Genomic DNA, 56,456 nt, shown 5'->3' on the forward strand with positions numbered 1-56,456 from the left:
ACAGCACGGCGGTCGGATGCAGGAACGTCGCGCCCTGCGGCAGCGTGCGCTGCACGCCTTCGAGCGTGTCGAGCGCCGCGACCTGGCGGCCGAGGAACGCCGCGAGATGGCGCGTGATGCCGGCGTCCTGCGCATACGGCAGGCCGAGCTGCGTCAGGCCGACACGCGCGCGGCTCACCGGGCGCGCGGCCGCATCGACTTGCGGGAAGAAGCCTTCGAGGATCGTCTGCGTGAGTTCCGCGCGCGTCAGCTCCGTGCGGATCGAGCCGCCGATCAGCTTCGAGCCGCGGCTCGGCACGACGAGCGGCACCGCGTCGGTCGTCGGGTCGGACAGCAGCGTTTCCTTGGCCGAGCGGCACGCGTAGGTCAGCGCGCGCAATTGCCACGGATCGGGCTGCGTGCCCTGCTGCGCGAGCTTGCGCGCGACCACGTGCGCGAGCGCGAGGTCCATGTTGTCGCCGCCGAGCAGGATGTGCTCGCCGACGGCCACGCGATGCAGTTCGAGATTGCCGTCGCGCTCGACCACCGCGATCAGCGACAGGTCGGTCGTGCCGCCGCCGACGTCGACGCACAGGATCAGGTCGCCGACCTGCACCTGCTTGCGCCAGCCGCCTTCGCTCTTCTGGATCCAGCTGTAGAGCGCCGCTTGCGGCTCTTCCAGCAGCGTCATCCGCGAGTAGCCGGCGGCGCGCGCGGCTTCCGCCGTCAGTTCGCGCGCGGCCGGATCGAACGATGCGGGGATCGTGACCGTCACGTCCTGGTCGGCGAACGGCGCGTCGGGGTGCGCGTGGTCCCACGCTTCGCGCAGGTGCGTGAGATAACGGATCGAGCTTTCCAGCGGCGACACGCGGGCCACTTCCGGCGGCGCATCGCTCGGCAGGATCGCCGCGCGGCGGTCGACGCCCGGGTGACACAGCCAGCTCTTCGCGCTCGATACGAGGCGGATCGGCGTGCCGGCGCCGCGCGTGCGCGCCATCTCGCCGACCGCGAACGCGCGGGAGGCCGTCCACGGCAGCGTCAGGTCGCCCTGGGTCAGTTCGCTTTCATGCGGCAGGTAGAGGAACGACGGCAGCAGGTCGCGCGATTCCAGCGCGCCGGGCGCGGTGAGCTGCGCGATCGGCAGCACCTGCTGCACGATCTTTTCGCCGTCGCTCGTGCTGCTGTCGACGTACGACAGCGCGCAATGGGTCGTCCCGAGGTCGATACCGATCGAATAGCGAGGATCGCTCACAGTTCCACCTCCGCCGGGGCGATCACCGATGCGTCGTGGCTGCCCGTCAGCTTCGGCAGGCGCACGTCGGATACGCGCCAGCCGCGATGGCTGACGGTGCCGGTGAACGGCGCGGAGCCGACCACGTTGCCGGTCACGCGCACGGCCGTCGCGTCGAAGCCGGCCGGCAGCGTCACGCGGCTGCCTTCGGCTTCGTCGCGCACCGGCACGATCGTGAAGTGTTCGCGCAGCGCGGCGCGGCAGCCGTCGTGCACGAGGCGCGCGGCCGCGCCGATGTCGGCGTCCGCGTAGCCGGCGATGTCTTCCTCGACGAAATCGATGAAGCGCGCATCGCGTTGCAGCAGGCCGAGCAGTTGCAGGGCGGCCTGCGGGCTCGCTTCGCGCAGCTCGGGGGCCGGCGCCTTCACGGGCGCCGGTGCGACGGGCGCGGCAGCGGGCGCCGGCGTCGGCGCGACCGGGGCCGGCGCGCCATCGCGCACGCGCAGCACTTCGGCCGCGAACTCGCGATTGCCGAGCACGGAGAAGAACGTGCCGACGGCCAGCGACAGCCGGCCGAAGAAGGACAGGTTGGATTCGGGCATGGGGTCTGGACTCCTGTGGGCTCGCAGCACGGCGAGCGTTTCTTGCCTGGGCGCCCGGCGGCGGCGTGCGGCATGCGCACCGGCGCCGCCCGGCGCGTGATTCGAACGCACCCTCGCGGGTGCGGAAAACCCGTATTTTGCCCTGTGGCGGACGAACCGGGCAGAAGTCGGGGGACAGAACACGGCGGCGCGGCGATTTCGGCCGCGCCGGATCGTGCCAGATTGCATGTCAGGCGCGCTCGATCCGGATGCTGCGCCACGTCAGCGCGTGTACCCCCGCAGCGCGGCCTTCGCCTCGAAATCGCGCGACAGCATGCCGAGCGTGACTTCGCCGAAGCGTGCCAGGAGCGACGCTTCGGCCTCCTTCAGCGTCGCCGACAGATGCGCGTTGACCGCCTGTTCGACCAGGCATTCGGGCTCGTCCTCGGGCACCAGATCGGAAAACAGCGGCGGCTCGCCCACCGCGCGATAGACGTCGAGCAGCGTGATGTCGTCGAGCGCGACGCTCAGCGCCCAGCCGCCGCCGTGCCCCTTCTCCGACTGCACGTAGCCGCAGTCGCGCAACCCGCCGAGCAGGCGCCGCACGACGACCGGGTTCGTGCACAGCATCGTCGCGATCGTCTCCGACGTCAGCGGGCCGTCGGCCTGGTCCATGTGGATCAGCGCATGCAGCATGCGCGACAAACGGCTGTCGGTTCTCACGGGCGGGGCTCCCCCTCTCTCGAAACTTTTGAAGTTGCATGAATGATACCATCGCCCTATCATGCAACTTCTCGTGTTTCATGAGTTGGCCGCCAGCGGAACACGTGGATCATTCACGCAGGTCCAGAAAGGAGTTGATGCATGCATTCCCATCATGAAGTGATCGTGATCGGCGGCAGCTTCGCCGGGCTGTCGGCCGCGATGCAACTGGCGCGGGCACGCCGCCGCGTGCTCGTGATCGACGCCGGTCGGCCGCGCAACCGCTTTGCCGAACACGCGCACGGCTTCTTCGGCCAGGACGGCAAGCCGCCCGCGCAGATCATCGCCGAAGCGCGTGCGCAGCTCGCCGCGTATCCGACCGTGCAGCGCATCGACGGCGAGGCACGCACCGCCGAGCGCGACGCGGACGGGCGCTTTCACGTGACGCTGGCCGACGGCAGCCGCGCGAGCGCCGACCGGCTGATTCTCGCGACCGGCATCCGCGACGCGTTGCCCGCGCTGCCGGGGCTGGCCGAACGCTGGGGCATCAGCGTGCTGCATTGCCCGTACTGCCACGGGTACGAAGTCAGCGGCCAGCGGCTCGGCGTGCTCGCCACGCATCCGCTGTCGGTCCATCAGGCGATCCTGATTCCGGACTGGGGCCCGACGACGTGGTTCACGCAGGGCGTGGTCGAAGCGAACGACGAAGAAGCCGCATTGCTCGCCGCGCGCGGCGTGCGCATCGAGCGCTCGCCGGTCGTCGAGATCCTCGGCGCTGCGCCGCGTATCGACGCGCTGCGGCTCGCGGACGGTCAGGTCGTGCCGATCGACGCACTGTTCATCGGCGCGCGCACCGACATGGCGAGCGACCTCGCGCAGCAGCTCGGCTGCGCGTTCGACGACGGGCCGCTCGGCACCGCGATTCGCGTCGACACGTGGAAGCGAACGAGCGTCGCCGGCGTGTATGCGGCCGGCGACGCGTCGAGCCTGATGACCAACGCGACGTTCGCGTCGGCATCGGGCGTGGCGGCCGGCGTGGGCGCGCACCGGTCGCTGGTTTTCGGGCTGGACGCGTAGGTGGGTGGGCAGCCGGGCGTCACGCCGCGCGCGGCGCGGCGTCCACCGCCGGCTGCGCGTCCCCCTCGGCGCTGCACGCTTCCAGCGAAATCCGCCGCGTCTCGCGCCCGTTGAGCCACCACAGGCCGGCCGCGAGCGGCCCCGGCAGCGCAAGCACCAGCAGCACGACCAGCGCGGCCGACGGCGAGCCCGACATTGCGTAAACATTCGTCAGCATCAGCGGCGCGATCACCGCGCCGAGCCGGCCGATCGCGACCGACACGCCGAGCCCCGTCGCGCGAATCCGCGTCGGCAGGATTTCGGACGACACCACATAGCCCGAGATGTACGCCCACGTGACGCCGAACTGGATCAGGCAGTAACCGAACACCATGCCGGGCAACGCGTGCATCACATAGATGAAGACGATCGCCGCGACGGTGAACGTATAGCTCGCGAACAACGACGCGCGCCGGCCCCAGGCCTCGACCAGGAACGCCGCGACGATGCCGCCCGCGAGCGCCGCGGCGTTGCCGATCATGTAGTAGATCGGCATGTCCGTCGACGCCACCTTCAGGTACGGCAGCAGCACGAGCGCCATCAGCGACAGCACGCCGTACACGACGGCCGCCTGCGAGAAGTTCAGCGCGCCGGCCAGCGCGCAGCGCGCGCGATACGCGCCGAACAGTTCGCCGACGTTGCGCCAGAACGCGGGCGCCTGGTGCGCGAAGCGGGTCGGCGTGTAGCGCTTCGTCAATGGCGCGCGGTCGGCCTGCGCGCGCGGCGCGCGCGCCACGCTCGCGACGATCTGCTCGACGATCGCTTCGGCTTCCGCCACGCGCCCCTGCTGGATCAGCCAGCGCGGCGATTCCGGAATCACGCGGCGGATCCAGAAGAACACCAGCGCCATCGTCGTGCCGAGGCCGAAGCCCACGCGCCACGCCCACTCGGGCGGCAACTGGTTCAGCACCAGATACGACGCGGCCGCCGACAGCAGCGCGCCGACCGGAAAACCCGACAGGATCAGCGCGTCGGTCCGGCCGCGATGGCGCGTCGGAATGAATTCGCCCATCGTCGCGGTCACCGCCGAATATTCGCCGCCGACGGCCAGCGCCGTCATCGCGCGGAAGAACAGGAACGATTCGTAGTTCCACGACAGCACGGTCGCGACGCTGAAGCACGCGTACCAGAGCAGCGTCGCGAGGAACAGGCGCTTGCGGCCGTAGCGGTCGGCGAGATAGCCGAACGCGATCGCGTCCACCAGCATCCCGAACACCCAGATGCTGACCGCGAGCGAGCCCTGCGCGGCGCTCAGGTGCCAGTGCGACTTCAGCACGCCGAACACGCTGCCGATGATGTTGGTTTCGAACGAATCGAGCGCCCAGCCGACGCCGAGCGCGACCAGCATCAGCGTGTGGAAGCGGGTCCACGGCAGGTTGTCGAGACGCGTGAGCGCGTCCGTTTCGATCGGATGAGACGGTTGCATGATGAGGGCTCCTCGTCAGTGAAGCGCCCGCTCGGGCTGCTCCGGGCTGAAGTCGAAATGCGGGAAGCGCGCGCGGGTGCCGATGAAGTTGCGCCCGCGTGCGCCGTCGAATGCGTGATCCACGATGCGCGCCCATTCGGGCGCGTCGATCCCGTACGCGGCCGGGTGGCTCGCGACGCCGAGCGCGTCGAGCAATGCGACGAGCTGCGCGGGGGCGGACGCCGTATCGCCGAAGATCTCGCGCAGCGCGGCGTCGCACGCGGCGTCGACGCCGAGCGCCGCCTGCATCACGGCCGGCAGGCAGAACGAGCACGCGATGCCGTGCGCGACGCCGCGCGTCAGCGTGATCGCATAGGAAATGCTGTGCGCGAGCGCGGTGTGCGTATTCGAGAACGCGAGCCCCGCGCGCAGCGCGCCGAGCGCCATGTCGCTGCGCGCGTCGAGATCGTCGGGGTGCGCATTCACGCGCCCGAGGCCGTGCATCAGTTCGCGTGCCGCCTGCACGGCAAGGCCGCGCGTGACGGGGTTCGCATGGACGTTCCAGATGCTTTCGAGCGCGTGCGACAACGCGTCGAGACCGCTGGCGAGCGTCGGCTGCATCGGCAGGCCGACCATCAGGCGCGGATCGACGATCACCGTTTCCGGAAAGAGATCGGGCCGCGACAGCGACAGCTTGCGCGCGTTGTGCGGATCCCAGACGGTCGCCCACCGCGTCACTTCGCTGCCGGTGCCGGCCGTGGTCGGGATCGCGACGATCGGCAGCGCAGGCCGCACCGGTGCGTCGCCCGTCGTGCCCGCGGCGCCGGACAGGATGCGCAGCACGCGATCGAAATCGCCGTGTTCGGCGGCGAGCACTTTCGCCGAATCGATCACCGAGCCGCCGCCGAGCGCGATCAGCACGTCCGGTTTGGCGGGCAGCGCGGCGAGCCGCTCGCACGCGCGTCGCAGCATCGGCACCGACGGGTTCGCCTCGACGCAGTCGATCCGCGCGAGCGCCGGCCCGAGCTGCGCTTCGACACGGTCGGCCAGCCGCGCGAACACGGCATCGGGATACGTGACGATCGCATAGCTGCGTCCGCCGAGCGCATCGCTCAGATCCGTGAGCGCGTCGACGCCGAAGCGGATCCGCACGGGATTGTGGAAGTGCCAGTCGCTCATGCCGCCGCTCCCGGGCGACGCCGCGTATCGCACACTTGTCCGTTCACGACCCGATATTCTGCATGACGAACCAACACGAAAAACCGATCTGCCGCGCAACACATGCTCGCACCTGAATGGAATGGGGACGAGCATCAGGTTAGGCATCCGCGATGACGCGTTCATGATCGAAAATCCCGGTCATCGGCTATGGATCGACCGAATTTTTCGATCGATCGCCGCCGCATGCCGGTGCGTCGTTGCCCGCGGTCACGCGTCGAGCGGCCGGCACCGCGCGACCGCATCGAAAAACGACGCGACCAGCCGGCTGCCGCGCCGTTCGCTCAGGCAACACACGTGGATATGGGTTTCGACCGGGTCGCCGTCGATGCGCAGCGGCCGCAGCCGCTCGTCGGGCACGTATTCGGCCTTCGATACCGTGCCGACGCCGAGCCCGCGCGCGACGGCCTCGCGCAACGCCTCGCGGCTGCCGATGTCCATCGCGATGCGCGGCGTCAGGCCGGCCGCCGCCATCGCGTCTTCGAGCGCGCGGCGCGTCGTCGAGCCCGGTTCGCGCATCAGCAGCGGCTCGCCGGCCAGTTCGTGCAGCGTGATCGCGTCGCGCGTCGCGAAGCGGTGCGTCGAGCGCACGAACGCGATCACCGGAAAGCTCGCATAGCGCTGCGTGAAGTAGCGCGCGTCCTCGAACGCGCGGGCCACCACGCCGACGTCGCACACGTACTCGTCGAGATCGCGCAAGACGGTTTCCGAATTGCCGAGCGCGACCGACAGGTGCATGTGCGGATGCAGCTTGTGATACGCGTCGATCATCTCGGTGACGTGAAACGGGCCGACCGCACCGATCTTCAGCGAGCCGCGCTGCAATGCGCCGCTGTCGCGCAGCAGCGCGGCGGCATCGCTCTCGTCGCTGCAGATGCGGCGCGCGATCGGCAGGAATTCGAGTCCGACCGCCGACAGCTCGACGCGCCGGCCGCGGCGGTGGAACAGCTCGACGCCGTGTTCGTGTTCGAGGGTCTGGATCTGCGACGTGATCGTCGTCTGGCTGGTGGACAGCGCGCGGGCGGCCGCGGTGAAACCGCCGTGCTGGACGACGGCAATGAAGCTGCGAAGCTGGGTCAGTGTCATGACGGGCGGTCGAATCGATCGGGAAATACGTGCCGAATGCCGGATGGCATCGAAAAATTCAATGTATCGGGCGAATGTGACAGGCGCGTTCCGGTCGAGCTTGTCGCCGCCCCTCGACGCCGCGTCGATGGCTTCGCCGCACGATGTGCGGTTTAATGCTCGACATCACCGGCATTAAGAGCCATGAAATGCTCGACCTCGACGACCTTCGACTCGTCCGCGCGATCGGCACGTCGCGCTCCCTGGCCGCTGCCGCCCGGCTGCTCGACCTCACGCCGCCCGCGGTCACGATTCGCCTGCAGCGGATGGAGGCACGGCTGAACGCAAGGCTCGCCGTGCGGCAGCCGAAAGGGATCGCGCTGACCGACGAAGGGCAGCGGCTGTACCAGGAAGCCGTCGGCATTCTCGAGCGCGTGGAAGCGCTACCGGGCAGCCTCGCGGGCGACCACGGCGACGTGCAGGGCACGCTGCGCGTCGTCGCCCCGCTCGGCTTCGGCCGCAAATACGTCGCACGGATCGTGCGCGACCTGCAGCGCGCGCATCCGAAACTCGACATCTCGCTCCATCTGTCGGAAAGCCCGTTGACGAGCGCGGCGGGGGCCGACGTGGTCGTCCATGTCGGCAGCCTCAAGTCGTCGTCGTGGATCGGCTATCCGCTCGCCCCCAACGAGCGCTTCCTGTGCGCGAGCCCCGCGTACGCGCGCCGCCTCAAGGATCTGAAGCATCCGTCCGACCTGACGCGCTACGACTGCCTGTGCCTGCGCGAGAACGACGAAGACATCCCGCGCTGGCGCTTCTCGCCCGGCAGCGGCATCGAGGGCGAATCGCGGCGGGCTACCGTCATCCGCGTGAGCGGCGCGCTGTCGTCCAACGACGGCACCGTCATCACCGAATGGGCGCTCGCCGGGCTCGGCATCGTCGAGCGCTCCGAGTGGGACGTCGCGCCGCTGCTGGCGAACGGCAAGCTCGTGCGGCTGCTGCCCGGCTGGAACCTGCCGGCCGCGCCGGTGACCGCGCTGTTGCCGTCGCGTACCGGCCGCTCCGCGCGGCAGCGGGTGTTTCTCGACGCCGCGCGGCGGTTTCTCGATCCGCCGCCGTGGCGCGGCAAGGCATGAGTGTTAAATGCGGCTTAATGGCAGATTAGCCGCGCATTAAACACGAGGCAGCCCAACCGCCCTACAGTGTCCGCATCGGCAACCACGCCATCGGACACCTCGTGAACCTTCATACGCTCAATACCCCGGCCGCCCTGATCGACGTCGGCTGCATGCAGCGCAACATCGCGCGCATGCAAACGCATCTGGACGCACTCGGCGTCCGGTTCCGGCCGCACGTCAAGACCACCAAATGCCGGCACGTCGTCGACGCGCAGATCGCGGCGGGCGCGCAAGGCATCACGGTGTCGACGCTCAAGGAAGCCGAGCAGTTCTTCGCGCACGGCATCCGCGACATCGTCTATGCGGTCGGCATGGTGCCCGCCAAACTCGCGCAGGCGCTCGCGCTGCGCCGGCAGGGCTGCGACCTGAAGATCGTCGCCGACAGCCTGCCGGCCGCGCAGGCGATCGCCGCCTTCGGGCGCGAGCACGGCGAACGGTTCGACGTATGGATCGAAGTCGACGTCGATGGCCACCGCTCGGGCATCCCGCCCGAAGCCGACCTGCTGATCGACGTCGGCCGCGCGCTGACCGGCGGCGGCATGCTGCTCGGCGGCGTGCTCGCTCATGCGGGCTCCAGCTATGAATACGACACGCCCGACGCGCTGGCCGCGATCGCCGAACAGGAGCGCAGCCGCACCGTGCGGGCCGCGGAGCGCCTGCGGGCCGCCGGGTTGCCGTGCCCGGTCGTGAGCATCGGCTCGACGCCCACCGCGCTTGCGGCGGAGCGGCTCGACGGCGTGACCGAAGTGCGCGCCGGCGTGTACGTGATGTTCGACCTCGTGATGCACAACATCGGCGTGTGCGAACAGTCCGACATCGCGCTGTCGGTGCTGACCACGGTCATCGGTCATCAGGAAAAGAAAGGCTGGGCGATCGTCGACGCGGGCTGGATGGCGATGAGCCGCGACCGCGGCACGCAGCGCCAGGCACGCGACTTCGGCTACGGGCAAATCTGCACCGAAGCCGGCGAAGTGCTCGACGACTACCTGATGAGCGCCGCCAACCAGGAACACGGGATCGTGTCGCGCGCGGGCACGCCGGATACGGACATCGCGCGGCGGTTTCCGATCGGCACGCGCCTGCGCATCCTGCCGAATCACGCGTGCGCGACCGGCGCGCAACATCCCGACTACCACGCGATCGGCGACGACGACGCCGCGCAGACGTGGCCACGCTTCTACGGGTGGTGAGCGAAGTCCGGCGCCCATGCCGCGCCATCCGCGCATTGACTATTTATCCAGTTCTGGACAAACTTTAAACACCCTCGATTCGTCTCGTGCCGGACAGGCACCCCCGACCATGCCGACCGACGCCCGCCTCCTTCTCCTCGACCGCGATGCCGTCGAGCCCGCCCTGCAAGCCGGGCAAGTGATGGCGGCCGTGCGCGAAGCCTTCGTGCTGCACAGTCAAAGGGCCGGACGCGTATTCCCGGTGGTGCGCGAGAAGCTGCATACCGGCGGCGTGTTCGGCATCAAGTCGGGCGACGTCGCCGGCCAGGATCTGCTCGGTTTCAAGGCGGCCGGGTTCTGGCCCGGCAACCGTACACGCGGCGGCGAGCCGCATCAGGCGACCGTCGCGTTGTTCGATCCGGCGACGGGCCGCCCGCTGTGCATCATGGACGGCAACGCGATCACCACCGCGCGGACCGGCGCCGCGGGCGGCCTCGGGCTGCAACAGCTCGCACGCCGCGACAGCACGCGGATCTGCGTGTTCGGCACGGGCGTGCAGGCGCGCGTGCAGCTCGACTACGCGCTCCGGCTGCTGCCGCAGCGGTGCACGGTGCAATACGTGAACGTCGGCGGCGAGCCGGACCCGGCGTTCGAATCGCACTTCGTCGAACGATGCACGATCGGCGTGGCGCGCGACCGGAACGATGCGGTCGCCCACAGCGACGTGGTGATCACGGCCACGCCCGGCGGCGGGCCGTTGTTCGACGCGGATGCGGTTCGGCCGGGCACCCACCTGACCTGCGTGGGCGCCGATACCGCGGGCAAGCGCGAACTACCGCCTGGCGTGCTGGAACGCGCGCGCATCGTCGTGGACGATCACGATCAGGCGCGCAGCATCGGCGAGTGCCAGTGGGCGCCGGATTTGCCGCGCACGGAAATCGGTGACATCCTCGCGGGTGCGGCATCGGTCGACCGTGCCGCGCACGAGATCACCGTCTTCGACATGACGGGCCTCGCGCTTCAGGACCTGACCGTCGCGCGCTTCCTGTATCGGCACGCCGTCGACAACGGCACCGGAACCGCCGTTCCGTGGCCCTGGTAACACGACTTCCCGCTTTCAACCGCCATGCGTCTCACCCAAGTTTCCGCCCTGTCGTTCGACCTCGACGACACCCTGTGGCCGTTCGGGCCGTCCGTCGTCCGGGCCGAAGCGACGCTTCGCGCATGGTTGCTCGAGCACGCGCCGAATACCGCGCGCGTGCTGCCGACGCAGCAGGCGCTGAGCGCGCTCCGTGAGGAATACGAACGTTTGTATCCGGATCTCGCCAGCGACTATCGCGCGATGCGAATCGGCTCGATCCGACTGGCGCTGGAACGCGCGAACGAAGATGTCTCGCTGACCGACCGGGCCTACGACGTCTTCTATGCGGCGCGCAATCGCGTCGAGTTCTATGAAGACGCGCTGCCGGCGCTGGCGTGGTTGAGCGCCCGCTTTCCGTTGATCGCGGTCACCAACGGCAACGCGGATCTCCGGCTGACCGGCGGCGGCGAATTCTTCCGCACGACGCTCAGCGCGCGCGTATTCGGCTTCGCCAAGCCGGAACCCGAAATCTTCCATGCGGCGGCGGACGCACTCGGCGTGCGGCCGGCCGAATTGCTGCATGTGGGCGACGACTTCCACCTCGACATCGTCGGCGCGTTGAATGCGGGGCTTCAGGCCGCGTGGGTCGTGCGCGAACCTCGGGCGGGCGGGGAACCGGCTCCGCCGCAGGCGGCGACACCGCATCTCACGTTGCGCGATCTGGCGATGCTGTGTCGTGCGCTCGGCGGGCCCGACACGGTGTCGTGATCGCACGCGGACGCGGCGGGTCACGCCGATGCGGCGCATGACCCGGCACCCGTTTCACTGTCACGCCGCCTTCCGCGCCTCCGCGATCCGCTGCGGCGCCTTCGGCCGCGCATACAGCCGCTCCAGATACGCGCGCAGTTGCGGGAACGGTTCGATCAGGTGGCATTCGCTCGCCCAGTCGATCAGGTAAGCCGTCACGCAATCGGCCACCGTCAGCGAATCGCCGACGATGAATTCGCGCCCTTCGAGATGCTTGTCGAGAATCGCGGCCATCGTCGTGAAATCCTCGCGCGCCAGTTCGATATCGGCCGGCGAGCGTTTCTCCGGCGGATAGATGAACGTATGCCGCGTGATCCGCCACAGCGGCTGCTCGAGCTCCGTCACCGCGAACATGACCCATCGATAGGCCTCCGCCCGCAGCGCCGGCTCGACCGGCAGCAGCGCCTTCTCCGGGTACTTGTCCGCGAGATACAGCACGATCGCGGCCGACTCGGGAATCACGAGGTCGCCGTCCACCAGCACCGGCACCTTGCCGGCCGGATTCAGGCGCAGGAATTCGGGCCGCTTGTGCTCGCCCTCGAGCAGGTTGACCGACACGAATTCGAAATCCGCATCCAGTTCCTTCAGCCCCCACAGCGCCCGCTGCGAGCGGGTGCCGGCAAATCCGTAAAGCTTCATCGCCCATCTCCATCCAGAATGTCGGGAAAATGTCTGCATCCGGACCACGCGCATCGCGTCGGGCGACACATCGTGTCCGGCCTCACGCGTCGCTCATGCGCCCGGAATCGCCAGCACCGGCATCACGTCGACCGACACGCCCGGGAACAGCGTGAAATGCGGATGACCTTCGAACAGCGCGGCGGCCGCCTCGTGCGATGCCGCCCGCACGACGCTGAAGCCGCTCAGCGCATTGGACGTGTCGCGGATGCCGCCGGCGTCGATGGTCTTGGTCTTGCCGAGCGGGCCGCCCAGCTCGACGATCGCGTCGCGATGGCGCTCGACCCACGCATGCCACGCGGCGATGCCGTCGCGCTCGCGCGTGCGCCGCTCGTCCTCCGGCAGCGCCATCCATGCCTTCATCGCCGGGCTGTCCTGGGTCCCGAGAAATACGGCGAGATACAACTGTTGTTGCGCACTCATGCCTTCTCCTCCGATGACGGACGCGGCGGGTTGCCGCGCCTCGACCTTGACAAGATAGGTTGATATCAACACAATTGCAACATGGCACGAAAAGAAAAGCTTCCCTTCGAAACGACGCTGATGGTGCGCGATTGCTGCCTGTGCCTGCACATGCAGCGCGCGGCGCGCAATCTGGCGCGCATCTTCGACGATGTGCTGCGCCCGCTCGACCTCACCAACGGCCAGTTTTCGCTGCTGATGTCGTTGAACCGGCCGCAACCGGCCCCGATGAAATCGGTTGCGTCGCTGCTCGCGATGGATCGCACCACGCTCACCGCGGCGCTCAAGCCGCTCGAGCGGCGCGGCCTCGTCACGATCGCGCAGGATCCGGACGACCGGCGCAGCCGCCTGCTCGAACTGACTCCGGCCGGGCACGACCTGCTGACCGAGGCGTTCCCGTTGTGGCAGCGCGCGCATGCCGAGATCGAGCGGCCGTTCGCGCCGGGCGAAGTCGACCAGTTGCGCGGCCAGTTGCGCACGCTGTCGATCGATCCGGGTTCGCGCGACTGAGGCGGCGCGCGGATCGCCCAGCGGCGGCGATCATGCGCACTTCCTGTCACGCGCTGTCAGCAGACATTGCCGGCGTCCGTCGCACCGCCCGATTCGATGGCAATATCGCTCGGCACGACAACCGATCCGGTATCCATAAGGAGACGAGCATGGGCAACAACGAGAAGGGCGCGATTTTCCGGTCGCTTCACCGCGCGGGCCAGCCGCTGGCGCTGTTCAACGTGTGGGACGCCGGCAGTGCGCGCGCGGTGGCCGACGCCGGCGCCGTCGCGCTGGCCACCGGCAGTTGGTCGGTCGCGGCAGCCAACGGTTTCGTCGACGGCGAGCAGATGCCGCGCGCGTTGATGATGGAGGTGCTGGAGCGGATCGTGCGTGCGACGGACTTGCCCGTCACCGTCGATCTCGAAAGCGGCTACGGCGAGCGGCCGGAGGATGTCGCCGAGACGATCGCGATGAGCATCCGGGCCGGCGCGATCGGCTGCAATCTCGAAGACAGTTTTCCGTCGACGGGCGAACTGCGTGACGTCGACGAAGCGGCGGCCCGTATCGCGGCGGCCCGGCAGGCGGCCGATCGCGCGGGCGTCGACTATTTCATCAACGCGCGCACCGACGTGTTCTTCAAGGCGGCAACCGAGACGCACGACGAACGATTGCTCGACGCGACGCTGGCGCGCGCCCGCGCGTACGCGGCGGCCGGCGCCGACGGCCTGTTCGTGCCCGGCCTGCGCTCGCCGGCGCTCATTCGCGCGCTGACGGCCGCGTCGCCGCTGCCGGTGAACGTGATGCGCGTCGCGGAAACGCCGACGCTCACGGAACTCGCGGAGTACGGCGTGGCGCGCATCAGCCATGGGCCGTATCCGTATCTGCAGGCAATGAAGACGCTGGCGGCGCTGGTCAAGCAAGGCGGCTGACGGATTCGCGGGGCGGCGGGCGGCCGCCGCGCCGCCGCTGCCGGTCACCCCGATCGGCTTTGTTCACGCAGGCGTCGTGCTGCGCTACTTCTCGCCGATCACGACGGTCGGTACGCCGCAACGCGCGGCCGCGCAGGAACCGCGCATCGCGTGCATGTTTCCGGCCGACGACGCGACCGGCGCGTACCACCGGCAGCGGCTCGACGCGCACGCGCCGGTGCGCCGACCCGCGCTCAGGACGCCTTAATGAAATCGATGAACGCGCGGAGTGCCGGCGGCACGAGACGCCGCCCCGGATAGTACAGAAACGGGCCCGAGAACGGCCGCCACCACGGTTCGAGCACCGGTTCGAGCGCGCCGCTGTCGACATGCGGGCGCAGCCAGTCTTCGAACAGATGCACGATACCCGTACCGGCGATCGCCGCGTCGACCATCAGCTCCGTCGCCCCGCCGATCTGGACCAGCAGCGGACCGGCGGCCGGCTCGACCCGCACGACCTCGCCGTCGCGCTCGAACTCCCACGGCGGCATCGCGCCGCTTGCGAAACGCCCGCGCAGGCACCGATGGTCGAGCAGGTCGCGCGGATGCCGCGGCCGGCCGTGCCGGTCGAGATAGCCGGGCGCCGCCGCGGTCGCGAACCGCTGGACGCGCGGGCCGATCGGCACCGCGATCATGTCCTGTTCGAGCCGTTCGTCGTAGCGGATGCCCGCGTCGCATCCGGCCGCCAGCACGTCGACGAAATTTTCGTCGGCGGTCACTTCCAGCCGGATGTCCGGATACGCATCGAGAAAGCGCGGCACGATCGCGGGCAACACGAGCCGCGATGCGCTGACCGGCACGTTGAGCTTCAGCGTGCCGGCCGGTCGGCCGCGGAATTCGTCGATACCGTCGAGCGCCGCCGCCACTTCGGTCAGCGCGGGCCCGAGGCGCGCGAGCAGGCGCTCGCCGGCTTCGGTGGGCACGACGCTGCGCGTCGTGCGATGCAGCAGCCGCACGCCGAGCCGCGCTTCCAGCCGGCGCACAGCCTCGCTCAGCCCCGACGCGCTGAGGCCCGTCATGCGCGCGGCGTCGCGGAATCCGCCGGCGCGCGCCACGGCCATGAACGCGTTCAGATCGCCCAGATCGGTTTGCATTGTTCGCCTTTTCGTACAACCCGTGCGAATTATGCCGGCTTATCGCGCAGACGACTCGTCCCTATGCTGAACGCATTCATTCATCTCATCGACAGGAGCACGTCATGCCCGACATTCGCCACACCGCCACCTTCAGGCTCGGAGATCGCCACGTCAGACGGATCGGCTACGGCGCGATGCAGCTCGCCGGCCCCGGTGTATTCGGCCCGCCGAAAGACCGCGACGCCGCATTGAAGGTCTTGCGCGAAGCCGTCGAATCCGGCGTCGACCATCTCGACACCAGCGACTTCTACGGCCCGCACGTGACGAACCGGCTGATTCGCGACGCGTTGCATCCATATCGCGACGATCTCGTGATCGTCACCAAGATCGGCGCGCGACGCGGCGACGACGCGTCGTGGCTGCCCGCCTTCGCGCCCGACGAACTCGAACGGGCCGTGCACGACAACCTGCGCAACCTGGGGCTCGACGTGCTCGACGTCGTCAACCTGCGCATCATGTTCGACACGCACGGGCCGGCCGAGGGATCGATCGAAGCGCCGCTGGCCACGCTCGCCGAACTGCAACGGCGCGGGCTGGTCCGGCACATCGGCCTGAGCAACGTCACGCCCGCGCAGGTTGCAGAAGGCCGGCGGATCTGCGACATCGTCTGCGTGCAGAACCACTACAACATCGCGCATCGCGGCGACGATGCACTGATCGACACGCTGGCCCGTGACGGTATCGCGTACGTGCCGTATTTCCCGCTCGGCGGCTTCTCGCCGCTGCAGTCGTCGACGCTGTCCGACGTCGCCGCCCGCGTCGGCGCGACGCCGATGCAGGTCGCGCTTGCGTGGCTGCTGCGCCGCGCGCCGAATCTCCTGCTGATTCCCGGCACGTCGTCGGTCGCGCATCTGCGCGAGAATCTCGCGGCAGTCGATCTCGCTCTGCCGGCCGACGCGCTCGCGGCACTCGACCGCATCGCGGGCGCCAGCGCCACCTGACGCGCGGACGATCGGCCGGCGGCCCGTACCACGCGGGCCGCCGGGCCGGTCAGGACGCGACCACGCCCACCCGCTTCGGCACGCCGGTCACGATCGTCGCGACCGCCACCGCCAGCACGATCGCCGCGCCGACGAACACGCCTGCCGCGCCGTTCGCGTCGAACACGACGCCGCCGGCCGCCGCGCCCGTCGCGATCGCGAGCTGGATCGCCGCGACGATCAGCCCGCCCGCGCTCTCCGCTTCGTCGGGCACGGTGCGCGTGACCCACGTCGACCACGCGACCGGCACGCCGCCGAACGCCATTCCCCACAACGCGACCAGCACCGCGTCGATCATCGGCGCGCGGCCGAGCACGACGAGCGCGATGCCGAGCACGACCATCAGCGCCGGCATGCCGATCAGCATCGGCCGCAGCCGGTGTTCGAGCACGCGGCCCGCGAGCGACGTGCCGACGAAGTTCGCGATGCCGTAGCCGAGCAGGATCGCCGACAGCCCGTTCACGCCGACGCCCGCGACCTGTTCGAGGAACGGCCGCAGATACGTGAAGAACGCGAAATGGCCGGTGAACACGAGGATCGTCGCGAACATCCCGAGGCCGACGGTCGGCCGGCGCAGCACGTCGATCAGCGTGCGCAGCCGCGTCGTGCCGCTCGGCGGCATCGACGGCAGCGTGAGAAGCTGCGACACGAACGCGAGGCCGCCGAGCACGGCCGCGATCAGGAACACGTTGCGCCAGCCGATCAGGTGACCGAAGTAGCTGCCCATCGGCGCGGACGCGATGGTCGCGACCGCCACGCCGCTGAAGATGATCGACAGCGCGCGCGGCACCATCGCCGTCGGCACGAGTCGCATCGCGGTGGCGGTCGCCATCGTCCAGAAGCCGCCGAGCGCGATGCCGAGCACGACGCGGCCGATCAGCAGCATCGCCAGATTCGGCGCGAACGCGACAGCGAGATTCGATGCGACGAGCAGCACCGAGAACACCAGCAGCACGCGCCGCCGGTCGATCGTGCGCGTGAGCGCCGAGATCAGCAGGCTCGTGACGAGCGCGACCGTGGCGGTGGCCGTGACGGCCTGTCCGGCCACGCCTTCGGTCACGCCGAGGCTCTCGGCCATCGGCGTGAGCAGGCTCGCCGGCAAGAATTCGGCCGTGACGAGCCCGAACACGCCGAGCGCCATCGCGAATACCGCGCCCCAGGCCGGTTCGCGGGGGGCCGCCGTCGAGGCGGCCGAGGAGATTCCGGGATTCATGCGGGGTTCCGTGTCGGTTAGGGAAAGTACTGATGAGCGCGTATCGTAAGGAACGGCGGCAGGACGGTCTATGACATACAATCCGTTCTTGTTGATCGAACGTCCGTATCTCGATATGTCCGAGCCCCTTCTGCCCCCGATTCCCGACGCGCACGACCTCGTCAGCGAGCTGCTGCTGGGGATGCGCCTGAGCGGCGTCCAGTACCGCCGCATCCAGGTCGCGCGGCCGTTCGGGCTGAATTTCGGCCATGCGCCGGGCCGCGCGCAGTTCCATTTCGTCGTGCGCGGGCCCGTGCTGCTGCGCGACGCGTCGGGCGACACGATGCGGCTCGAGGCCGGCGACGCGATCCTGTTGCCGCACGGCGGCATGCACGCGCTGGTGTCCGATCCGGATGTGCCGAGCCGCGAGATCAACGGCTTCGAGATCGCGAAGATCTGCGATACGGTCGCGTCGGTGGCGTCGGCCGGCGTGTCGCCCACGAGCTGCGCGACGAAGGAGCCCGGCGCCGGCGATGCGCTGATCTTCAGCGCGTGCATGGAACTCGACCTCGGCGGCATGCAGCCGCTGGTCGGCACGATGCCCGCGTTCATGCACGTGGGCACGCTGCTCGCGCGTTACCCCGAGATCCGCCCGATGCTCGATGCGATGGAGCGCGAAGCGTGCACCGCGCGCGCGGGCTTCGCGGGCATCCTCGCGCGGCTCGCGGACGTGGTCGCGGCGTTCATCGTGCGCGGCTGGGTCGAGTGCGGATGCGGCGATGCGACCGGCTGGGTACAGGCGCTGCGCGAGCCGAAGCTCGGCCGCGCGATCGTCGCGCTGCATCGCGACCCGGGCCGCAACTGGAGCGTCGCGGAGCTTGCGGCCGAAGCGGGCGTATCGCGCTCGGTGTTCGCCGAGCGCTTCCTCGCGGCCACCGGGATGACGCCCGTGCGTTACCTGACCGAGCTGCGGATGCGGCTCGCCGCGCAGTGGATCGCACGCGACCGCGAGACGATCGAAGCGGTCGCGTACCGGCTCGGCTACGGTTCGCTCGCCGCGTTCAGCCGGGCGTTCAAGCGCGTGGTCGGCAAGCCGCCGGGCGCCGTGCGCGCGGACGGCGACGTGCCCGCCGAAGCGTAACGTGCGGCGACGGCGACGGCCTGCCGCGCGTCACTTCAACGCATCGAGCCTGTCGACCAGCGCCGTTGCGCACTGCACGGCGAGCGCCGCGCACTGCTGCGCATCCACGGCTGCGCCGTTCGTGACGGCGCCCTGCACGATCCGGCCCAGCAATTCCTTCGAGAGTTCGGCGATCTCGCGATCCCGCTCCGTCATGATGTCCTCCTGCGCGTCGGCAATTGCGGTCATTCGCCGCTTCGGAGCGAATGCCGTGCCCGCGCCGCTCAACGCTGCTTCGCCCGCACGACGATCTGCGCCTGTGTGTCGCGCTCGATGCGCTCGAGCGACGCGCGCAGCGCGGCAAACTCGTCCGGCGTGCAGACCTGCCGGCCGAAATCCGCCTTCATCCGCCGCGTGACCTGCAGGACGCGCGCGGCCGCATCGAACACGTAATGCGACGTGAAGTCGACGAACCGGTCGTGCACGGCCGTATCGGCCGGCAGGTCGGTCACGGCGACGCCCGCCGGCAGCGCGATCTGGCCGGTCTCGTCGAACGTGCCGCCGACGCAGCCCCACGGCTGCGTGCGCACCGGCTCGGCCAGCCAGGCCTCGACCTGCGTCGCGATACCGCCCGTGAGGCTCGACAGCGCGGGCAACGCGGTCGTGCCGTCCGGCCACACGAAATGATCGAGCGTGCCGGTCACGGTCACGTCGAACGGGCCGTCGGACACGCGCCGGTCGCCGGTCGACAGTTGCGCGCGGCCGCGCAGGCCGCTTTGCCGCAGGCGCTCGTTCGCCAGTTGTTCGATGCGCTCGCGCGACGCGCGGCGAAACAGGGTGCGCTCGAGTTCGGCCGTCCAGCCGTCGTCCTCGACGTACGCCTGAACACGCGCGGCGCCGGGCTGCGCGGCATCGATCGCGATGCGCGCGGTGCGGCCGCGCGGCTGCGTGGCCGGCGTGCGCGACAGCACGCCCGTATCGACCAGCAGCGCCGGGCGATCCATCACGATCGGCGGCAGGTAGCCGAATGCGATGCCGGCCGTCGTCGTGTCCGCGTAGAGGCCGAGATCGGGCAGCCACGTGATCGCATGATTGATCGCGCCGGCGCCGTAGCCGGGGACGGACGGCAGCGTGTACACCGAGCCGAGGTTGATCAGCACCGGTTCGCTGCGAATGCCGACCGCCGCGAGCAACGCGCCGAACAGCGCGACGTGGTCCTTGCAGTCGCCGTAGCGGTTGCGCAGGATGTCGGTCACGCGATGCGGCGCGGCGGCCGTTTCGCCGAGAAACAGCCCGACGTAGCGCACGTTCGCCTGCACCCAGTCGTACAGAATGCGCGCCTTGTCGCGTGGCTCGGCGGCACCCGCCGTGAGCACGCGCGCCAGTTGCACGACGGCCGGATCGTTCGCGCCCGGGTCGACGGCCGCGTTGCGGTAGCGCGCGGCGAACGCCGCGTAGTCGGGCAGCGTCGACACGACGAGCCGGTCGCCGTAGGTCGGATAGCCGACCGCGCCGCTCTCGATGCGATCGTACGCGCCGTGCCGGTAGTCGAATTCGTAACGCGTGCGACCGTTCGCCGTGACCGGCGGCAGCGCGACGTAGCCGCGCGCATCCGCGTACAGCGGCATGTCGGCCGGCACGTCGAAAATCAGCCGCTGGCTGTCGACCGGCTCGCGTGACGGCTCGACGGTGTAGCCGAAGTAGCCGCGATTGACCGGCTTCGTGCGGGTCTTGCGGAACGCGACGCGCGTGCTCGACCCGGCTTCGACGCCGGGAAACACGACGGTGCGCAGCAGCCCGTCCTGGAACGTCGGCGCACCGGCCGAACGCGGCTCCTGCACGTCGCGGATGCCGTCCGCGCCGACCGGATGCGCGACGCCGTCGCGGTCGATCGTCTCGGCCGCGAGCAGTTCCACCTTCTCGAGATGCTTGTCGAACCACACGTAGCGCTGCGCGACCGCGTCGATCCCGTTCGCGTCGTTCGCGCGCAGTGTCGAATCGTCGTGCTCGTCGAGCGAACCGTCGTGCTGGATCACGAATTCGTGGACGTCGCTGACGAGCGTGACGGGTGCCGTCTCGCCCGCGTCGTGCGAATCGTCCGCGCCGCGCGTATCGGCCACCGCCGTACCCGCGCCGAGCACAACGGCGCACGCGAACAGGCAGCCGGTCCATCGGGAATAAAAACGCACCACGTCGAAGCTCTCCGCGCGTTCGTTGCCGGGCGTCAGCGCCGCGCGCCGGAGCGGGAGTCGTACCGCATGACGCGCGCATGACAAGCCTCTCGCGCGCACTCGCACGCGGGGCCGTCGTGCGGCCCAGTGTGGGCGACGGGCCGGCGAGCGTCAAGCCGCGCCAGCGGGAAGGAGACCTCATGCCGGTCGGTGACGCTTGCGCAACCGGTGACCGCGTGATGGCGTTCGCGTGGCTGCGTGTGATCCTGTTCGGCACGCTGCCAACGGTGCTGCATCCCGAACGGCGGCATCCGAAGCCGATCGACGCCGAGCGGCCATGCGCGCCGCGCGCGCCCTCTCGCTCACGACGAGACGAATCGCCCCCACGCCGGTCGACCCGATCCGCAACAGCGGATCGGCGTCCTGACGTCGCTTTCAGCGCGTAAGCGACCGGCGACGCCGGCGCGCCCGCTCCACTCGAGTCCCCTCCCCCACCGACCTCAACCCGTCGTCCCGCCCTTCGTCGTCACCCGCCCTTTCGTTCGAACGCAAGCCGCACGGGTTTTCCGTTCGTGCGTTGTTCCCCGCAATTCGACTTTTGTGCGCGCGCAACAATGGCGATGCCTCGCGCCAGGCGCCCCGGCGGGCAACCCGATACCCGCATGGCGCATGGCGCGACGGTCTTTAAAACCACATCTCACGAGGACATACCATGCAACTCCAATCCCATCCGGCGTGCCGGCCGTTTTACGAAGCCGGCGAACTCTCGCAACTGACGGCCTTCTACGAAGAAGGCCGTAACGTCATGTGGATGATGCTGCGATCGGAGCCGCGGCCGTGTTTCAACCAGCAACTCGTCACCGACATCATCCATCTCGCGCGCGTCGCACGCGACTCGGGCCTCACGTTCGACTTCTGGGTGACGGGCTCGCTCGTCCCCGAGCTGTTCAACGTCGGCGGCGACCTGAGTTTCTTCGTCGACGCGATCCGCAGCGGCCGGCGCGACCAGCTGATGGCCTATGCGCGCTCGTGCATCGACGGCGTGTACGAGATCTACACGGGCTTCGGCACCGGCGCGATCTCGATCGCGATGGTCGAGGGCAGCGCGCTCGGCGGCGGCTTCGAGGCCGCGCTCGCGCATCACTACGTGCTCGCGCAGAAGGGCGTGAAACTCGGGTTCCCCGAGATCGCGTTCAACCTGTTCCCGGGCATGGGCGGCTATTCGCTGGTCGCGCGCAAGGCGAACCGCGGCCTCGCGGAATCGCTGATCGCGACCGGCGAAGCGCATGCGGCAGAGTGGTACGAAGACTGCGGGCTGATCGACGAGACGTTCGACGCCGGTGACGCGTATCTCGCGACGCGCACCTTCATCGACGTGACGAAACCCAAGCTGAACGGCATCCGTGCGATGCTGCGCGCCCGCGAACGCGTGTTCCAGCTGTCGCGCTCGGAGCTGATGGACATCACGGAAGCGTGGGTCCATGCGGCGTTCACGATCGAGCCGAAGGACCTCGCGTACATGGAACGCCTGGTGATGCTGCAGAACCGGCGCGTGTCGAAGCTGCGCACGGTGTAATGCGACGGGCGCCGCCGACGGCCGGCGGCGCCTTGTCCGGAACGACGCTCAGGCGATCAGCCTGAGCTTTCTCGTCTCCGCGAGCCACGCCTCGAACGCCTGCGCCGGCATCGGCCGCGCGTAGTAGTAGCCCTGCGCGTGATCGACGTCGAGCTGCTTGAGGAATTCGGCTTCCGCATGCGTTTCGACGCCTTCGGCGACCACCGCGAAATTCAGCGCCTTCGCGAGCGACACGACCGAGCGCACCAGCGCCTGCGAGCGCGGATTGCGGTCGATCGCCGTGATGAAGGTGCGGTCGAGCTTGATCGCGTCGAGCGGCAGCCGCGACAACTGCGACAGCGACGAATAGCCGGTGCCGAAATCGTCGAGATGGATCTCCGCGCCGAGCTGGCGGAACTGCCGCATCAGCCCGATGGCCGCGTCCTCGTCCTCGATGAAGCAGCTCTCGGTCAGCTCGATGTCGAGCAGGCCGGGCTTGAGCCCCGCGCCGTCGAGAATCGACGCGAACTGATGCACGATGTTCATGTCCTGCAACTGCCGCGCGGACACGTTCACCGCGATCCGGATGCCGAGCCCCTTCGCCTTCCACGCGGCGGCCTGCGCGGCTGCCGTGCGCATCACCCAGCGTCCGAGCGGCGCGATCAGCCCCGACTCTTCCGCGAAACGGATGAACTCGACCGGCGCGACGAGCCCGCGATCGGGCGACTGCCAGCGGATCAGCGCCTCGACGCCGTGCACGTCGCCCGTCGCGATATCGACGACCGGCTGGTAATGCAGCACGAACTGCTCTTCCTCGAGCGCCTTGCGCAGGTTCGTGTCGAGCCACATGTACTTCGCGACCTTCTGGTTCATCTCCAGCGAGAACACGCGATACGTATGCTTGCCCTCTTCCTTCGCGACGTACATCGCGGTATCGGCGCTGCGGATCAGCGTCTCGAGCGAATCGCCGTGCTGCGGATGCATCGCGATGCCGATCGAGCAGCTCGTGTAGACCTCCATCAGCCCGAGATGGATCGGCGTGCGCAGCCGCTCGAGGATGATCTGCGCGGTCGCTTCGAGCAGCGGGCGCGTGCCCTGTTCGAACAGCACGAGGAATTCGTCGCCGCCGAGCCGCGCGAGCGTCGCGCCGGACGGCAGGCAGCCGCTGATGATCGCCGACACGTCCTGCAGCAGGCGGTCGCCGGTGATGTGCCCGTAGTGATCGTTGACGCGCTTGAAGTTGTCGAGATCGAGGAACAGGATGCCGACCTGCCCGCGCGTCTGCTCGCTCTCCGCGGCGATCGCCGCGTGGATGCGCTCGCTGATCGCATGGCGGTTCGGCAGCCCGGTGAGCACGTCGGTGTTCGCGAGCTCGGTGAGCCGCTGCTGCGCGTTGCGCTCCTCGGTGATGTCGATGCCCGAGCAGATCAGGTACTGCTCGTCGACGCCGCTGCCGCTCTGCACGAACTTGTTGCGGAACTGGAACAGGCGCGGCCCGTTGACCGTGTTGATGTAGCGCTCGACCGCGAACGACTGGTTGCTCGCGAAGAAGCCCGTGATGTTGCTGCGCGACTGCGCGCCCTGTTCGGGGCTCATGAACAGCTCGAACGCGCTGCGGCCGATCACGTCGACCTCGCGCTTGCCCGTCACTTCCTCGCACAGGCGGTTGAAGCGCTGCACCATCCCGTTGCGGTCGAGGATCACGACGAGCGAATTCACTTCGGACACGACCTGCTCGGCGAACGCGAGCCCGTGCGACAGGTCGCCGGCGACGGATTCGGTATCGGAATAGGCGGACGCCGTGCCGGCCCAGTCGACCGTATTGACCTTCCTGCCGACGAGATGGAGGCTGACCGGGTTGCCGAACAGCACGATGTCGAGCACGAGGTGCGACGTGACGCCGGTCAGCGCGCGGATGCGCGCGGCCTGCTCGACCGTCAGCGCGATCGCGACGTTGGTCAGGCCGCGGACCGCGGCCAGTTCGAGCGCGTTGCTGTCGCTGCCGAGACGCCAGCAGGGGCTGCGCGTACCGACGTGCGCCTCGAGCACCGCGCTATCGTTTTCGTCATCCATGGACACGCCCCGATCCAGAAAAAACGCACAGTGTAGTCGGAGGCGAGTGGGCCGACCGCCTTCCCGGGCCGCGCCGTGCGCGTGCCCGGCAGGGCAGCCGTGATTGCCGTGACAGCGGGCCTCGTCCCGTCCTTGTTTCCAGCTAATGCGACCGGCGTTCGCGCGTGACGCGCAGGTTCTGCCTTACGAATGATGAGAGCCATCTTATCAAATGACGATGAGGATTGGCACTCACATTTAGAGCAGAGTGTCAAGGAATCGGGACTCGATTGGCAAGCCGGATTTTTCATGATTGGCAGCATGCGACGGAGCGGATGACGCGCGGCGAATCGGGGCCGGCGAGACGCCCCGGAAGCCCCGAGTGGCGAGCATTTGCAGCCGATTCATGGATAAGGGGACGGATCTTCGGGGCGGCCGTCGCGGCAGGGTCGAATCACATGCCGCCATCCGGTTTTCCGCCATTTTTGATTCCGTTCGCGCGTGAATGCGCGGCTTTATTCCACAGTTCGTTGCAATAGTCTCCCCGCGCCCGGAGCGGGACGTCCGCGCCGGGCGCGGGGTACGCGGCTCAGCCGGCCGCGCCGTAACCGCCGCCGCCCGGCGTTTCGACGACGAACACGTCGCCCGGCGCCATCTGCGCGCGGCCGATGTGATCGAGCACCTCGACCGTGCCGTCCGCCCGCTCGATCGTGTTGCGGCCGAGCGCGCCGGCTTCGCCGCCCGCCGCGCCGAACGGCGCGTGGATCCGGTTGTTCGACAGGATCGACGCGGTCATCGGCTCCAGGAAGCGGATCCGTCGCACTGCGCCGTCGCCGCCGCGCCAGCGCCCGCCACCGCCCGAGCCGGCGCGGATCCGGTGCGAATCGAGCCGCACCGGATAGCGCCATTCGAGCACCTCCGGATCGGTGAGCCGCGAGTTCGTCATGTGCGTCTGCACCGCGCCGACGCCCGCGAAGCCGTTGCCCGCGCCGCTGCCGCCGGCGATCGTCTCGTAGTACTGGTACTGATGGTTACCGAATGTGAAGTTGTTCATCGTTCCCTGGCTCGACGCGACGCAGCCGAGCGCGCCGTACAGCGCGTTGGTGATCGCCGACGACGTCTCGACGTTGCCCGACACGACGGCCGCCGGATACTCGGGATTGAGCATCGAGCGGGCCGGCACGATCACGGTCAGCGGCTTCAGGCAGCCGGCGTTCAGCGGAATGTCGTCGCCGATCAGCGTGCGGAACACGTACAGCACCGCGGCCATGCAGACGGCCTTCGGCGCGTTGAAATTGTTGCCGAGCTGCGCGGACGTGCCGGTGAAATCGATCTCCGCACGCCGCGCCGCGCGATCGACACGGATCGCGACGCGAATCTCCGCGCCGTTGTCGAGCGGATAGCGGTACGCGCCGTCCTGCAGCGCGCCGATCACGCGCCGCACCGCTTCTTCCGCGTTGTCCTGCACGTGCCCCATGAACGCGAGCACGACGTCGCGGCCGAACTGCGCGACCATCCGGCGCAGTTCGTCGACGCCCTTCTGGTTCGCGGCGACCTGCGCGCGCAGGTCGGCCATGTTCTGCTCGACGTTGCGCGCCGGGTAGCGGCCGGATGCCAGCAGCGCGCGCGTCTCGGCGTCGCGCAGCACGCCGGCCGACACGAGCTGCCAGTTGTCGATCAGCACGCCTTCCTCGTCGATATGGGTCGAATCGGGCGGCATCGAGCCCGGCGTCGTGCCGCCGATGTCCGCGTGGTGGCCGCGCGAGCCGACGTAGAACAGCGGTGCGTCCGAGCCGTCCGCGAACACCGGCGTGATGACCGTCACGTCCGGCAGGTGCGTGCCGCCGTGATACGGGTCGTTCAGCATGAACACGTCGCCGTCGCGCATGCGGCCGCGGTTGCGCTCGATCACCGTGCGGATGCTTTCGCCCATCGAGCCGAGGTGCACGGGCATGTGCGGCGCGTTCGCGATCAGGTTGCCGTCGCCGTCGAAGATCGCGCACGAGAAGTCGAGCCGCTCCTTGATGTTCACCGAGTACGCGGTGTTCTGCAGCCGCAGCCCCATCTGCTCGGCGATCGACATGAACAGGTTGTTGAAGATCTCGAGCCGCACCGGGTCGGCGTCGGTGCCGAGCGAGCGGCGCGTCGGCAGCGGCGTCGTGCGCGTCAGCACGAGGTTGCCCTGCGCGGTCATCGCGGCGCGCCAGCCGGGCTCGACGACGGTCGTGCCGTTCTGCTCCGCGACGATCGCCGGGCCGTCGATCGCGTCGCCGGCGCGCAGCGTGTCGCGCACGACCAGCGCCGCGTCGTGCCACCGGCCGCCGGAATAAAAGCGCACGGCCGCGTGCGCTTGCGGCGCCGCGCCAGCCTCGCGCGGCGCGAGCGGCGCGACGTCGACCGGCGCGTCCGAGCGGCCGATCGCCTCGACCGACGCCAGTTCGGCCACCAGCGGCGTGCCGGGCATCAGGAATGCGTAGCGCTGCCGGTACGCGGCCTCGAACGCCTGCTGCATCGCGGCGACGCTGCCGGCCGGCACGTCGAGCGCCGAATCGGTGCCCTGGTAGCGCAGGTGCACGCGCCGCTCGGTCGCGATCCGCTCCGGCGCCACGCCCTGTTCGAGCAGTGCGCCGATGGCCTCGTCGGCGAGCCGGTCGAGCGCCGCGTTCAGCGCCGGCAGCGATGCGTCGGACAACACGGCTTCCACCGCGCGCTCGCGCATCGCGGTCTGGTCGGCCAGCCCCATCCCGTATGCGGACAGCACGCCCGCGAGCGGATGCGCGAACACCTGCGTCATCCCGAGCGCATCGGCCACGCCGCACGCGTGCTGGCCGCCCGCGCCGCCGAACGTCGTCAGCACGTAGCGCGACACGTCGTGGCCGCGCTGCACGGAAATCTTCTTGATCGCGTTCGCCATGCTGCCGATCGCGATTTCCAGGAAGCCTTCGGCGAGCGCCTCGGGCGTCTCGCGCCGGCCGGTCGCCGCGTGGATTTCATCGGCGAGCGCCGCGAACTTCGCGACCACGCCGTCGCGGTCGAGCGGCTGGTCCGCATGCGGGCCGAACACGCGCGGGAAATGATCGGGCTGGATCTTGCCGAGCATCACGTTGCAGTCGGTCACCGTCAGCGGGCCGCCGCGCCGGTACGCGGCCGGCCCCGGGTTCGCGCCGGCCGATTCGGGGCCGACGCGCAGCCGCGCGCCGTCGAAGCCGAGCACCGAGCCGCCGCCGGCCGCGACCGTGTGGATGCTCATCATCGGCGCGCGCATCCGCACGCCGGCCACCTGCGTCTCGAACTCGCGCTCGAATTCGCCGTTGTAGTGCGACACGTCGGTCGACGTGCCGCCCATGTCGAAACCGATCACCTGCTCGAAGCCGGCCGCGCGCGCCGCGCGCACCATCCCGACGATGCCGCCGGCCGGGCCCGACAGGATCGCGTCCTTGCCCTGGAACGCATCGGCGCGCGTGAGGCCGCCGCTGCTCTGCATGAACTGCAGGTTCACGCCCGGCATCTCGTGCGCGACCTGCTCGACGTAGCGGCGCAGGATCGGCGACAGGTACGCGTCGACCACGGTCGTATCGCCGCGCGACACCATCTTCATCAGCGGCGACACCTCGTGCGACACCGACACCTGCGTGAAGCCGATGCGGCGCGCGAGCTCGGCCAGCATCCGTTCGTGCGCGGTATGGCGGTAGCCGTGGATCAGCACGATCGCGAGCGCACGCACGCCACTGTCGAACACGCGGCGCAACGACGCTTCGGCACCCTGAACATCGAGCGGCACGACCACGTCGCCATGCGCGCCGACGCGCTCGTCGATCTCGACGACCGTCTCGTACAGCGCGTCGGGCAGCACGATGTCGAGATCGAACAGGCGCGGCCGGTTCTGGTACGCGATGCGCAGCACGTCGCGAAAGCCGCGCGTCGTGGCCAGCGCGGTGCGCTCGCCCTTGCGTTCGAGCAGCGCGTTGGTCGCGACCGTCGTGCCCATCTTCACCATGTCGACCTGCGCGGGCGTGATCGGCTCGCCGGCCGCGAGGCCGAGCAGGTGGCGGATGCCGGCCACGGCCGCGTCGCGGTACTGCTCGGGGTTCTCCGACAGCAGCTTGTGCGTGACGAGCGTGCCGTCGGGCCGCCGCGCGACGATGTCGGTGAACGTGCCGCCGCGGTCGATCCAGAATTGCCAGCGCGCGGCGTCGGAGGGAACGGAGGAAAGGTGTCGGTCAGTCATGGTGTCGGTCGATGCGTCGTTGAATCGAGGGACGAACGCCGCCGCACGGCGCGCGTCGCGCGCCGTGTCACGGGGTCGATGAAGAGGGAAGAAACACGCGGGGCGGGCCGCCCCGCCGCTGCCGTCGGTCAGGCGGCGTCGAGTTCGCGGCCACGGGTCTCGGGCAGCGTCAGCGCGGCGACGATCACCACGCCGTAGGCGGCGACCGCGAAGATGCCGATGCTCATGCCGAGCCCGTATTGCTTGGACAGCGCGCCGATCAGGAACGGGAACAGCGCACCGATCGCGCGGCCCACGTTGTAGCAGAAACCCTGGCCGGAGCCGCGCACGCGGGTCGGGAACAGCTCGGTGAGGAACGCGCCCATCCCCGAGAAGATGCCCGATGCGAAGAAGCCGAGCGGAAAGCCGAGCCACAGCATCGACGCGTTGGTCAGGTTCAGCGACGTGTACGCGAAGGCGATCACCATCGAGCCGACCGCGAACAGGATGAAGTTCGGCTTGCGGCCGAGGCGGTCGGTCAGGTACGCGCTCGTCAGGTAGCCGACCCACGAGCCGAAGATGATCATCGCGAGATAGCCGCCGGTACCCATCACCGTGAGGTGCCGTTCGGTCTTCAGGAAGGTTGGCAGCCACGTCGTGATCGCGTAGTAGCCGCCCTGCGCGCCGGTCGTCAGCAATGCCGCGCGCAGCGTCGTCGTGATCAGCTTCGGCGCGAAGATCTCGGTGAGGCGCGGCGCGTCGGCCACCTTCGCCTGCGCGGCCTTCTCCTTCTCGTAGACGTCCGGCTCCTTCACGTAGCGGCGGATCGCGACGACCAGCAGCGCGGGCGCGAGCCCGACCAGGAACAGCGCGCGCCACGCCTGCTCGGCCGGCAGCACCGAGAACAGCAGCGCATACAGCAGCGCGCACAGCCCCCAGCCGATCGCCCAGCCCGACTGCACGAGGCCGACCGCCCTGCCGCGGTCGCGCGCGCGGATCACTTCGCCGATCAGCACCGCGCCGGCCGTCCATTCGCCGCCGAAGCCGAAGCCCATCAGCGCGCGCGCCGCGACCAGCTGGTGGTAGTTCTGCGCGAGCCCGCACAGCGCGGTGAACACCGCGAACCACAGCACCGTCAGCTGCAGCGTGCGCACGCGGCCGATCCGGTCGGACAGGATGCCGGCGATCCAGCCGCCGAGCGCCGACGCGAGCAGCGTGATCGTGCCGATGAAGCCCGCGTCGGCGAGCGAGATGCCCCAGGTCGCGACGAGCGTCGGGATCACGAACGACAGCATCTGCGTGTCCATCCCGTCGAGCATGTAGCCGACCTTGCAGCTCCAGAATGCGCGGCGCTCGCGCGGCTGCGCATCCGCGTACCACGAGAACAGGCCGCTGCGCTCGCGGCTCGCGGGCTCGGCGGCGGGCGCCGCGAGGGTCTTGCTTTCCATGGTGGTGCTCCTGTCGTGATGCGCCGTCAAATGGCTTGTGGTGCGGTATGTCGCGGTATGTCGCGTACGGGGTGGCCGGCCGGTCAGAACACGGCCAGCGATGCGTTCGTGATGTCGGTCACCAGCATGTGGCCGGGCGTATGCGCGATCGCGATCGGCAGCTTCGCGTCCATCAGCGCGGTTTGCGGCGTCACGCCGCACGCCCAGAACACCGGCAGCTCGCCGTCGCGGATCGTCACCGCGTCGCCGAATTCGGGCGCGTTCAGATCGTCGATGCCCAGTTCCCGCGGGTGGCCGATATGGATCGGCGCGCCGTGCACGCCCGGGAACCGGCTCGTGATCTGCACCGCGCGGATCGCGTCGGCGCCGCGCAGCGGCCGCATCGACACGACCAGCTGGCCGCCGAAGATCCCCGCGCGGCGGTTCGCGATCGACGTGCGGTACATCGGCACGTTGCGCCCCTCCTCGACGTGGCGCAGCCCGATCCCTTCGCGGGCCAGCATGTCCTCGAACGAGAACGAGCAGCCGATCGCAAATACGACGAAATCGTCTTGCCACAGCGCTTCGAGCGACTCGACGCGCTCGGTCAGCCGGCCGTCCCTGTATACGTTGTAGCTCGGCACGTCGGTGCGAATGTCGAGATCCTCGCCGAGCGCGGCGATCCGGAACGCGCCCGGTTCGCCGACGCCCAGCAGCGGGCAGGCCTTCGGGTTCGCCTGGCAGAAGCGCAGGAAATCGTGCGCGTACGCGTCGGGCAGGATCGCCAGATTCGCCTGGGCAAACGGGCCGCAATGGCCGGCGGTCGGGCCGCGGAACGCGCCGCGGCGCACGGACTGGCGGAATTCGGAAGGCGTCATGATGGTCGGTCGCAGATCGGGATGGCGTGGGGATGACGGTGGTGTGTCATTGGATATGGCGAAGAATAGAAAGGAAAAAATTTTGTCGCCAACGAGTTTTTTTGCGCCTGTTGTATAGAATTTCTTAACGGATCTGCGGGTTTTCCCCGGTCCCGTTCACTTTTCGTCGCCGGCAAGCTGCGCATCCACTGCCTCGCCCGACCGCCATGAACACACGTTTTCTCGAAACCTTCGTCACGCTCGCGAAGCTGCGCAACTTCCGCACGACCGCGGCGGCGCTGCATGCGACGCCGGCCGCGATCTCGCAGCGCCTGAAGGCGCTCGAGGACGAACTGCAGACGGTACTCGTCGATCGCGACAGCCGCGCGTTCCGGCTCACGCCGAACGGCGAATACCTGCTCGGTTATGCGAAAGCCGTGGTCGAGGCGACGCAGGAACTGCAGGCCGCCGCGTCCGGCGAAAGCGCGCTGCGCGGCAAGCTGCGGCTCGGCGTGATCGAGACGGTCGTGCACAGCTGGCTGCCGCACTACATGCGGCAGCTCGCGGCCGACTATCCGCAGCTCGAGATCGATCTGACCGTCGACGTCAGCGTCGTGCTGCAGCGCCGGCTGATGGCGGGAGAACTCGACCTGATCATCCGCGTGGAAGGCAGCGACGAAGCGTCGGTCGTGTGCGACGCGCTCGCGAACTACCCGGTACGCTGGATCGCCCGCGCCGGGCTGCTGCCGAACACGCGCACCGGCCTCGCGCGGCAGGTGCTGCGCCAGCCGATCCTCACCTACGGGCGCGGCACCGCGCCCCATCGCGCGCTGGAAGACATCGTCCGCACGCTCGCGCACGCGCATGGCGTGCCGCTGTCGGAGACGCGCATCACCGGATCGCCGTCGATCTCGGTGATCGTGCAGCTGGTGCGCGACGGTTTCGGCGTCGCCGCGATTCCGGTGCTGTTCGTCGATGCGCTGATCGAGCGCGGCGAAGTCGTCGAGTTGCCGCTGCAGCCGTCGCCGCCGTCGATCGTCGTGTCGATGTCGCGGCGGGCCGACGCGCCCAGGTTCGTGCACGGTGCGTCGATCGCCGCGCGCGCGGCATGTCACGAGTATTGCGAGAAGAGCACGCGGTTGCTGGTCGAAGCGCTGTGACGGCGCAGCGGTGCACGACGCACGTTCGACATCGCCGCGCGAATCGCCCACAATCGCGTTCGGCGCGTCGCCACGTCGGCCCGCGCATCGTGAATGACGGCCCGGCCATCCGCCCTTCGTCGCTTCGCATGATCGTGCACAACGAGAAGGCAACATGCAGATTCGCTCCGCTTCGCCCCGCCTGAACCTCGCGCGTGTCGTGATCGTCGCGTCGTACATCGCGTCGCTGCTGCTGCCCGTCGCGGCCGAACCGCCGAATGCGGCCGGCGCGGTGAGCTGGTGGCACGGCTACACGGTGCTCGCGCTCGGCGGGCTCGCGATCCTCGACCTGCAATTCGCGTGGCTCGGCAACCCGTTGCTCGTCGTCGCGCTGCTCAGGCCGAGCCGTACCGTGTCCGCACTGCTGGCCGGGGTCGTGGTCTTTGCGCTCGGGTGGCATACGATCCCGACCGATGCGAACTACGAAACGATCCGCACGTTCGGGGCCGGGTACTACTTATGGATCGCGGCGATGGTGGGCGCCGCCGCGCTGCCGTGGATCGACGGGCGCGAACGGCAGGATGGCGTGGCGCCGAGCGTTGCGGCCGGTGCCGCGGGTGGGGCCGCGCCGACTGGCACTGGCACTGGCACTGGCACTGGCACTGGCACCGGCACCGGCACTGGCGCAGTTGCCGGCAGCACGGCCCGATCGAATGCCGCGCGATCGTCGACCCGACAAAACGGCTGGACCGTAACGGCAACCGACACGCGCATCGAAGCGACCGACGGCACCGGGGCGATGCGCGGCATCGCGCTGTCCGACCTCGGCGCGATCGTGATCGAGACCAACGACGAGGGGCCGTTCGCGTCGGATGTCTGGTGGATTCTGTTCGAGACGAACAGGCAATTCGCCTGCGCCTTCCCGCAGGATGCAGAAGGCGCGAAGGCGGCGATCGACCGGCTGCTCGACCTGCCCGGCATCGATCACCGCAAGGTCATCGACGCGCAGACGTCGATCCAGAACGCGACGCTCCCGATCTGGGAGCGCAGGGCGAACGAGCCGGCCGCGCCGGGAGAAGCCGGCGCAGCGGCCTGACCGGCAACGCTTACGCTGACGCCCCTGCATGCGGCGGCGTCAGCTTGCCGTCGCCATACTCGCGAAGCACCTGCGAAATCACGACGCGATACCCGTCCAGCCAGCGCGCCTGCTTCGCCTTGGCTTCGAGATGCGCGGGATGCTGGATCAACTGCCGCAGCGCCGCCTCGGATTCCCAGTAGTAGACGTTCTGGATCAGGCCCGCTTCCGCGTTCTCCCACGTTTCCTCGCCGAGATAGCCGGGCGTCGCACGCGCCATGTCGGCGATCTGCCGGTCGAGCCGGTGGAATTCGTCGTCGTACTGCCCGGCACGAAAAATGAAGGTCGACGCGTACATGCCGCTCCATCCGAACGAGTGAAAGAGCGCCAAGTGTAAGGCACGCGCGGCGTGCCGCGATCGTCACGCGGCGAGCGGATCGGCGTCGACGCGATCGTCGAGCCATGCGTCGATGCGTGGCGCATCGTCACGCGTTCCAACCGCGGATGCGGGCATGGCCGCGAGCGCCCGTCGCGCCCGTTCCAGCGCCTGCGCGAAGCCGCGCAATTCGTGCGTCGCGGGCCGGTCGGCCGCCTGCCGGCGCACGAGCGCCGCTTCGATGTTCGCGCCGATCAACGCGAGCTGGGCGTCGATGAAGTCGATGCACAGCGCGCGGCAATGCGCGGAAACCGGCGCGACGGCCAGCAGGACCGGCACGATCGACACGGTCAGGTAGCCGCCCGGCGCAAGCCGCGACAGCGCATGACGCACGTCCTGCCCGCCATCGGTCAACGACGCGAACACGGCGTCGCGCCACACCGCGCGCTCGAACACGAGCGCAGCGCGATGCGCGTCGAGCGCCGCACGGTCCGCGACCTGTCCGGCCGTCACCAGCGGAATCGAGAACACCGATTCATCGGCAGACCGCACGCGCCCCGCTTCGACGATGCAGTTCGCGCCCAGCCACGCCGCATCGTCGCGCCGCGCCGCGAGCACGCGGGCCTGCAACCGGTCGGGCAGCGCCGGATCGAGCGGCACCGCGCGGCAGATCGACGGCTTGTTCGCGTGCACGCCGCAGCGGCCGTCGTCGGCGAGCGCCGCGCAGCGGCCCAGCGACGGATAGTCGTAGCCTTGCAGCGTCAGCGCGAGCCATTCGCCGTTCATGCCGCCGCCGCGATGGAACAGCCGGTCCGCCAGCGCATCGGCGGCCGCGACGTCGTCCGCATCGAGCGTCTGCTCGCGCCCGCCTGCCTGCCAGCGTTCGCCCGTTCGCCGCTTCGGCACGCGGCGGAGCGTCAATGCGCCGACGAAGCGATGCCGATGCCGGAACAGTTCGCGCAACGACAGCGTCGGCGCGCTGTTGCAGCAGCGTCCGCACGCGTTGCACGCGAGCTGGTAGGTGTCTACCACGGGCGCCGCACCGAATCCTGGTAGCGCGTGAGGATGAAGCGCGCGACGTCGTCCGAGTGATACGCGGCGACGAGCTGTGCGACCCACGGCTTCGCGCGATCGGCGTCGCGCACCGTCAGCACGTTCGCATACGGCGAGCGCGCATCCTCCAGGCTGATGCTGTCGCGCGCGGGCTGCAGCCCGAAGCGGGCCGCGTCGTCGCTGTCGATCGCGACGAACGCGGCCGTATCGAGCGCCGCGTAAAGGCGGTCGCGGCGCAGCGCGACGAATTTCAGCCCGAGCCGGTTGCCGGTGACGTCGCGCAGCGTCGCATGCAGACCGGCTTTTTCGCGCAGCGTGACCAGCGTGTCGTTCTGCAGCAGCACGAGCGCACGCGCCATCCCGCGCCGATCGGCGGGGAGCGCGACCGTCGCGCCGGGTTGCAGTTCGTTCAGGTTCTTCAGCTTGCGCGAATAGAACGCCATCGGCAGCGTGACGGTCGGCGCGACTTCGGTCAGCGCGACGCGCTGGCGTGCGCGAGTCGCGGCCAGCTGTTGCGCATCCTCGAAACTGGCCGCGTCGATCCGCCCGTCGGCCAGCGCCGTGTCGATGCGCGACGCATCGTCGAATTCGACGACGTCGACACCGAGCCCGCGCGCGGCAGCCACCCGCTTCACTTCGTCGAGGATCTGCGCATGCACGCCGCGCGTGACGCCGACGCGCACGGCCGGTGCAGTGGCGTCGGCAGCCATCGCCGCACCATGATGCGCGATGCCGCATGCCGCCAGCAGCCACGCCGACACGAATCGCCCGATGCCCGCCGTCATGACGCGTCCCTCAGGATCGTGCGAAACCCGATATGCGACGCGCCGAGATCGGCTTCCTGCTGTTCGCGCGACGATGCGCGATAGCGCACGCAGTAATCGCGCGAGCACAGGAACGAACCGCCCTTGATCACCATCGGCGTATCGTGCCGGCGCGTCGGCGGTGCGACGGCCGCCGTGTCGCCGTTCGTGTGCGATTGATGCGGGCCCGTGTACGCGTCCTTCGTCCATTCCCACGCATTGCCGATCATGTCGTAGAGGCGAAAACCGTTCGCCGCATAGCAGCCGACGGGCGCCAATCCCGCGTGGCCATCCTCGGCCGAGTCGAGCACCGGAAACGCGCCCTGCCAGTAGTTCGCGGCCGGCTTGCCCTGCGCATCGCGCGGCGCCGCATCGAGCGATGCGTCGTCGCGGCCGGCCTTGCCCGCGTATTCCCATTCGGCCTCGGTCGGCAAATCGCGGCCGAGCCAGTGCGCATACGCGAGCGCATCGCGCTGCGTGACGAGCGTCACCGGCAGGTTGCCGAGCCCCGTCACGTCGCTGCCGGGCCCGCGCGGATGCCGCCACGACGCGCCCTTCACCCACGACCACCATGCGACGTCGCGCGCGTTCATCTCGTCGCGCGTCGGCACATGAAACACCGCCGCGCCGCCCTGCTGCTCGGCCTCGGTCACGTAGCCGGTGGCCTGCACGAACGCGGCGAACTGCGCGATCGTCACGTCGGTCTGGTCGATCCAGAAGCCGCCGACGCGCGTGCGGCCGTCGCCGACCGGACGCTCGTCCGCATAGCCGCGCGTGCTGCCGAACACGAACGCGCCGCCGCGCAGGTGCACCATCCCGGCCTTCGGATCGTCGCGCCATTTCGACGGCAGCCCCGAATAGCGTTCGCACGCGCGCTCCGAACCGAGCGGCGCGAGCGCGCGGCCGCGATTCAGGTCGTCGAATGCGCCGTCCGCCGGCGCCGCCGGATTCGCATAGCCCGCCGCGAACGCGGCGGCGAACAGCGTGGCGGCCAGCGCCGCGCCGATCGTCCAGAAGCGGAACCGCATCGTGTCGCTCCCGCGCTCAATAGTAGCCGCGTGGACGCAGCGGCTCGACGCCGCCGACGTTGCTCATGTAGGCCTTCCACTGGTCGACGAGCGTGCCGATCACCGACGGATTCTGCGCGGACACGTCGGTCGTCTCGCCACGATCCGACGCAAGGTCGTACAGCTGCCAGTGGCCGTCGAGCGGGCCGAGCGGCGGCTCGGTCCACAGCGCCTTCCAGCGGCCGTCGGCGCTGCGCAGATACGCGCGGCCGTACGCTTCGTCGCCGAACGGCGTCGTGTGCACTTCGCCCGTCGCCGAACCAGTGAGCACCGGCAGCAGCGACTGGCCCGTGACCGGATACACGTAGCGGTTGTTGTAGACGACCTTGCCCTTGTTCTGGTCGACGCCCGTCAGCGTGTTCACCAGCGGCGGCGCCGGCTGCGACGGCGGCGTGACGCCCGCGACCGCGAGGAACGTCGCCGTGTTGTCGGTCACGTGCGTGAACGCGCGCAGCGTCGGCAGCGGCTGCGACTGGCCCGGCAGGTGCACGATCGTTGGCGTCGACACGCCGCCCTCGCCCGAATAGCCCTTCGTGAGCCGGAACGGCGCCGCGCTCACTTCCGCCCAGCGCAGCCCGTACTGCAGGCGCTGCGCATTCTGCTTGCCGTTGTCGGTGCCCAGCGCCGAATAGGTCGGCTCCTGTGCGTTCGCGGTGTCGGTCGCGGTCGGGTCGGCGCCGGAATCGATCGGCCAGCCTTCCGCGCCGTTGTCCGACTGGAACATGATGAACGTGTTGTCGTATTCGCCGATGTCCTTCAGGTGCTGGATCAGCAGGCCGATGTTGTAGTCGAGGTTCTCGACCATCCCCGCGTAGATCTCCATGTAGCGCGCCTGCGCCTTGCGCTCGGCCGGCGACAAGCTCGACCACAGCTTGTCGACCTTGCCGGGGCCGTAGTCGCCGTAGCCGTCCGCGGCCGAATGCACCGCGTTGATGTACTTCGCGCCGGCCGTGCCGTTGTTCGCGGTCGCGGGCGAGGCGACCGTCGTCTCGGGCAGCCCGTCGAACGGCTTGAAATCGGCCGGAATCAGGCCGAGCGCCTTCTGCCGCGCGATCCGCGCGTTGCGGATCGCATCGTAGCCGGCGTCGTACACGCCCGCATATTTGTGCAGCCACGGATCGGGCACCTGCAGCGGCCAGTGCGGCGACGTGTAGGCCGCGTACGCGAAGAACGGCTTGCCGTCCTGCTTGTTCGCATCGATGTACGAGATCAGCTTCTGCGTATAGAAATCGGTCGAATAGAACACGGCCGGGCTGCCGCCCGCGCCGCCCGGCTGCCCGGGCTGGCCCGGCTGCACGTAGCGGCCGTCTTCCGTGTAGTTCGACGAGCCGGCCGGCTCGTGCGCGAAGTGGTTCGTCGCCGCGCCGCCGAGCAGCACGTAGCTGCGCTCGAAGCCCCACTGGTCGGGCGTCTGCCCGCTGCCCGTCGTACTGCCGACGATGCCCGAGCCGATGTGCCACTTGCCCGCGATGTACGTGTGATAGCCGGCGTCCTTCAGCAGTTGCGCGAACGACAGCGCGCGATCGTTCAGGTAGCCCTCGTAGCCGGGCAGCCCGCGCCGTTCGTCGGTCGGCACGCCCATCGTGCCTTCGCCGACGAGATGGTGATCGGTGCCCGATACCAGCATCGCGCGCGTGATCGCGCAGACGGTGCCCGTGTGGTGGTTCGACAGGATGCGGCCCGATGCGACGAGCGCGTCGAGGTTCGGCGTGTTGATCTCGCCGCCGAACGCATGGATGTCGGAGTAGCCGAGATCGTCGGCCATGATGTACAGGATGTTCGGGCGCTTCGCGGCCTGGGTCGGGGTGGGCGCTGGCGTGGCGCCGGCCTGCGACGGCGGCGCATCGCTGTCGACGCCGCCGCACGATGCGAGCGACACCGCGCCGGCAATCGCGGCGCAGACGACACGGAAACGAAAGGCATGCAACGGCGAAGCCGACTTTTTCATTCTTGTTGACGCTCGATCTACGGGAGCGGCGATCTTAGCGTCGCCCGCGCAGCGCCCAAAGTCGGATTCGTCACATGCTAACGGGGTGGGGGAATATGCGACGCGTATCGTCCGCCACGCGTCGCGCCGCCGTGCGTCAACTGCGCCCGCCGAGGCTGCCGCCGCCGTCCACCGCCAGCACCTGCCCGGTGACGAAACCGGCTTCGTCGGACAGGAAGAACGCGGTTGCGGCCGCGACGTCGTCGGCCGTGCCGAGCCGGCGCGCGGGAATCGTCGCGAGCACCTTGCGCTCGGCTTCGCTGCCGACCGGCCGCGTCTGTCGGAACAGCTCGGTCTCGATCGGGCCGGGCGCCACCGCGTTGACGGTCACGCCGTGCTCGGCGAGTTCGAGCGCCCACGTGCGCGTGCAGCCGACCAGCGCGTTCTTCGCGGCGGAATACGCAGTGCGGTCGAGGCTGCCGAAAATCGCGCGGCTGCAGATGTTGACGATGCGCCCGTGGCCGCGCGCCTTCATCGCATCGGCAAAGTGCTGCGTGACCTGGATCGCGGCCCGCACGTTGAGATCGAACACGGTCTGCAGCGACTGGAAATCGATCTTCCCGAGCGGTTGCGGCAACACGATGCCCGCATTGTTGACGATGCCGTCGACATGGTGGTGTTCGCCGATCCGTGCGAGCGTCGCGGCGGTCTGCTCGATATCGGCGAGATCGCACGCGAGCAATTCGCCGGGGAAGTCGATGCCCTGCGCGTGCCGCGCGAGACCGACGACGCGATGGCCGCGTCGGGCGAGCGTGGTGCTGATCGCGAGGCCGATGCCGCGTGATGCGCCGGTGACGAGATAAGTGCGGGATGACATGCGTGTGCCCTTGGCAAGGAATCCGGAGGAAACGGCGCGACGCGCCCATGTTCACCCGGCGCGCGCGTGCTCGGCCCGATTGTGCCGCAGCAGCAAGAAACGCGCATGGCCGGCGCTGGCTTCGCGTCGATCTGCTCGACACCCTGCCAGAGTTACCGGTCCATTCGGAGAAGGGAATATGCAAAAATTACATGGCCGATCTGGGAGAAAGCCCGGATGTCGACATGCCCGGTTTTTTCAAGCCTTCCAGGCAAACATGACCGCGTTGCATATACCCGTTCCAACGATCCTTTTCTCAACGACCAACGTCTTTCGCAAGCCTTCGCGAGGATGGGCGCTGGAGACGCAGGTGCACATGCAACGGTCGGAGAACGCCACCTCATCGATCTCGACATGAAAACAACGCCTACCCTGAGGATGCTGGTCCGTGCCGTACTCCTGCCATCCTCGTTCTGGATCGCGGGCGCGGCACACGCCGCCGCCTTCAATTGCCATCTGGCCAGGCAGCCGGCAGAGCAAACCATATGCGCCACCCCCGAGTTGTCGAAACTCGACGATCAACTCGCGATTGCCTGGTCGCTCGCACCCGAACGACTGGATATGGGGGGCGGCAACGCCGGCCTCAACGCTTTGAAGGCGTATCAGCGCGGCTGGCGATTGCAACGGGATGCGTGCGGAAAAGACATTGACTGCCTGCGAACGAGCTATCTTCGGCGGCTGCAGCAGCTTGCTCAGCCCCAACCCGATGCCGTAAGCGACATCAACGACTTCCATTGGTCGCAAACCTGGACGCTCATCGAGATAGCGTCCAAGCCGCTCCCACGCAATCGAGGCGGAATCATCATGATTCACGTCAACCCGTATGCCGACGCGGCACGCCTGACCTTCAACGCGTCAACATGGAACGGTCAAAACAGCGGGCGGGAATACGAGGCAAATGCCGTCGTGCGAGCCGACGGAAAGGCATTCCACGTGGGCGCCGGCGGCTGCCAGCTCGATTTCGCCATTCACGGCGCGCAGATGGCGGTCGAGCAGCGCGGTCAATGCGGCAAAGTGCTCGGTCACGGCAGCGACACCGATTTTCAAGGCACGTATATCGATGAGGAGCACGCGCCGAACAAGAGCCTCGAATTCGAATAGGCGTGCGGCCACAACACGGGCGGCGCGCCGTGTGAGCAACCTCTCCCGATTGGGCCCCAGCAACGCGAAACGCGTACGGCCGGTGCCGGCCGACACACGTCGCTCACCCCACCCGCCCCGCCACGACCGGCATTACGCGCCGCGACGCGATCCGCAACGCGAGCACACCACCCGCCAGCAACGCGGCCGCGACGAGCAGCAGCGCGAGATCGTACGAATGCGTGACGTCCTTGATCCGCCCCATCACCGGCGGCAGCGCGAGCCCCGCGATGTTCGCGACCGCGTTGATCAGCGCGATCGACGCGGCCGCCGTGAGGCCCGACACGTACTCGGTCGTCACGGCCCAGAACACCGGCGTCGCGGCCCAGTTGAAGCCGACCGCGAGCACCAGCAGCGCATACGCGACGGGCAGCACCGGCGTATAGATCGCCGCGATCAGCAACGCACCGGCCAGCAGCATCGGCACGCCGAGATGCAGCGCGCGTTCGCCGCCGAGATCCGAATGCCGGCCGTTCAGGTACATCGCGACGCACGCGAACAGGAACGGCAGCGCGGACAGGCTGCCGACCGCGAAGCTCGACTGTCCCGACAGACTCTTCACGAGCAGCGGCAGAAACAGCGTGAGGCCGATCGTGCCGAACGCCTGCAGCAACCAGAACGCGGCGAGCGCCCACACCTTGCCGTCGCCGAACGCACGCCGCAATGCGACGCCGTGCGACAGATGTTCGCGCGGCGCGGCGTCGCGCAGCGTCGCTTCGAGCCACGCGCGTTCGTCGGCCGGCAGCCAGCGCGCGTGCGCGGGCGTGTCCGGCAGGCGGCACAGCACGACGAACCCGAGCAGCAACGCGGGCACGCCTTCGAGCAGGAACAGCCAGCGCCAGCCTTCGACGCCGAGCACGCCGTTCAGGTTCAGCAGCGCGCCGGACAGCGGCAGCCCGATCACCGACGCGAGCGTCGCGCCGATATAGAAGAACGACATCGCCCGCGCCCGGTCGCTCTGCGGATACCACGCGGACAGGTAGTAGATGATGCCCGGCGTGAAGCCGGCTTCGGCCGCGCCGAGCAGCAGCCGCATCGCATAGAGCTGCCCCGGCGTCTGCACCGCGCTCATCGCGGCCGCGACGATGCCCCACGTGATCATGATCCGCGCGATCCAGCGACGCGCGCCGACCCGCGCGAGGAACAGGTTGCTCGGCACCTCGAACAGGATGTAGGTCACGTAGAACAGCCCCGCGCCGAGCCCGTACATTTCGGCGCTGAGGCCGAGGTCGGCGTTCATCTGCAGCGCCGCGACCGAGATGTTCGAGCGGTCGATATACGCGACGAGGTACAGCAGCATCAGGAACGGAATCAGGCGCAGGTTCAGGCGCCGCATCGTCGCGGCGTGCAACTGCGGGGCGGGGGCGGTCATCGGCATGTCTCCTGGATCGTCTCGCGTGAGGCGCGGCGTCATGCAGGCCAGTCTAGGAGCCGCGTGAAATTCGCGTCAATTACCGGGACGTCATCTCGATATGTGAGACGCGAGCGGGCGCGATGCGCAGCCAGCCGGGTTGTCGCGTCGTCGTCGGAATGGCGTCGCCGTCACGTACGCTCGCCGCTCGCGTCGTCGGACGCCAGCATGTGCGGAATCTCGTCGACCAGCGCATCGACGACGACCCGCACCTTCGACGGCACGTGGCGCGCCGCCGGCCGCACCGCGAACACTTCGGCGCCCGACACGCTGTCGCTGTCCATCACGAGCGCGAGGCGGCCGTCGCGCACGTACGGCGCCATCAGCCAGCACGGCAGCCACGCGAGGCCCGCGCCGGCGGCGGCCGCGTCGGCGATCGCCTGCAGGTCGTCGAACCGCAGGCGGCCGGCCGCGCGATGGTCGTGCACCGCGCCATCCGCGCCGATGATCCGCCACGGTGTCGGCTGTCCGCCGCGCGAATACGCGATGCCGACGTGCGACGCGAGTGCCTCGAGCCCCGACGGCCGTCCATGACGCGCGAGATAGTCGGGCGATGCGCAGATGCCCATGCGTTGCACGCCCAGCTTGCGGCCGACCAGCGCGCTCGTATCGGCCAGCTCGCCGATGCGCACGGCCAGGTCGAAACCGTCGTTGACGAGGTCGGCCACGCGATCGCTGAACGACATGTCGATTTCGAGCCGCGGATGGCGCTCGACGAGCCGCCGCACGACGGGCGCCACGCACTGCCGCCCGAACAGCACGGGTACGCTGATGCGCACGCGCCCGGCCGGCTCGCGGCGGCCCGCGTCGAGCGCGGCTTCCGTCTCGCCCAGTTCGGCCAGCAGCCGCCGGCACTGCTCGTAATAGACGAACCCGTCGTCGGTCAGGCCGAGCTGGCGCGTCGTGCGCTGCAGCAGCCGTGCGCCGAGCCGGAGTTCGAGCCGCGCGACGATCTTCGCGACGGCCGAGCGCGTCATGCCGAGGCGCAGCGCCGCCGCCGCGAAGCTGCCCGATTCCACCACGTCGACAAATTCGGCGACGCCTCTGAGCCGTTCGTCCATGCCGTTCCGCTCCGCTCCAATGAAATGCGATGACGGGGTTGTGTCCATGGCGGCAACAATCGTTGGCCAAATTCTCGCCAATGCGTCCACCCGCGCGACACTATGATAGTCCGGACTATCTCGAAAAGGAGTCGACATGCATGCATGGCAAATCAAACCGGGCGACGGCCTGGCCGGGCTCCGGCGCGTCGACGCGGCAGCGCGCCCGGTCGGGCCGACCGACGTCGTCGTGAAGATCCACTCGGCCGCGCTGAACTATCGCGACCTGATGTTCGCGCGCGGCGACTATCTGGGTATCGGCAAGGAAGCGCTGATCCCCGTCGCCGACGGCGCCGGCGAAGTCGTCGAAACCGGCCGCGACGTCACGCGCTTCAAGCCGGGCGACCGCGTGATCAACACCTACTTCCCGCGCTGGATCGACGGGCCGCCGACGCCGCAGAAAGTCGCGGGGTCGCCCGGCGCGCAATTCGACGGCGTGCTCGCCGAACGCTTCGTGTCCGACGAAACCGCGCTGGTCGCGATTCCCGCGCATCTCGACTACGACGAAGCGGCGACGCTGTCGTGCGCGGGCATCACCGCATGGAACGCGCTGTTCGTCGACGGCGGACTGGAGCCGGGCGCGACCGTCGTGCTGCTCGGCACCGGCGGTGTGTCGATCGTCGCACTGCAGCTTGCGCAGGCCGCCGGGTTGCGCACGATCGTCACGTCGTCGAGCGACGCGAAGCTCGAACGCGCGCGTGCACTCGGTGCGGACGCAACGATCAACTATCGCGCGACGCCGGAATGGCAGCACGAGGTGCTGCGGCTCACCGACGGCGCCGGCGCGGATCTGGTCGTCGAGGTCGGCGGCCGCGATACGCTGCCGCGCTCGGTCGCCGCGACGAAAATCGGCGGCATCGTGTCGGTGATCGGCGGCCTCAGCAGCTTCGGCGGGCCGGAACTCGGGCTGCTGTCGCTGATCGGCGGCTTCCGGCGGTTGCACGGTTTCATGGTCGGCAGCCGCGCGATGCTCGACGACGTCGTGCGGCTCGTCGACGCGAAACGGATCAAGCCGGTGGTCGATCGGGTGTTCGGCTTCGACGAAGCGCCGCAGGCGTATGCGCACCTGCAATCGGGGCAGCACTTCGGCAAGGTGGTAATTCGCGTCGCCTCGTGACGCGCGCAAGGACCGCCCGCCGCGGGCCGGCGCTCCACGCGCCGGCGCCGCGGCAGGCATCGCCGTCAGATCTTCGCGGTCAGCGTGATCCCGACCGTGCGCGGATCGCCATACAGCACCGGATACGCGCCATACGACGGCAACAACTCGAGTTTCTTGTAGACCTTGTTCGTCAGGTTCGTCACGTAGCCGGTCACGATGTACTTCTGGTTCGGCGTCGTGTACGACACATGCGCGTTCAGCACCGTATAGCCGCCCTGCCAGAGCTGCGGCATCGTCTGCCGCGTCGCGCTGAAGTACTCGCGGCTGCGGTAGTTCACGTCGCCGCCCGCCGTCAGCGTGCCGAACGACACCGGCACGCGATAGTCGACGCCCGCGTTCAGCGTCGTATGCGGCGAACGCGCGAACGAGTTGCCGACGGCCGTCGGCACGTTGCGGAATTCCGTGTAGCGCGTGTTCAGCATCCCGAGGTTCGCGAACAGGTACAGGCTGTTGACCGGCTGCGCCTTCAGCTCCAGCTCGAAACCGTCCGTGCGCCCCTGCCCGGCATTCGACAGCGTCGACACCGGCGGGCCGCCGAACGGGTTCGGCGCCAGCGCGAACACCTGGATGTCGCGATAGTCGTAGTGGAACACGCTCGCGTTGACGATCAGCCGCTTGTCGAACCATTCGCTCTTGATACCGACTTCGTAATCGCTCAGGTACTCCGGCGACACGGTCGACACCGTGCTCTGCGTATACGCGTTGCCGTTGTAGCCGCCCGAGCGGAAGCCGCGCGCATAGCGGAAATACGCGCGCACATTGCTGCTGAGCGCATATTCGGGCGTGAGGTCCCAGGTCGGCGCGCGCCAGGTGTTGGTCTGGTGCTGTTGCGCGCTGACCGCGAGCGGCGACGATACCGACGCCGGCGACCACCAGCTGTTCGGATCGCTGAACGTCACGTTGCCCGTATCCTGCAGCCCGGTCAGGTTGATGGTCTTGCGCTCGATCGTGTAACGCAGCCCGCCCGTCACGTTGAAGCGGTCGGTGAACCGGTATTTGACGCTGCCGAAGATCGCCGCACTCTGCGTGTGCTGCGTAAGGTCGGTCAGATGGTAGTACGCGGGCGACGGCGAGCCCGGCAGCCCGCCGCCGGCGCCCTGCTCGGCCAGTTGCTCGGTGAACAGGTGCGTGCCGACGATCCAGCTCAGCCGGTCGTTCTGCGGCGATTCGAGCCGGAATTCCTGCGAAAATTGCCGGCTCGACAGGCGGTCGTGCGAGCGCGCCGCATCGACCGGCGAATAGTCCTCGTCATCCTGGTACCAGCGGTGCAGCCCCTCGAACGCGGTGATCGACGTCAGCGATACGGCCGGGTTGATGCGCCAGTGCGCGGTCAGCGACGTACCCCACGTCGAGATGTGATCGCTCGACGGCGCGTTGAGCGACACCGTATACGGATCGCTCGACCCGACGAAGCCGAACTGGTTCGTGCCGCCGCGTCCCGCGCCTTCCGCGTGCCATGCGTTGCCGCCGCCCGTATAGTTGCGGCCGTGGATGTTGAACAGGAAATCGGTATCCGACGTCGGCACGGCGAGCACCTGGAAGCGCACCGCGTTGTCGTGGAAGCCGCCGAAGCGCCCTTGCTGCACCGTGTTCGTGTAGAAGCTGTCGGCATTCTCGTGATACACCGACACGCGCGCGGCCAGCACGTCGTTCTTGCCGATCGGCCCGCCGATCGCCGCTTCCGCGAGCCGGCTGTTGTACTGGCCGAGCCCGATTTTTCCGTAGCCGCTCACGTCGAACGTCGGTTTCTGCGACGTGATGCTGAGCGCGCCGCCGACCGTATTCTTGCCCCACAGCGTGCCTTGCGGCCCGCGCAGCACTTCGATGTGGTCGAGGTCGAACAGCGGAAAGCCCTGCCCGAACACGCTGTTGATATAGACGTCGTCGAAGTACACGCCGATCGGGCTCAGCGACAGGTCCGACGGATCGTTGCTGCCCACGCCGCGTAGGAACCAGCGCGGCCGCTCACGGCCTTCGGTCGATTGCCCGGTGAAGTTCGGCACGTACTTCGTCACGTCGTTGATCACGCGCAGTTCGTTGTTCCTGATCGCATCGCCGCTCAGCGCGGTGACCGCGACCGGTACGTCCTGGATGCTTTCCTTGCGCCGGCGCGCCGTCACGGTCACCGTGCCGAGGTTCGTTTCGCGTGCGGCCGCGCCGCGGTTCGCACGCACCGCCTTCGGCGCGGCCGCGGCGGCATCGTCCGATGCCTGTTGCGCCGGCTGCGCGTCCGGCGCGCCCGCCGTCGCCGCGCCGTCCTCTGCCCACGCGGGCAACGACACGGCGCCGCCCGTCAACAGTCCCCCCAGCGCGGTGACGATTAGTTTTTTCCTGAACATCGATGAGTCATCCTGTTTGATCGGTTGAACGCACGTGCGTGCGCGACGCACGGGTTCTCTCATGCAATTCGGATGCCAGCGTCGACATGCCCGTCGCACGGGGCTTGCGGCGGGCATGCCGCGCCGGTGTTGCTGCATGCGCATCTGTGAACGACGTCAAACTGCTGGTCACGCAACACCGGCCGACGCCGAAATCGTCAGGACAGCTTCGCAGGCGCCGGCTGCGTCGCGTCGCGACGTCCATGCGCGAACCGCAGTGCAAGCGCGCCCAGCACGACGACAGGCAGCCAGCACAGAAACACCGCCCGCAGCCCGACGAGTGGCGCGAGCGCGCCGCCGATCAGCGGACCGCAGAACGCGCCGGTCATCGACGCGAGGTTGTAGAGGCTCGACACCTGGCTCTTGTCGGCCGGATGACGGCCGAGATGCTGCATGTTCACGAGATGCAGCAGCGACGACCCGGCGCACAGCGCGGCGAGACCCGCGCCGACGGTCCATGCGTCGCGCCCGAGGCCGAGCGCGAGCAGCCCGGCCACGCCGCCCGCGACGCTCAGTGCATGGCAACGACGTTCCGTCATTCGCTGCGCGACGTGCCCGAGCCCGAACAGCGCGAGCACCGCGACGACGCCCTGCAACGTCAGCAGCGCGACGGCATGCGTCTGCGCGAGGCCGAGCGACTGGATCGCGAGCACGACCGTATAGGTGCCGACGAGTGCGCGCGTCGCACTGTTCACCGCTTCCGCGACGAGTTGCTCGCGGATGTCGCGGCGCCATGCGAGCGCGAGCAACGTACGCAGGCTGCCGGTTCCGGTTCGATCACCACGCGGCGGCGGCGGTGCATCGCCGAGCAACGCGCGGCTGAACAACGCCATGCCGGCGAAACTCGCCGATGCCGCGCAGAACGTCGCGACCGCACCGTGCGTGCCGATCAGCCAGCTCGCCAGCCACGGCCCCGCCATCCCCGTTCCGACCGACATCGCCGCGCGATACCAGCCCGCGCGGGCCAGGCCGATCTGCGCGAGACGCGCGAGAAACACCCCGTTGATCGACACGATCCGGAACGGAATGCACAGCCCGATCAGCCCCTGCGTGAGTGCGATCAGCGGCCATGCGCCGGTGAACGGCACGACGAGATTGAGCAGCATCGGCCCCATGCTCGCGGCGAAGTACACGCGCCGTGCACCGTAGCGCGCGACCAGCAGCCCGGCCGGCAATGTCATCAGCGCGATGCCGAGCGGCTCCATCGCGACGATGATGCCGAGCCGTGCGTCGTCGACGCCGAGCGCCAGCGCATACAGCGTCGTCGCGAGCTGCGCCATGCTGATCGTCGTGCCGCTCGCGAGCGCGAGCAGCATGAAGCCGCCGGTGAAGCGCTCGCGCCGCCATGCGTCGGCGACGCGTGCCGGCGTGCTCACCGCGACAGCGTCGCGATGCCGTCGAGCGCGCGCCGGTCGATCCACGCGCGCACGTCGAAGTCGACGGGCAGGAACCGCCAGTCGACCAGGAAGCGCTTGAAATCGTCGAGCGCGGCGATCGACGCTTCGTCGAGATCCGTGCGCAGCCGCCGGTGGACGTTCGCGCCGTATGCGAGCCGCAGCCAGTCGTGGCCCGAGCCCGTCTCGCGACCGAGATAGCCGAGCACTTCGTGCTCGTGCTCGCGGGCCCACCCTTCGACGTCGGTCACGCGTGCGAGAAAGCGGCTGACGATATCGGGGTGGCGCTCCAGCGTCGACGCATTGACGGTCAGCGGGCGCGGCGAGCCGTTGTTGATGCGGATCTGCGGATCGGGATGAAAGCCGATGTCGATCACCGGCTGCGCGCCGATCAGGTGCGCGGTTTCGAGCCCGAGCGAACCTTTCACGTAGATCGCATCGACGTCGCCGCGCACCAGCGCGGCGGCCTCGGCCGCATAGAGCCGCCGGCTCGACAGGCTCGCGGGGTGGCTGAATGCCGCGTCGCGGGTCGCGGGCGTCGACACCGGCGCGCGCAGGTTCGAGGCCGGTACGTCGACCCAGTCGACGTCGCCGGGGCCGAGCCCGTCGAGCGACAACGCGCTGACGAAACCGCGCAGCGCCGCCGCGCGGAAGATGTCGATCCGCTCGCCGTCGCGGCGCGGCAGGCCGATGCGGCGCCCGCGCAGATCCTTCGGTCGCGCGAGGCCGGCTTCCGGCAACGCGACGATCGCCTGCGCCTCGTCGACCCAGGTCAGCGCGATCACGCGCGTGTCGGCGCCGGACGCGCGTGCCCACAGCGCCGGAATGCTGCCGCCCTGGCGGAACGCGTTGTCGAGCGAATGGTCGACGTGCGCGTGATGCAGTGCCGCGTGCTGGCTTTCCTGCAGCGCGCGCACGGTGATGCCGTCGCCGGCGAATTCGTGATCCAGCCAGCCGAGATGGGCGGCGATGCCGAGCGGTGTCGGCACCGGACAGCGCGTGTACCAGATCGACTGGACGTTGTGTGAAGCCGTGGTGCTCATGAATGCGTTCGCAGAAAGGAGTCGTGAAGGGCGCGTCAGCCGCGCGGCGCGGTGAGCACCGACAGTCGCGTGATGCCCGCGTGCTCGATCGCCGCCATCAGCTTCGCGACGGTGCCGTACGGCACGTGCTCGTCGGCCTGCAGGTCGAGCGCGACGTCGGGCCGGCCGGCCTTCAGCGCGGCCAGCTCGGCCGGCACCGTGTCGAGCGCGACCGCGCGCTTGTCGAGATACACGACGCCCTTGCCGTCGACGCTCACGGTGACGTTCGGCTTGCGGTCGGCCGGCGCGGTGGCGACGGTGTTCGGCAGATTCACGTGCACCGCGTTGTTCAGCAGCGGCGCGGTGACGATGAACGCGACCAGCAGCACGAGCATCACGTCGACGAGCGGCGTGATGTTGATTTCGCTGAGCACGTCATCGTTGTCGGAGGAGGACGAGAAGGCCATTATGCGAACGCCTCCTGGCGGGTGTCGTCGGAACGGCGCGCCGGGGCGGCCGCGGGCGCGGCGGCCGGCACGCGGAAGCCGGCCTTCTGCGCGAGCGTGACGAAGTCGGTCGCGAACGCGTCGAGATCGGCCGACGCAGCCTTCACGCGGCGCACGAAGAAGTTGTACGCGAGTACGGCCGGCACCGCGACCGCGATGCCGATCCCGGTCGCGACGAGCGCTTCGCCGATGGGACCGGCCACGACGTCGATGCTCGCCGACGCACTGTGCGTGATCGCGGTCAGCGCATGGATGATGCCGAACACCGTACCGAACAGCCCGACGAACGGCGCGGTGCTGCCGATCGACGCGAGCACCGCGAGCCCCGCTTCCTCGCGCCGGCGCGCGTTGTGGATCTGCTGGCGCAGATGGCGTTCGAGCAGGTCGTGACGGCTCCAGCTGTGTTCGAGATCGTGCGCGCTGCTCTCGTCGGCGCGCCGCAGCGCGTCGAAGCCCGTCGCGGCGAGCTGACCCACCGGGCTGTTCGCGCCGTCGAGCGCGGCCGCGTCGTGGAAGCTGTTCGCGGCCCAGAATGCGCTGACGTAGCGCCGGTTGCGCGCGCTCGAACGCAGGCTCTGGATCGCCTTCACGACGATCAGCGTCCACGTGACGACGGAGAAGACGACGAGCAGCCAGAGCGCGCCCTGGACGATGAAGGTGGTCGGAATACCGTTCATGATGTGAGTTCCTTGAAAAATGTGGCGGGCGGCCCGGCGGGTCAGCCCAGCTTGAAATCGATCGGCACGTTGACCCAGCCGTCGACCGCTTCGTCGCCGCGCTTCGCGGGCACGAAGGTCCAGCGCTTCACGGCGGCCACCGCCGCGCTGTCGAGCATGCGGCGGCCGCTGCTCGTGCGGACCTCGACCGAATCCGGCGTGCCGTTCGCGAGCACGTGCACGCGCAGCACGACGCGCCCTTCCCAGCCCTGGTCCTGCGCGAACGCCGGATAGTCTGGCGCCGGGTTGCGCAGGTACGCCGCGTCGCCGATCGGCGCGGTTTCGCGCACCGGCGCGGCGGGTGCGGGCGCAGGTGCCTGAACCGGGGCGGCGGGCGCGGCGACGGCCGGGGTTGCCGGCGTTGCCGGCGCGGGTGCGGCTTCGCGCGTCGCCTGCGGCGTGGCAGCCGGCGCCGGATGCGCGACGGCCGCGCGCGGCTTCGGCGGGGTCGGCGCCTGCTTCGGCGGTTTCGGCGGCACGACCGGCGGCGGCGGATGCGCGGCCTGCGGCAGCGGTTCGGGCGGCCGCGTCAATTCGACCGTCATCGGCAACGGCCGGGGCGGCTGCGCGGGCGGTGCGGCAGGCACGCGCGCGGCCAGCAGCGCAACGCCCGCATGCAGTGCCGCGACAGCCAGCGCGATCGCGGCCGCGCCGCGCCATCCGTTCGCCTGCGCCGCTCGTGTGCCCGCCTGCGCGGACGGTACGACCGACGGCGGTCGCGCCCGGGTCGCCGCCGTCACGCTCACCGTGCGCGGCGCGGCCCGCGCCGCATGCCGGCGTGCGGGCGGCACGCCGTATTCGATCGTCAGCCCTGTCATGTTCGACTCCTTGCAATGACGCGCCGCGGCGCGCTACGCGACCCACGCATGGCGGTGCCGGTCGATCTGCGTGAACGGCGCCGGATCGATCCACGCGCGCGCGTCGAAATCCTGTTCGAGAAAGCCCCACTCGACGAGAAAATCCTTGAACGCGACCAGCCCGTCGATCGACGTCGGCGCGAGCCCGGTCTCGAGATGGCGGTGCACGTCCGCGCCATACGCGTAGCGCACCCACTCGTCGGATGCGCGCGTTTCGCGGCCGATATAGGCGACCGTCTCCGCCGGATGGCGCGCGGCCCAGTCGCCCGCGCCGACCACGACCGACAGGAAGCGGCTCACGAGATCGGGGCGCGCGTCGATCAGCGCGCGATCGACGGTCAGCGTGCGGGGCGTGCCGTTGCCGATCCGCACCAGCGGATCGGGATGCGCGCCGAGATCGATGACGACCTGCGCGTCGATCAGATGCACGGTTTCCAGCCCGGCCACGCCCTTCACGAACACCGCGTCGACGTCACCGCGCACGAGCGCCGCGATTTCGAGTCCGTATTCGTGCGGCCCGCGCGTGAACGATGCAGGCCCGGTGCGGCGCTCGTGCGTATCGGGCAGATCGACCCATTCGGCGTCGCCGTGGCCGAGCCCTTCCAGTTCGAGCGCGCTCAGGAAACCCTTCAGCGCGGCCGCGCGCCAGAAGTCGATGCTGATCGGATGGCGCGGCAAGCCGAGCCGCCGCCCGCGCAGGTCGCGCGCGGTGCGAATGCCGCGCTCGGGCAGCGTGACGATCGCCTGGAATTCGTTGGTCCACGACAGGCCGATCACGCGTGTATCGGCGCCGCGTGCCCGCGCCCACAGCGCGGGAATGTTGCCGCCCTGCCGGAACGAGTGCGGCAGGCTGTGATCGAAGTGCGATTCGCGCTTGTCGGCGTCGGCCGTCTCCTGCAGCGAATGCAGCGCGATGCCGTCCGGCCCGAACTCCTCGTCGAACCAGCCGCGATGCACGGCGATGCCGAGCGCGGTCGGCACCGGGCAGCGCGTGTACCAGAGTGCGTCGCAAGCCGTGGCCTGCGCAGCGAGTGTCGTCATGGTGAGTATCCTTGTCGTTGTCGTGGATGCGTCGCGGCGGGTCGCCGCGCTCAGGCGCCGGCCACGCGCAGCGCTGCCTGCGTGCCGCGCGCGTTCAGCGCGCCGTCGACGAGCGGCAACACTTCCTCGCCCACGCGGTACGCCTCTTCGAGATGCGGGTTGCTCGCGAGGATGAACGTCGATACGCCGATCTCGACGTATTCCGCGAGCCGTTCGGCCACCTGCTCGTGGCTGCCGACGATCACGCAGCCGGGGCCGCCGCGAATCTGCGACATCCCGGCCCACAGGTTCGGGCCGACGATCAGGTCGTCGAAGTGTTGCGTGTTGCCCTGGTGCAAGGCGAACTGGCGTTTCGCGCCGACCGACTCCGACGCTTCGCCGCGCCCGCCGAATCCGTTGCGCGTCGTGTCGCCCACCGTCGCGAACATCTGCCGCAGCTCAGCCCACGCCTGCTCCTCGGTCTCGCGCGCCAGGATGTCGATGCGCATGCCGAAGCGCAGGTCGCGCTCGGCGTTCTGCCGGTCGAGCGCGCGACGGGCCGCATCGATCACTTCCTTCTGTTTCGCTAGCGGCTCGCCCCAGCTCAGGTGCACGTCGCCGTGCTTCGCGGCGACCGCGAGCGCCGCGTCGCTCGCGCCGGCCAGATAGATCCGCGGCGGCTTCTGGCCGCTCAGCGGCGGCAGCAGCCCGCCCGCCTCGACGCGATAGAAGCGGCCGTCGAACGTGAACGGCGCGCCGGCCGCGACGCCCTTCACGACGTCGAGGAATTCGTCGGTACGCGCATAGCGGCTGTCGTGATCGATGAAGTCGCCGTACGCGCGCTGGTCAGGGCCGCCGCCACCCGTGACGACGTTCCACTCGACGCGGCCGCGGCTGATTCGCTGCAGGCTCGCGGCCATTTGCGCCGCATAGACCGGATGCACGAAATGCGGTTGCAGCGCGATCAGCAGGCGCAGCCGGCGCGTCTCGCGCGCCAGCGCGGCCGCCACGACCCACGGCTCCTCGGTGAAGCGGAAGATCGGAATCAGCGCGCCGTGGAAACCGGCGATATCGGCCGCACGTGCGACCTGCGACAGATAGTCGATGTAGCCGAACGCGTCGTCGTCGACTTTCGGTGCGACGCGCGACGCGCGCTGGCGATTCCATTCGCCGCGCGTATGCAGATCGTGTGCGCGCCGGCCGTCGCCGTGCATCGGCAGGCGCCACAGAAATTCAACAGCCATCGGGATTCTCCTTGTCGGCCCGTTCGGATTGCGTGCGGCACCGGCGTGCCGCGCGTATGCAGCGCTGTAAAGCACGCGGTGTGCCAACGGGCTCGCCGCGCCGCGCGCGGGGCCGCCGATGAACGCGCGCCGCGCCTTGCGGGCCGGGCGTAGGCGGCGATCGAATCACGTGCGCCGATTGCCGCCGAACCCGTCGCGACACGCACACGCGCCGCTGCTGCATCCGCCGCACCGGTGCTGCGCGCGCAACAGCGCCCGACGCGACTGTTGCTCACGCAACAGCCCGCTCGCCGGCCGCCGTGCCGCGCATCGCCCGCCAGGCCCGCGCCGCCGGCCATACGGCCGCTTCCGTTCACTGGCCCGGAACTTGCAACGTGGAACGGCCCGCGCGGGCGACACCGCGCCTCGACCACGCTTACCCAGACAGGGGAATCTCACACATGACAGACAGGCCCGATTCGTCATCGGACAAGCAGCAGACGTTCTGGTACGCCCGATCGCCGGTGCCGACGCCGCTCGGCATCGCCGTGCATCTCGGCTGGCTCAACGGCGAGACGTCGGCCGACGGCGTCGCGATCCGTTCGCCGCGCGGCGCCACGCGGCACGACGTGTCGTCGATCAGCGATCACACGCTCGCGCAATCGTTTCGCCAGGGCGGCAGCATCCCCGCGATGTGGGCGCGCTCGAACGACGCGCATACGCGCGTGATCGGGCTGTCGTGGGTCGACGAGTCGCAGTTGATTCTCGCGCGCCCCGAGTCGGGTATCCGCTCCGTGAAGGCGTTGCGCGGGCGCCGGATCGCGATTCCGAACCGCCCCGACGATCGCATCGACATCTTTCGCGCATCGGCGCTGCGCGGCTTCGTCAACGCGCTGAGCCTCGACGGGCTGACGCTCGGCGACGTCGAACGCGTCGACGTGCGCGCCCGCACGCTGCAAGCCGTCGGGCCGGCGCGGGCGGCGAACCTGTTCGCATCGCCGCACGGCTTTTCGAGCCGCGCGCTGTATGCGGCCGAAGCCGGCGCGCTGCTGCGCGGCGAAGTCGACGCGATCTACGTGAAGGGTTCGACGGGCCTCGAAATCGCGCAACTGATCGGCGCGCACGTCGTGATCGACATCGGCTTTCATCCGGAGCGCTCGATCCGCAACAACAACGGCACGCCGCGACCGCTGACCGTCAACGCGGACGTGCTCGCGAACCATCCCGACATCGTCGCCGGCTTCCTGAAACTCGTGGTCGCCGCCGGCGAATGGGCCGGCACGCATCCCGACGAAACCGCGCACTACGTGGCCGGCGAAACCGCGTCGTCGATCGACTGGGTGCGCGCCGCGTACGGCAACCAGTTGCACCGGCACCTCGGCGTCAACCTCGACGACGAATCGGTCGCCGCGCTCGACGAGTTCAAGACCTTCCTGCTCGACCACGGCTTTCTGGAAGCCGACTTCGACGTCGCCGACTGGATCGATCCGCGCCCGCTCGCCGACGTGCTGCAGCCCTCGCTGCAAAAACGTGCGTGAGCCCCTTTACCGTTCACTGTTCGGGACCATCATGAAACACACGCTCTGCCTTGCCTCGCTGCGCCGCCCGCTGCGCGCGCTGCTCGCCGCGCTGCCGTTGGCCGCCGCGTCGCTCACCGCCCCGGCCGCGCACGCGGAAGACGCACCCAAGGTCGTTCGAATCGCCGTCGTCGCGTATTCGAGCGGCGGCAAGACGCAATACGCGGGCGCCTCCGCATTGATCGACGCCGACAAGTCGCTCGAAAAAGCGCTCGCCGCGCGGCATGTGACGCTGCAATGGGTGCCGGTGTCGACCGCCGCGGTCGGCACGCTCGTCAACGAGGCATTCACGAACGGCAGCATCGATTTCGCCGGCTACGGCGACCTGCCGTCGGTGGTCGTCAACGCGTCGGGCACGCGCACGCGCCTGATCGTGCCGGGCGGCGTCGGCAGCAATACGTATCTGGTCGTGCCGGCCGGCTCGACCGCGAAGTCGATCGTCGACCTCAAGGGCAAGCGCATCGCGCTCAATCGCGGCCGGCCGTGGGAAGTGTCGTTCAGCAAGCTGCTCGCCGAGAACGGGCTGAAGCTGTCCGACTTCAGGATCTACAACCTCGATCCGCAGGCCGGCGCGGCTGCGGTCGCGGCCGGCCGCGTCGACGGCTTCTTCACGCTGTCCGACGCGTATTCGCTCGTCGACAAGAACGTGGGCAAGATCATCTGGTCGACCAAGCGCGCGCCCGACGACTGGAAGATGCGGGCGGAACTGTGGGCGTCCGACGATTTCGTGCGGCGCTACCCGGACATCACGCAGCTCGTCGCGACGGCCTACGTGCGCGCCGCGCACTGGATCTCGCAACCGCAGAACCGCGACGCGTACGTGAAGATCCTGAGCGCGTCCGGCCAGCCGGAAAGCGTCGTGCGCCGCGAGTACGCGGACGAAGCGACGCCGTGGAAGGAGCAATGGACGCCGCTCTTCACGCCGGCGCTGACCGGCCATTACCGCGATGTCGTCGCGTACAGCCGCCAGGCCGGGCTGACGTCCGCGCCGGTCGACGTGAACGCGCTGCTCGCGCCGACCTTCGTGTCGACCGCGCTCAAGCAGCTCGGCCTCGACGGCTACTGGCGCGCCGACGCGCCGCGCGTCGCGAGCCGCTGATGGCGATCCGCGCCCTCGCGCCGAACGGCTTGCGCGCGATTCGCGTGCCGAGCGTCGCGCGGCTCGGCGAACATGCGCTGTGGTGGATCACGCCCGTCGCATTCGCCGCGCTGTGGTGGCTCGCGAGCGCGCAGCGCTGGTTCCCGCCGCAGCTCGTCGTGCCGCCCGGCCGCCTCGCGGCGACGCTGCGCACGCTGCTCGACACCGGCGAACTGCGGGACAACCTGTCGATCACGCTGCATCGTCTTGCGCTCGGTTTCGCGATCGGCGCGACCGGCGGCGCCACGTTCGGCGTCCTGCTCGCGCGCAGCCGGCTGTTCTCCGACTACCTGCGGCCGACCTTCGACCTGCTGCGGCAACTCCCGACGCTCACGCTGATTCCGCTGCTGATCCTGCTGATCGGCGTCGACGAGCCGTTGAAGCTCGTCGTGGTCGGCAAGGCCGTGTTCTTCCCGGTCGCGCTGGCCGCATACACGGGCGTGCACGATGCGCCGCGCGATCTCGTCGAGATGGCGCGCCACTACGGGCTCGGCCGCTTCGCGCTGCTGCGCGACGTGCTGCTGCCGGCCGCGCTGCCGCCGCTGCTGACCGGCGTACGGATCGCGCTCGCGCGTGCGTGGCTCGCGCTCGTCGCGGTCGAGCTGCTCAGTGCGGACAGCGGCATCGGCC

Annotated in this window: 50 protein-coding genes (2 of these 50 only partly in view); 18 read left to right on the top strand and 32 right to left on the bottom strand. The window is 69.3% G+C overall.

The features are described 5' to 3' along the window. The 3 genes from H0X90_RS20700 to H0X90_RS20710 form a co-directional block, all read right to left on the bottom strand. Nucleotides 1-1,231, bottom strand: partial view of an Hsp70 family protein gene (locus tag H0X90_RS20700; RefSeq protein WP_077191025.1) — the 5' portion only. 611 nt of this gene lie to the left of the window's left edge; only the first 1,231 of its 1,842 coding nucleotides appear in the window; the start codon lies at nt 1,229-1,231; its stop codon lies beyond the left edge, outside the window. Continuing rightward, nucleotides 1,228-1,812: a DUF2760 domain-containing protein gene (locus H0X90_RS20705; protein ID WP_077191024.1), complete on the bottom strand. Its 585-nt coding sequence runs from the start codon at nt 1,810-1,812 to the stop codon at nt 1,228-1,230. The genes H0X90_RS20700 and H0X90_RS20705 overlap by 4 nt, the downstream gene beginning before the upstream one ends. Nucleotides 1,813-2,073: 261 nt before the next feature. After that, nucleotides 2,074-2,514 (bottom strand): Rrf2 family transcriptional regulator, encoded by a 441-nt coding sequence (locus tag H0X90_RS20710; RefSeq protein WP_006479723.1) that lies wholly within the window; start codon nt 2,512-2,514, stop codon nt 2,074-2,076. Between the two features lie 141 nt (nt 2,515-2,655). Here H0X90_RS20710 and H0X90_RS20715 point away from each other — a divergent pair, with 141 nt between their 5' ends. Then, nucleotides 2,656-3,570, top strand: a complete 915-nt coding sequence (locus tag H0X90_RS20715) for an NAD(P)/FAD-dependent oxidoreductase (RefSeq protein ID WP_077191023.1) — start codon at nt 2,656-2,658, stop codon at nt 3,568-3,570. A 19-nt stretch (nt 3,571-3,589) separates the two neighbouring features. On the opposite strand, the gene H0X90_RS20720 is transcribed toward H0X90_RS20715, so the two are convergent. The 3 genes from H0X90_RS20720 to H0X90_RS20730 all read right to left on the bottom strand — a co-directional run bounded on the left by H0X90_RS20720 (nt 3,590) and on the right by H0X90_RS20730 (nt 7,318). Then, nucleotides 3,590-5,035: an MFS transporter gene (locus tag H0X90_RS20720; RefSeq protein ID WP_077191022.1), complete on the bottom strand. Its 1,446-nt coding sequence runs from the start codon at nt 5,033-5,035 to the stop codon at nt 3,590-3,592. Between the two features lie 15 nt (nt 5,036-5,050). Next, nucleotides 5,051-6,193 (bottom strand): iron-containing alcohol dehydrogenase PsrA, encoded by a 1,143-nt coding sequence (gene psrA / locus H0X90_RS20725; RefSeq protein WP_006488762.1) that lies wholly within the window; start codon nt 6,191-6,193, stop codon nt 5,051-5,053. A gap of 249 nt (nt 6,194-6,442) precedes the next feature. Next, nucleotides 6,443-7,318 (bottom strand): LysR substrate-binding domain-containing protein, encoded by an 876-nt coding sequence (locus H0X90_RS20730; RefSeq protein ID WP_034202765.1) that lies wholly within the window; start codon nt 7,316-7,318, stop codon nt 6,443-6,445. 155 nt (nt 7,319-7,473) lie between these two features. On the opposite strand from H0X90_RS20730, the gene H0X90_RS20735 reads away from it, so the two are divergent. From H0X90_RS20735 to H0X90_RS20750, 4 genes are all read left to right on the top strand, one after another. Further along, a complete protein-coding gene (locus tag H0X90_RS20735) occupies nt 7,474-8,433 on the top strand; it encodes a LysR substrate-binding domain-containing protein (RefSeq protein ID WP_034202766.1) in 960 nt (319 codons plus the stop codon). A 101-nt stretch (nt 8,434-8,534) separates the two neighbouring features. Beyond that, complete coding sequence (locus H0X90_RS20740) at nt 8,535-9,665, top strand: DSD1 family PLP-dependent enzyme (protein WP_077191021.1); 1,131 nt, start codon at nt 8,535-8,537, stop codon at nt 9,663-9,665. A gap of 109 nt (nt 9,666-9,774) precedes the next feature. Then, a complete protein-coding gene (locus H0X90_RS20745; RefSeq protein WP_006488773.1) occupies nt 9,775-10,746 on the top strand; it encodes an ornithine cyclodeaminase family protein in 972 nt (323 codons plus the stop codon). A 24-nt stretch (nt 10,747-10,770) separates the two neighbouring features. Beyond that, nucleotides 10,771-11,493 (top strand): HAD family hydrolase, encoded by a 723-nt coding sequence (locus H0X90_RS20750; protein ID WP_077020844.1) that lies wholly within the window; start codon nt 10,771-10,773, stop codon nt 11,491-11,493. A gap of 60 nt (nt 11,494-11,553) precedes the next feature. Here the strand turns inward: H0X90_RS20750 and H0X90_RS20755 are convergent, their stop codons facing one another. Beyond that, the gene (locus tag H0X90_RS20755; protein WP_006488786.1) at nt 11,554-12,171 is read right to left on the bottom strand and encodes a glutathione S-transferase family protein; all 618 of its coding nucleotides are present in this window, start codon (nt 12,169-12,171) and stop codon (nt 11,554-11,556) included. Nucleotides 12,172-12,264: 93 nt separating this feature from the next. After that, the gene (locus H0X90_RS20760) at nt 12,265-12,633 is read right to left on the bottom strand and encodes a hypothetical protein (RefSeq protein ID WP_006495689.1); all 369 of its coding nucleotides are present in this window, start codon (nt 12,631-12,633) and stop codon (nt 12,265-12,267) included. Between the two features lie 81 nt (nt 12,634-12,714). Between H0X90_RS20760 and H0X90_RS20765 the strand changes: the two genes are divergently transcribed. The 3 genes from H0X90_RS20765 (at nt 12,715) to H0X90_RS20775 (ending at nt 14,340) form a co-directional block, all read left to right on the top strand. Further along, nucleotides 12,715-13,182, top strand: coding sequence for a MarR family winged helix-turn-helix transcriptional regulator (locus H0X90_RS20765; RefSeq protein WP_006488765.1), 468 nt, complete (start codon nt 12,715-12,717; stop codon nt 13,180-13,182). 149 nt (nt 13,183-13,331) lie between these two features. Continuing rightward, entirely contained in the window at nt 13,332-14,093 is a 762-nt protein-coding gene (locus tag H0X90_RS20770) for an isocitrate lyase/phosphoenolpyruvate mutase family protein (RefSeq protein ID WP_077191020.1), read from the top strand. 76 nt (nt 14,094-14,169) lie between these two features. After that, on the top strand, nt 14,170-14,340 hold the full coding sequence (locus H0X90_RS20775) for a transcriptional regulator (protein WP_077191019.1): 171 nt from the start codon (nt 14,170-14,172) through the stop codon (nt 14,338-14,340). Here the strand turns inward: H0X90_RS20775 and H0X90_RS20780 are convergent. After that, a complete protein-coding gene (locus H0X90_RS20780; RefSeq protein WP_006488775.1) occupies nt 14,327-15,226 on the bottom strand; it encodes a LysR family transcriptional regulator in 900 nt (299 codons plus the stop codon). The two genes, H0X90_RS20775 and H0X90_RS20780, sit on opposite strands and share 14 nt — an antisense overlap. Before the next feature lie 104 nt (nt 15,227-15,330). Between H0X90_RS20780 and H0X90_RS20785 the strand changes: the two genes are divergently transcribed. Then, nucleotides 15,331-16,209, top strand: coding sequence for an aldo/keto reductase family oxidoreductase (locus H0X90_RS20785; protein WP_077191018.1), 879 nt, complete (start codon nt 15,331-15,333; stop codon nt 16,207-16,209). Between the two features lie 49 nt (nt 16,210-16,258). Here H0X90_RS20785 and H0X90_RS20790 read toward each other — a convergent pair whose 3' ends face one another. Then, nucleotides 16,259-17,461 carry an MFS transporter gene (locus H0X90_RS20790; RefSeq protein ID WP_034202773.1) on the bottom strand — a complete coding sequence of 401 codons (1,203 nt, stop codon included), beginning with the start codon at nt 17,459-17,461 and terminating at the stop codon, nt 16,259-16,261. Between the two features lie 70 nt (nt 17,462-17,531). Here H0X90_RS20790 and H0X90_RS20795 point away from each other — a divergent pair, with 70 nt between their 5' ends. Beyond that, a complete protein-coding gene (locus tag H0X90_RS20795; RefSeq protein WP_077191017.1) occupies nt 17,532-18,581 on the top strand; it encodes an AraC family transcriptional regulator in 1,050 nt (349 codons plus the stop codon). 30 nt (nt 18,582-18,611) lie between these two features. Here H0X90_RS20795 and H0X90_RS20800 read toward each other — a convergent pair whose 3' ends face one another. Beyond that, nucleotides 18,612-18,809, bottom strand: coding sequence for a hypothetical protein (locus H0X90_RS20800; RefSeq protein ID WP_006488792.1), 198 nt, complete (start codon nt 18,807-18,809; stop codon nt 18,612-18,614). Nucleotides 18,810-18,844: 35 nt separating this feature from the next. Further along, nucleotides 18,845-20,752, bottom strand: a complete 1,908-nt coding sequence (locus H0X90_RS20805) for a DUF3857 and transglutaminase domain-containing protein (protein WP_077191052.1) — start codon at nt 20,750-20,752, stop codon at nt 18,845-18,847. A gap of 691 nt (nt 20,753-21,443) precedes the next feature. Here H0X90_RS20805 and H0X90_RS20810 point away from each other — a divergent pair. Continuing rightward, a complete protein-coding gene (locus H0X90_RS20810) occupies nt 21,444-22,307 on the top strand; it encodes a crotonase/enoyl-CoA hydratase family protein (RefSeq protein ID WP_006488766.1) in 864 nt (287 codons plus the stop codon). A gap of 48 nt (nt 22,308-22,355) precedes the next feature. Here the strand turns inward: H0X90_RS20810 and pdeR are convergent, their stop codons facing one another. The 4 genes from pdeR to H0X90_RS20830 all read right to left on the bottom strand — a co-directional run bounded on the left by pdeR (nt 22,356) and on the right by H0X90_RS20830 (nt 30,850). Beyond that, a complete protein-coding gene (gene pdeR / locus H0X90_RS20815; protein WP_006495698.1) occupies nt 22,356-24,359 on the bottom strand; it encodes a cyclic di-GMP phosphodiesterase in 2,004 nt (667 codons plus the stop codon). A gap of 568 nt (nt 24,360-24,927) precedes the next feature. Then, the gene (locus tag H0X90_RS20820; protein WP_077191015.1) at nt 24,928-28,566 is read right to left on the bottom strand and encodes a hydantoinase B/oxoprolinase family protein; all 3,639 of its coding nucleotides are present in this window, start codon (nt 28,564-28,566) and stop codon (nt 24,928-24,930) included. A 128-nt stretch (nt 28,567-28,694) separates the two neighbouring features. Continuing rightward, nucleotides 28,695-29,993 (bottom strand): MFS transporter, encoded by a 1,299-nt coding sequence (locus H0X90_RS20825; protein ID WP_006484334.1) that lies wholly within the window; start codon nt 29,991-29,993, stop codon nt 28,695-28,697. Between the two features lie 83 nt (nt 29,994-30,076). Beyond that, on the bottom strand, nt 30,077-30,850 hold the full coding sequence (locus tag H0X90_RS20830) for a putative hydro-lyase (RefSeq protein ID WP_069353469.1): 774 nt from the start codon (nt 30,848-30,850) through the stop codon (nt 30,077-30,079). Nucleotides 30,851-31,056: 206 nt separating this feature from the next. Between H0X90_RS20830 and H0X90_RS20835 the strand changes: the two genes are divergently transcribed. Both H0X90_RS20835 and H0X90_RS20840 read left to right on the top strand, forming a co-directional pair. Continuing rightward, on the top strand, nt 31,057-31,989 hold the full coding sequence (locus tag H0X90_RS20835; protein ID WP_077191014.1) for a LysR family transcriptional regulator: 933 nt from the start codon (nt 31,057-31,059) through the stop codon (nt 31,987-31,989). A 154-nt stretch (nt 31,990-32,143) separates the two neighbouring features. After that, nucleotides 32,144-33,064 (top strand): hypothetical protein, encoded by a 921-nt coding sequence (locus tag H0X90_RS20840; protein ID WP_196438162.1) that lies wholly within the window; start codon nt 32,144-32,146, stop codon nt 33,062-33,064. Between the two features lie 10 nt (nt 33,065-33,074). On the opposite strand, the gene H0X90_RS20845 is transcribed toward H0X90_RS20840, so the two are convergent. The 6 genes from H0X90_RS20845 to H0X90_RS20870 all read right to left on the bottom strand — a co-directional run bounded on the left by H0X90_RS20845 (nt 33,075) and on the right by H0X90_RS20870 (nt 39,146). Next, nucleotides 33,075-33,401 carry an antibiotic biosynthesis monooxygenase gene (locus H0X90_RS20845; RefSeq protein ID WP_006484329.1) on the bottom strand — a complete coding sequence of 109 codons (327 nt, stop codon included), beginning with the start codon at nt 33,399-33,401 and terminating at the stop codon, nt 33,075-33,077. A gap of 63 nt (nt 33,402-33,464) precedes the next feature. After that, nucleotides 33,465-34,451: a YkgJ family cysteine cluster protein gene (locus tag H0X90_RS20850; RefSeq protein WP_062885290.1), complete on the bottom strand. Its 987-nt coding sequence runs from the start codon at nt 34,449-34,451 to the stop codon at nt 33,465-33,467. Further along, nucleotides 34,445-35,257, bottom strand: coding sequence for a MetQ/NlpA family lipoprotein (locus H0X90_RS20855; RefSeq protein WP_006484322.1), 813 nt, complete (start codon nt 35,255-35,257; stop codon nt 34,445-34,447). Before H0X90_RS20855 ends, H0X90_RS20850 begins: the two co-directional genes overlap by 7 nt. Then, complete coding sequence (locus tag H0X90_RS20860) at nt 35,254-36,303, bottom strand: formylglycine-generating enzyme family protein (RefSeq protein ID WP_077191012.1); 1,050 nt, start codon at nt 36,301-36,303, stop codon at nt 35,254-35,256. Before H0X90_RS20860 ends, H0X90_RS20855 begins: the two co-directional genes overlap by 4 nt. A 16-nt stretch (nt 36,304-36,319) precedes the next feature. Then, complete coding sequence (locus tag H0X90_RS20865; RefSeq protein ID WP_006484325.1) at nt 36,320-38,290, bottom strand: arylsulfatase; 1,971 nt, start codon at nt 38,288-38,290, stop codon at nt 36,320-36,322. Nucleotides 38,291-38,426: 136 nt separating this feature from the next. After that, on the bottom strand, nt 38,427-39,146 hold the full coding sequence (locus H0X90_RS20870) for an SDR family oxidoreductase (RefSeq protein WP_006495706.1): 720 nt from the start codon (nt 39,144-39,146) through the stop codon (nt 38,427-38,429). Nucleotides 39,147-39,212: 66 nt separating this feature from the next. Here H0X90_RS20870 and H0X90_RS35780 point away from each other — a divergent pair, with 66 nt between their 5' ends. Then, entirely contained in the window at nt 39,213-40,286 is a 1,074-nt protein-coding gene (locus H0X90_RS35780; RefSeq protein WP_227739714.1) for a lysozyme inhibitor LprI family protein, read from the top strand. Nucleotides 40,287-40,389: 103 nt separating this feature from the next. On the opposite strand, the gene H0X90_RS20880 is transcribed toward H0X90_RS35780, so the two are convergent. Both H0X90_RS20880 and H0X90_RS20885 read right to left on the bottom strand, forming a co-directional pair. Continuing rightward, the gene (locus H0X90_RS20880; RefSeq protein ID WP_077191051.1) at nt 40,390-41,697 is read right to left on the bottom strand and encodes an MFS transporter; all 1,308 of its coding nucleotides are present in this window, start codon (nt 41,695-41,697) and stop codon (nt 40,390-40,392) included. A gap of 170 nt (nt 41,698-41,867) precedes the next feature. After that, nucleotides 41,868-42,797: a LysR family transcriptional regulator gene (locus H0X90_RS20885; protein WP_077191010.1), complete on the bottom strand. Its 930-nt coding sequence runs from the start codon at nt 42,795-42,797 to the stop codon at nt 41,868-41,870. Between the two features lie 136 nt (nt 42,798-42,933). On the opposite strand from H0X90_RS20885, the gene H0X90_RS20890 reads away from it, so the two are divergent. Then, the gene (locus H0X90_RS20890) at nt 42,934-43,953 is read left to right on the top strand and encodes an NAD(P)-dependent alcohol dehydrogenase (RefSeq protein ID WP_006484330.1); all 1,020 of its coding nucleotides are present in this window, start codon (nt 42,934-42,936) and stop codon (nt 43,951-43,953) included. Between the two features lie 65 nt (nt 43,954-44,018). Here the strand turns inward: H0X90_RS20890 and H0X90_RS20895 are convergent, their stop codons facing one another. The 8 genes from H0X90_RS20895 to H0X90_RS20930 form a co-directional block, all read right to left on the bottom strand. Continuing rightward, a complete protein-coding gene (locus H0X90_RS20895) occupies nt 44,019-46,334 on the bottom strand; it encodes a TonB-dependent receptor (RefSeq protein WP_077191009.1) in 2,316 nt (771 codons plus the stop codon). 197 nt (nt 46,335-46,531) lie between these two features. Then, on the bottom strand, nt 46,532-47,749 hold the full coding sequence (locus H0X90_RS20900) for an MFS transporter (protein WP_077191008.1): 1,218 nt from the start codon (nt 47,747-47,749) through the stop codon (nt 46,532-46,534). Then, nucleotides 47,746-48,810, bottom strand: coding sequence for an ABC transporter substrate-binding protein (locus H0X90_RS20905; protein WP_062885284.1), 1,065 nt, complete (start codon nt 48,808-48,810; stop codon nt 47,746-47,748). Before H0X90_RS20905 ends, H0X90_RS20900 begins: the two co-directional genes overlap by 4 nt. A gap of 35 nt (nt 48,811-48,845) precedes the next feature. Beyond that, nucleotides 48,846-49,256: a biopolymer transporter ExbD gene (locus H0X90_RS20910; protein WP_006484323.1), complete on the bottom strand. Its 411-nt coding sequence runs from the start codon at nt 49,254-49,256 to the stop codon at nt 48,846-48,848. Next, a complete protein-coding gene (locus tag H0X90_RS20915) occupies nt 49,256-49,972 on the bottom strand; it encodes a MotA/TolQ/ExbB proton channel family protein (protein ID WP_006484339.1) in 717 nt (238 codons plus the stop codon). The genes H0X90_RS20910 and H0X90_RS20915 overlap by 1 nt, the downstream gene beginning before the upstream one ends. Nucleotides 49,973-50,013: 41 nt before the next feature. Then, nucleotides 50,014-50,829, bottom strand: a complete 816-nt coding sequence (locus H0X90_RS20920) for an energy transducer TonB (RefSeq protein WP_034202784.1) — start codon at nt 50,827-50,829, stop codon at nt 50,014-50,016. Nucleotides 50,830-50,862: 33 nt separating this feature from the next. Next, a complete protein-coding gene (locus tag H0X90_RS20925) occupies nt 50,863-51,909 on the bottom strand; it encodes an ABC transporter substrate-binding protein (protein ID WP_034202785.1) in 1,047 nt (348 codons plus the stop codon). A 50-nt stretch (nt 51,910-51,959) separates the two neighbouring features. Further along, nucleotides 51,960-53,132 carry an LLM class flavin-dependent oxidoreductase gene (locus H0X90_RS20930; protein ID WP_006482993.1) on the bottom strand — a complete coding sequence of 391 codons (1,173 nt, stop codon included), beginning with the start codon at nt 53,130-53,132 and terminating at the stop codon, nt 51,960-51,962. Between the two features lie 440 nt (nt 53,133-53,572). On the opposite strand from H0X90_RS20930, the gene H0X90_RS20935 reads away from it, so the two are divergent. The 3 genes in view from H0X90_RS20935 to H0X90_RS20945 are tightly spaced (at most 31 nt apart) and all read left to right on the top strand, a layout consistent with a single transcriptional unit that may run on beyond the window. Further along, nucleotides 53,573-54,649 carry an ABC transporter substrate-binding protein gene (locus tag H0X90_RS20935; RefSeq protein ID WP_006482992.1) on the top strand — a complete coding sequence of 359 codons (1,077 nt, stop codon included), beginning with the start codon at nt 53,573-53,575 and terminating at the stop codon, nt 54,647-54,649. 31 nt (nt 54,650-54,680) lie between these two features. After that, nucleotides 54,681-55,787, top strand: a complete 1,107-nt coding sequence (locus H0X90_RS20940; protein ID WP_069353474.1) for a PhnD/SsuA/transferrin family substrate-binding protein — start codon at nt 54,681-54,683, stop codon at nt 55,785-55,787. Continuing rightward, nucleotides 55,787-56,456: the 5' portion of an ABC transporter permease gene (locus tag H0X90_RS20945; RefSeq protein ID WP_077191007.1), read on the top strand. The gene runs 146 nt beyond the window's last position; only the first 670 of its 816 coding nucleotides appear in the window; it begins with the start codon at nt 55,787-55,789; the stop codon falls past the right edge of the window. The genes H0X90_RS20940 and H0X90_RS20945 overlap by 1 nt, the downstream gene beginning before the upstream one ends.

The sequence above is a fragment of the Burkholderia sp. 9775_39 genome (assembly GCF_015712225.1).
Taxonomy (GTDB): Bacteria; Pseudomonadota; Gammaproteobacteria; order Burkholderiales; family Burkholderiaceae; genus Burkholderia; species Burkholderia cenocepacia.

What these genes read in the sequence shown, in the direction of transcription:
- H0X90_RS20840 (WP_196438162.1), top strand. Translation starts at nt 32,144, where the DNA reads ATGCAGATTCGCTCCGCTTCGCCCCGCCTGAACCTCGCGCGTGTCGTG.
- H0X90_RS20735 (WP_034202766.1), top strand. Translation starts at nt 7,474, where the DNA reads ATGCTCGACATCACCGGCATTAAGAGCCATGAAATGCTCGACCTCGAC.
- pdeR (WP_006495698.1), bottom strand. Translation starts at nt 24,359, where the DNA reads ATGGATGACGAAAACGATAGCGCGGTGCTCGAGGCGCACGTCGGTACG.
- H0X90_RS20920 (WP_034202784.1), bottom strand. Translation starts at nt 50,829, where the DNA reads ATGACAGGGCTGACGATCGAATACGGCGTGCCGCCCGCACGCCGGCAT.
- H0X90_RS20905 (WP_062885284.1), bottom strand. Translation starts at nt 48,810, where the DNA reads ATGAGCACCACGGCTTCACACAACGTCCAGTCGATCTGGTACACGCGC.
- H0X90_RS20780 (WP_006488775.1), bottom strand. Translation starts at nt 15,226, where the DNA reads ATGCAAACCGATCTGGGCGATCTGAACGCGTTCATGGCCGTGGCGCGC.
- H0X90_RS20925 (WP_034202785.1), bottom strand. Translation starts at nt 51,909, where the DNA reads ATGACGACACTCGCTGCGCAGGCCACGGCTTGCGACGCACTCTGGTAC.
- H0X90_RS20820 (WP_077191015.1), bottom strand. Translation starts at nt 28,566, where the DNA reads ATGACTGACCGACACCTTTCCTCCGTTCCCTCCGACGCCGCGCGCTGG.
- H0X90_RS20935 (WP_006482992.1), top strand. Translation starts at nt 53,573, where the DNA reads ATGACAGACAGGCCCGATTCGTCATCGGACAAGCAGCAGACGTTCTGG.
- H0X90_RS20865 (WP_006484325.1), bottom strand. Translation starts at nt 38,290, where the DNA reads ATGAAAAAGTCGGCTTCGCCGTTGCATGCCTTTCGTTTCCGTGTCGTC.
- H0X90_RS20845 (WP_006484329.1), bottom strand. Translation starts at nt 33,401, where the DNA reads ATGTACGCGTCGACCTTCATTTTTCGTGCCGGGCAGTACGACGACGAA.
- H0X90_RS20790 (WP_034202773.1), bottom strand. Translation starts at nt 17,461, where the DNA reads ATGAATCCCGGAATCTCCTCGGCCGCCTCGACGGCGGCCCCCCGCGAA.
- H0X90_RS20720 (WP_077191022.1), bottom strand. Translation starts at nt 5,035, where the DNA reads ATGCAACCGTCTCATCCGATCGAAACGGACGCGCTCACGCGTCTCGAC.
- H0X90_RS20765 (WP_006488765.1), top strand. Translation starts at nt 12,715, where the DNA reads ATGGCACGAAAAGAAAAGCTTCCCTTCGAAACGACGCTGATGGTGCGC.
- H0X90_RS20825 (WP_006484334.1), bottom strand. Translation starts at nt 29,993, where the DNA reads ATGGAAAGCAAGACCCTCGCGGCGCCCGCCGCCGAGCCCGCGAGCCGC.
- H0X90_RS20835 (WP_077191014.1), top strand. Translation starts at nt 31,057, where the DNA reads ATGAACACACGTTTTCTCGAAACCTTCGTCACGCTCGCGAAGCTGCGC.
- H0X90_RS20755 (WP_006488786.1), bottom strand. Translation starts at nt 12,171, where the DNA reads ATGAAGCTTTACGGATTTGCCGGCACCCGCTCGCAGCGGGCGCTGTGG.
- H0X90_RS20810 (WP_006488766.1), top strand. Translation starts at nt 21,444, where the DNA reads ATGCAACTCCAATCCCATCCGGCGTGCCGGCCGTTTTACGAAGCCGGC.
- H0X90_RS20890 (WP_006484330.1), top strand. Translation starts at nt 42,934, where the DNA reads ATGCATGCATGGCAAATCAAACCGGGCGACGGCCTGGCCGGGCTCCGG.
- H0X90_RS20880 (WP_077191051.1), bottom strand. Translation starts at nt 41,697, where the DNA reads ATGACCGCCCCCGCCCCGCAGTTGCACGCCGCGACGATGCGGCGCCTG.
- H0X90_RS20860 (WP_077191012.1), bottom strand. Translation starts at nt 36,303, where the DNA reads ATGCGGTTCCGCTTCTGGACGATCGGCGCGGCGCTGGCCGCCACGCTG.
- H0X90_RS20830 (WP_069353469.1), bottom strand. Translation starts at nt 30,850, where the DNA reads ATGACGCCTTCCGAATTCCGCCAGTCCGTGCGCCGCGGCGCGTTCCGC.
- H0X90_RS20730 (WP_034202765.1), bottom strand. Translation starts at nt 7,318, where the DNA reads ATGACACTGACCCAGCTTCGCAGCTTCATTGCCGTCGTCCAGCACGGC.
- psrA (WP_006488762.1), bottom strand. Translation starts at nt 6,193, where the DNA reads ATGAGCGACTGGCACTTCCACAATCCCGTGCGGATCCGCTTCGGCGTC.
- H0X90_RS20930 (WP_006482993.1), bottom strand. Translation starts at nt 53,132, where the DNA reads ATGGCTGTTGAATTTCTGTGGCGCCTGCCGATGCACGGCGACGGCCGG.
- H0X90_RS20705 (WP_077191024.1), bottom strand. Translation starts at nt 1,812, where the DNA reads ATGCCCGAATCCAACCTGTCCTTCTTCGGCCGGCTGTCGCTGGCCGTC.
- H0X90_RS20915 (WP_006484339.1), bottom strand. Translation starts at nt 49,972, where the DNA reads ATGAACGGTATTCCGACCACCTTCATCGTCCAGGGCGCGCTCTGGCTG.
- H0X90_RS20795 (WP_077191017.1), top strand. Translation starts at nt 17,532, where the DNA reads ATGACATACAATCCGTTCTTGTTGATCGAACGTCCGTATCTCGATATG.
- H0X90_RS20785 (WP_077191018.1), top strand. Translation starts at nt 15,331, where the DNA reads ATGCCCGACATTCGCCACACCGCCACCTTCAGGCTCGGAGATCGCCAC.
- H0X90_RS20715 (WP_077191023.1), top strand. Translation starts at nt 2,656, where the DNA reads ATGCATTCCCATCATGAAGTGATCGTGATCGGCGGCAGCTTCGCCGGG.
- H0X90_RS20745 (WP_006488773.1), top strand. Translation starts at nt 9,775, where the DNA reads ATGCCGACCGACGCCCGCCTCCTTCTCCTCGACCGCGATGCCGTCGAG.
- H0X90_RS20760 (WP_006495689.1), bottom strand. Translation starts at nt 12,633, where the DNA reads ATGAGTGCGCAACAACAGTTGTATCTCGCCGTATTTCTCGGGACCCAG.
- H0X90_RS20895 (WP_077191009.1), bottom strand. Translation starts at nt 46,334, where the DNA reads ATGTTCAGGAAAAAACTAATCGTCACCGCGCTGGGGGGACTGTTGACG.
- H0X90_RS20750 (WP_077020844.1), top strand. Translation starts at nt 10,771, where the DNA reads ATGCGTCTCACCCAAGTTTCCGCCCTGTCGTTCGACCTCGACGACACC.
- H0X90_RS20885 (WP_077191010.1), bottom strand. Translation starts at nt 42,797, where the DNA reads ATGGACGAACGGCTCAGAGGCGTCGCCGAATTTGTCGACGTGGTGGAA.
- H0X90_RS20940 (WP_069353474.1), top strand. Translation starts at nt 54,681, where the DNA reads ATGAAACACACGCTCTGCCTTGCCTCGCTGCGCCGCCCGCTGCGCGCG.
- H0X90_RS20800 (WP_006488792.1), bottom strand. Translation starts at nt 18,809, where the DNA reads ATGACCGCAATTGCCGACGCGCAGGAGGACATCATGACGGAGCGGGAT.
- H0X90_RS20770 (WP_077191020.1), top strand. Translation starts at nt 13,332, where the DNA reads ATGGGCAACAACGAGAAGGGCGCGATTTTCCGGTCGCTTCACCGCGCG.
- H0X90_RS20910 (WP_006484323.1), bottom strand. Translation starts at nt 49,256, where the DNA reads ATGGCCTTCTCGTCCTCCTCCGACAACGATGACGTGCTCAGCGAAATC.
- H0X90_RS20870 (WP_006495706.1), bottom strand. Translation starts at nt 39,146, where the DNA reads ATGTCATCCCGCACTTATCTCGTCACCGGCGCATCACGCGGCATCGGC.
- H0X90_RS20855 (WP_006484322.1), bottom strand. Translation starts at nt 35,257, where the DNA reads ATGACGGCGGGCATCGGGCGATTCGTGTCGGCGTGGCTGCTGGCGGCA.